This window comes from Marinobacter sp. MBR-99 (assembly GCF_040547575.1).
Taxonomy (GTDB): Bacteria; Pseudomonadota; Gammaproteobacteria; order Pseudomonadales; family Oleiphilaceae; genus Marinobacter.
The window spans coordinates 1-57,671 of sequence record NZ_JBEPPY010000006.1; the positions used below are offsets into that span (position 1 = coordinate 1).

Genomic DNA, 57,671 nt, shown 5'->3' on the forward strand with positions numbered 1-57,671 from the left:
GCCCTGTTGCCGCGTTATCTTGAAGCGCGCGCGCACTTAGTTTTTTTGCGCCTCGCCGGGGGGGGGGGGGGGGGGCGGGGGGGGGGGGATGTCTTTTTCTTTGGAAAAACAACTCGCTTCGCTCAGACATCTTTTTCCGGCAGAAAAAGACATCCCCACCCCGCACCGACATAACAATTTGGGTGACGCCCGCTAGGACTCGTTTGCTTCTGTGTTTTCTGGTTGCTCGTCCCATCTGGGGCGATTGGCCCTTATTTTTCTGACTTCCTGCATCCAGCCTACCCCGTCGATCAGTTCGCCGGTTTCGTGGTCGATTGGTGGATACGGCAGGTTGCGGTCGTCGCAGTAGCGCTTCACCGTCGGCTGGCACCAGCAGAACAGCAGGCGGTTGTATTCCTCATCCGGCATCCGCCGCTGGTCAAACATACCCGCCAGCTTCCGCTGACGCTGGGCTTCGGAAAGAATAATCGAACAGGCTGAGGACACATTCAGCGATTCCACCATGCCCATCATCGGAATCACAATATGCTCATCCGCCTGCTCGGCGGTCACCGGGTTTACACCATCCACTTCGTTACCCATGATAATTGTGCACGGCACGGTGTAATCCACCTCCCGAAAATCCACCGCCCGGTCCGACAACTGCGCGGCATAAAGTTTGTGCCCCTGAGCTTTCAGCTCCGTCACTGCATTGTCCATGGTGGGATGGGTATGCGTCGTCACCCAGTGAAAACTGCCGCCGGCTGTCTTACGAAACGCCCGAAAACCCTCCTTGGGCCAGACCACGTGCATATTGGCCAGGCCAAAGGCGTCACAGGACCGGATGATGGCCGACAGGTTTCTTGGCTTATGCACCTGATCCGTCAGCACCCGTAGGTCGGGTTGGCGGGTGTTAAGGACTTGCTTGATTCGGGCGAGGCGTTCAGGGGTCATAAGTGTATTGGCTAGCTATGATTTTCCGGCTCCCACAAACCAATCATCAAGCTTGTAGAATCCAGCACAAGTGTATGGGAAGGGTTTTGGGGTGGGCTTTCCAAAAATTTCGAAGGCCATGGATGGCCTGAGAGAAGCGCACATGGATGTGCTCGTAGCGGTTTTTGGAAAGCCCACCCCAAAAGCCTTCTTGCACAGAAGTGGCGAATAATAGCACAGAGCCAAATGAGGAATACCGAGACAACGGTGGTTGATGTTTAAGCACCCCGTTATAATGTGCAGTCCATTTTTGCCAGCGCCCCACACCACCCCGGCGCCAACACACCAAACTACGTGAGACCCATGGCCAAGAAGCTGTTCATCAAAACCCACGGCTGCCAAATGAACGAGTACGACTCTGCCCGCATGGCAGACCTGCTCAAAACCGGCGAGGCGGTTGAAGTGACCGACAACGCCGATGACGCCGACATCCTGCTGCTGAACACCTGCTCCATTCGCGAAAAAGCCCAGGAGAAAGTATTCCACCAGCTCGGCCGCTGGAAAAACCTGAAATCCAAAAAGCCCGACCTCATCATCGGCGTCGGTGGCTGCGTAGCCAGCCAGGAAGGCCAGGCCATCATAGACCGGGCCCCTTACGTAGACATGGTCTTCGGCCCGCAAACCCTGCACCGCCTGCCCGACATGATTACCGAAGTACGCACCAAAGGTAACGGCGTAGGCGTTGTAGACGTCAGCTTCCCGGAAATCGAAAAATTCGACAACCTGCCCGAGCCCGGCGCCGACGGCCCCTCCGCGTTTGTCTCCATCATGGAAGGCTGCAGCAAGTACTGCACCTTCTGCGTGGTGCCCTACACCCGCGGCGAAGAAGTCAGCCGCCCGGTGGACGACGTCATCGCCGAAGTGGCCCACCTGGCCGCCCAGGGCGTGCGAGAAGTGAACCTGCTGGGCCAGAACGTTAACGCCTACCGTGGCGACACCCACGACGGCGACCAGATGGACCTGGCAGAACTGATCGAAGTGATCGCCACCATCGACGGCATCGACCGCATCCGTTATACCACCTCCCATCCGGTGGAGTTCAGCGACGCCCTGATCGAAGTCTACGAGCGGGTGCCAGAGCTGGTCAGCCACCTGCACCTGCCGGTGCAAAGCGGTTCTGATCGCATTCTGGCAGCCATGAAGCGTGGCCATACAGCGCTGGAGTACAAATCCAAACTCCGCCGCCTGCGCAAGATCCGCCCGGACATCAGCTTCTCCTCGGACTTCATCATTGGTTTCCCGGGTGAAACCGATAAGGATTTCGAGGACACCATGAAGCTGATCAACGACATCGGCTTTGATATGTCTTTCAGCTTCATCTACAGCGCCCGTCCGGGCACCCCGGCGTCTGACCTGCCGGACGATACGCCGATGGAGGTCAAGAAGCAGCGCCTGAGCATTCTGCAGGACCGCCTGAATCAGAATGTGATGGACATCAGCCGGAAAATGGTGGGCTCTACTCAGCGGATTCTGGTGACCGGCCTGTCCAAGAAGGACCCGGGCGAGTACGCTGGCCGTACCGAGAACAACCGCATCGTGAATTTCCGCCACGAAAACCCTGAAGTGGTTGGCCATTTTATCGATGTGGAGGTTGTTGAGGCCTATGCCAACTCTCTTCGCGGCGTGCCTGTTGGTTCTGAGTTTTACTGAGCTTTGGCTCCAATGTTTTCTGGTTTTGGGGGCTTGGTGACAGGGTGAGGGTGCCTCCCAAAAAACGCCCCGCAAGTACGTCCCTGTAGGGCTTCGTCGCGCCATCCCTGGCGCTCCAGATTTTTGGGAGGCACCCTCACCCTGTCACCGGCAGACTTTACAATGGCATGCGGTACAAATGGCTAACCAAACCCCGCCACAGACCAGTGATTACGGGCTTGGCTCATCCAAACCACTTGTTTTTCGCCCTTTCGGCCTGCACATTGTTTAAACAGGTACAGGGCGGGCAGGGCCGTCAAAAAATCTGGAGCGCCAGGGAAGGCGCGACGAAGCCCTACAGGGATGTATTCACGGGTGTTTTTTTGACGGCCCTGCCCGCCCTGTACCGATAACTTCGCAGTCTGAACAGCCTACTCCCCCACAGCAGAACCCCGGGGAGTAAAACGAAACGGAGCAAGATTGAACACTCACGATACCAGACAGTTTGACCTGCACCCGGTCAACCAGCGCCGCCTGGCCACCCTCTGCGGCCAGTTCGACGAACACCTGAAGATGATCGAAAAACGTCTGCAGGTAAAAGTCGGCCGCCGGGGCCACCACTTCCGGGTGGAAGGTCACACCGAAAATGTAGCCGCAGCCACCGAAGTCATCCGGCACCTGTACCGGGAAACCGAAGCCAGCGAAGATATTCCGCCGGATACCGTGCACCTGTTTATCCGGGAAACCGGCCTTGAGCGGCTGCCGGATGACGTGCCCTATGACGAAGGCCAAATTACCGTCATCAAAACTCCGAAGCTGACCGCCAAACCCCGCGGTCAGAATCAGCAAAAATACGTGCACAACATCCGTACCCACGACATAAACTTCGGCATCGGGCCTGCGGGCACCGGCAAGACCTGGCTGGCTGTGGCCTGTGCGGTAGAGGCACTGAAAGACGAACAGGTGAAACGCATCCTGCTGGTACGCCCGGCGGTGGAAGCCGGCGAGAAACTGGGCTTTCTGCCCGGCGACCTGGCCCAGAAGGTCGACCCGTATCTGAGGCCTCTGTACGACGCACTCTATGAAATGCTCGGCTTTGATCAGGTTACCCGCCTGATCGAGAAAAGCGTGATCGAGATTGCGCCACTGGCGTTCATGCGTGGCCGCACACTGAATAACTCGTTCATTATTCTGGATGAAAGCCAGAACACCACCCGGGAGCAGATGAAAATGTTCCTCACCCGGATTGGTTTTGGCTCCACGGCGGTGATCACCGGCGACACCACCCAGGTGGACCTGCCGCGCGGGCAGAACTCCGGGCTGATACACGCCGCCAGCGTGCTCAGCAAGGTCCCCGGTATCGGCTTTACCCGATTTGAATCAAAAGATGTGGTTCGCCATCCTCTGGTTCAGCGCATTGTGGAAGCCTACGACTCGTTCGGTGACGGGAGTTCCAGCAGTTAATGAGAAAACTGACCCTGGATTTCCAAAGAGCATATGACGGCCCCGGTGTCCCCGATGAAAATCAGTTCCATGCCTGGGCCGAAAAGGCCTGGCTGGGCGAGGATCCGTCTGAAGTGACGATCCGTATTGTCGGTAACGACGAAAGTCAGAACCTGAATCACCAGTACCGGGGCAAGGACAAGCCCACCAATGTTTTGTCCTTCCCATTTGAAGCACCACCGGGTATAACGGTGCCATTGGCCGGAGATCTGGTGATTTGCGCGCCGGTTGTTGAAAAGGAAGCGCAGGAACAGCATAAGGAACCTGTCGCCCACTGGGCCCATATGGTCGTGCACGGTATGTTGCACCTCCAGGGCTACGATCATATTGAAGATAACGAAGCCGAGGCCATGGAAGCCCTCGAAGTCCGGCTGCTCTCGCAGCTCGGATTTGCTAACCCTTATGAAGCAGAGGAAACGGAACCAGACTCATGAGCGACGATCAGTCGAGTCGCAGCCAGGGCGGCAAGTCCTGGCTGGAGCGTATATCACAGGCCTTCTCCAGCGGGCCTGAGTCCGTTGAGGACGTGCTGGAGATTCTGCGGGATGCCGAATCTGAGAGCATCATTGATGCAGATTCCATGAGCATCATTGAAGGTGCCATGCAGGTGATCGACATGCGGGTGGATGAGATCATGATCCCCCGCTCCCAGATGATCACCGTCAAAGCTTCCCAGGACCCGAAAGAATTCCTCCCGGAAATCATGTCATCCGCTCACAGCCGCTTCCCGGTCATCGGCGAAAGCCAGGATGACGTTATCGGTGTCCTGCTGGCCAAAGATCTGCTGCCACTGGCGATCAACAATGAACTGAACTGGACCAGTATCCGGGAGGTTCTACGGCCACCCACATTTGTTCCTGAAAGCAAGCGGTTGAACCAGCTACTCAAAGAGTTCAAGGAAAACCGCAATCACATGGCGATTGTGGTGGATGAGTACGGCGGCACCGCCGGCCTGATTACCATCGAGGACGTGCTGGAGCAGATCGTGGGAGAGATCGAAGATGAACACGACTTCGATGAGGAAACCCACATCAAGGCCCGAGGCGACGGCACCTACGCCGTAAAAGCCGTCACACCGATTGAAGACTTCAACGAATTCTTCGAGACCATGATGGACGAGGAAGAGTTCGACACCATCGGCGGCCTGGTACTCAAAGAGTTTGGTCACCTGCCCAGACGGGGAGAAACGGTTGAATTCGGCGGCTTGCAGTTTACTATTGCCAACGCCGATAACCGAGTCATCCGTTTGTTGCAGGTAACGCGAAGTGAATCATGAATCTGGCCCTGGCCGCCCTCTGAATCTGCGGTTTACTGACCATCCCTGGTTTGGCCCGGCAATCCTGCTGATTGCCGGCGCTCTCCAGACCCTTACCTTTTCGCCGTTTCATTTGTGGTGGCTTGGCCCGCTTTCCGTTTTCCTGATTGTCCTGGTAACACTCCACCAGGCCTCAGAAAGACTGTTCCGGGCGGGTTGGTTTATCGGGCTTGGCCTGTTCGGTTCTGGAGCAAGCTGGATTTACGTCAGTATCAGCGAGCACGGGAACACCTCAATGCCGGCGGCTGTCCTGCTGATGGTCCTGTTTATTGCAGGTCTGGCACTGTTCCACGCTCTTGCCTTCTGGTTCTGGGGGAAACTGGCCAAAGAAAGCCTGATCCGGCGATTGCTCCTGTTCCCGGCTATCTGGATATTAGGGGACTGGTTGCGAGGCTGGCTGCTCACAGGCTTTCCCTGGCTGTACCTGGGCACTGCACATACGGATGGACCACTTGGCGGCCTTGCCCCCCTTACCGGCGTGCACGGCATCACCTTCTGGATCACGGTCACGGGGGCGGCCGCCTACGCCATCTGGTGGCTGTTGTTGTCGGCTCGCCGGAAATCGGCAGCAGCAGTCACGGCCCTCACCCTGCTGCCCTGGTTCATCGCGCCCACCATGAAACAGGCCGACTGGACCGATCTCAGCGATGAGCCAGTCACCTTTGCCGCCATGCAAGGCAACATTCCCCAACAAATCAAATGGGACCCGGACTTTCTCCGGGACCAGATTGTAGCCTATCTGGGCATGACCGAAGCCCACTGGCAACGTGACCTCATCCTGTGGCCGGAAACGGCGATACCCATCCCCCAGGACCAGGCGGGCAAGATCATTGACCACATTCGGGAAGAATTGGGCGACAACAGCACTTTGATTACCGGAATCCCCTGGTATGGCTACAGCGATCGCATTGACGACTTCACCTTCCACAACAGCATCATGGCCATTGGCAACGGTGAAGGCATCTACCACAAGCAGAAGTTGGTACCGTTTGGCGAATATGTGCCGTTGCAGGGCGTTCTGCGGGGACTGATCGGCTTTTTCGACCTGCCCATGAGCAGCTTCACCCGCGGGCCCAAATACCAGTCTCCGCTGGTGGCCAATGGCATCAACATCATGCCGTACATCTGCTACGAAGTTGCCTATCCGGACTTTGTCGCATTCAATGCCCGTAACTCCGGATTGCTGTTAACCATCAGCAACGACGGCTGGTTTGGCGACTCGATCGGCCCTCTGCAGCACCTGCAACTGGCCCGAATGCGCGCGCTGGAAACCGGCCGCTACATGCTAAGGGGCACCAATAACGGCGTTACCGCCATTATTAACGAAAAAGGCGAGATCACAGAACGCATCCCGCAGTTCCAGCGGGCGGTGCTGACCGGTGATGTATTCCCCGCCACCGGCAGCACTCCCTACATGCAGACCGGCTCCTGGCCGGTGCTGACCCTGGCATTGATACTGATCGTGTTTGTGCGGGAGCGGGTGATCCCGAAAAACCCTACTCCTTAGGCGGCCAGCGGCTGGTTACCCGCTCAAAGTAGTGTGAGCCGCAGGCCTCGCAGGGATGCAAGTGGCTGGTTTTGGTCAGGCACACCATGTGGTTGCAGTTCATACAACGGAACATACCGGCGGTGGCTACTTCGCCCGATATGTAGTGGCTGACATCCTGGTTCTCGAGTTTCTGTTTGAGTTCAAGGGTATCAACCAGGGTTTTATCGGCCACCGAGAGCAGTCGATCCGCCAGGGTGTGCTCCAGTAGCGAAATATCCAGCTGCAACCATTCTTTCAGGCCCTCACCGGTTTCCTCGACAAAGTTCAGCAGGTGCTCAAGATCCCGTTCGAGGTAAGCACCCAGGAGGTCGGCTTCTTCACGGGTCATTTCTTCCAGTTCGTATTCAAATTCGACTGCTTTCTGAACTTCTTCCTCGAGAGTTTCCAACGATGTTTCCTGAAGCTCATGCAAACGGGTTTGTACCCGCTCCAGCATTCTGTCGTAAGCCTCGAGGGCCTTGCCTGAAAGGTGATTGCGTTCTGGTTCCGTCATAGTCTTCCCGCCTGTTTTCTAGTTTTGGTGCAAGGGTCAGGATGTGGTACCTCTTTCCGGGACACGCTGTAAATACGTCCCTGTACGCTTGACTGCAGCATCCATGCTGCAGACAGTCCCGGAAAGAGGTACCACACCCTGCCCCCCGGACATTCTCCCTGCCTTTAGCTAATCGCAGTGGAGCAAGCGCTTCTCTCCAAGAGTACCCTTCGCAAGTTTGGGGTGCTGCCGGGGATGGCTTCCCGGGACTGTGCGCAGCATGGATGCTGCGCTCAAGCCCCCAGGGATGGGTTCACGGCGTGTCCCGGGAAGCCATCCCCGGCAGCAACCTGCACCAAACCCACGAATAACCTCCATACGGGAAGTCTGGCACAAGTCTGCGAAATTGGCAGACTACCTGTTAAGCCTTGGGTGCGTTAGAATGTTCGGCCCTTTCGAACCTCATTTTCACACAGGGTAATTTTGGTAATGGCAGGAATGGACGAACAATACAACCCACGTGATGTAGAGCAGACCGCCCGCGACTTCTGGGAAACCAACGAAACCTTCAAAGTGAAGGAAGAGCCCGGCAAGCCCAAGTACTACTGCCTGTCCATGTTCCCCTACCCCAGTGGCAAGCTGCACATGGGCCACGTTCGCAACTACACCATCGGCGACGTGATTTCCCGCTACCAGCGCATGCAGGGCAAGAACGTCATGCAGCCTATGGGCTGGGACGCCTTCGGCCTGCCCGCTGAGAATGCCGCCATTGCCAACAAGTCCGCCCCGGCCAAATGGACCCGGGCGAATATTGAATACATGAAGAAGCAGCTCAAGCAGTTGGGCTTTGGTTATGACTGGGGCCGTGAGTTGGCCACCTGCGATCCCGAGTACTATCGCTGGGAGCAGTGGTTCTTTGCTCGCCTCTATGAGAAGGGCCTGGTGTACAAGAAAATGTCCACCGTGAACTGGGACCCGATCGATCAGACGGTTCTGGCTAACGAGCAGGTGGTGGATGGCCGCGGCTGGCGCTCCGGTGCACTGGTTGAGCAGAAGAAGATTCCACAGTGGTTTATTCGCATTACCGATTACGCCGAGGAACTGCTGAACGACCTGGACCAGTTGGAAGACTGGCCTGAGCAGGTCAAGACCATGCAGCGAAACTGGATCGGCAAGTCCGTGGGCACAGAGCTGACCTTCCCGCTGAAAGACCGTGACGACGGCCTGACTGTGTACACCACCCGCCCGGACACCCTGATGGGGGTCAGTTACATGGCGGTTGCTGCGGAGCACCCGCTGGCCAGGGCGGCGGCTGAACGCCATCGGGATGTCGCCGAGTTTGTCGAGCAGTGCCGCAACAGCAAGGTGGCCGAAGCCGAACTGGCCACCATGGAAAAGAAGGGCATCGACACCGGGTTCAAAGCCATTCATCCGCTGACCCAGGAAGAGATCCCCGTGTGGGTCGCCAACTTCGTGCTGATGGATTACGGCACGGGCGCACTGATGGCCGTTCCCGGCCACGATGACCGCGACCACGAGTTTGCCCTGAAGTACAAGCTGGCCATCAAGCAGGTCATTGCACCCAATGACAGCCGGGATATCGACGTTCAGGAAAAAGCCTTTACCGAAAAAGGCGTGCTTGTGTCTTCCGGCAAATACAGCGGGCTGACCAGTGACGAAGCCTTCGAAGAGATTGCCAGCCATCTGGAAGCCACCGGCATTGGCAAGCGCACGGTGAACTACCGGCTGCGGGACTGGGGCGTGTCACGCCAGCGCTACTGGGGTGCCCCGATCCCGATGATGACCCTGGACGACGGCACTGAAATGCCGGTGCCGGATGACCAACTGCCAGTTCGCCTGCCGGAAGACGTCGAGATGGACGGCGTCCAGTCCCCCATCAAGGCCGACCCGGAGTGGTGTAAAACCGAATTCAACGGTCAGGCGGCCACCCTGGAAACCGATACCTTCGACACCTTTATGGAGTCGTCCTGGTACTACGCTCGTTTCTGCAGCCCGAATTACGATAAGGGCATGCTCGACCCGGCAGCGGCCAATTACTGGCTGCCGGTGGATCAGTACATTGGCGGTATCGAGCACGCGATCCTGCACCTGCTGTACGCTCGTTTCTTCCACAAACTGCTGCGGGACGTTGGCCTGGTCAACAGCTCGGAGCCGTTCAATCGCCTGCTCTGTCAGGGCATGGTGCTGGCTGAGACCTACTATCGGGAAGATGATTCCGGCAAGATCACCTGGATTGCCCCGGCCGATGTCACGGTCGAACGGGACAACAAAGGACAAGTGGTGAAGGCGGTCCACAATGAAGACGGCCAGCCGGTTCAGATCGGCGGCGTCACCAAGATGTCCAAGTCCAAGAACAATGGCATCGACCCTCAGGCCATCATTGACCAGCATGGCGCCGACACCGTTCGCCTGTTCATGATGTTCGCAGCACCGCCAGAACAGTCGCTGGAGTGGTCTGACAGCGGCGTGGAAGGTGCTCACCGTTTCCTCAAGCGATTGTGGCGCCTGGTCAATGAGCAAATTTCCGGTGGCGAAGTGCCCGCCCTTGAGGCCGGCAGCCTGAACAGCGCCCAGAAAGATCTTCGCCGGAAGACCCATGAAACCATCGCCAAGGTCAGTGACGACATCAGCCGTCGTCTCACCTTCAACACGGCCATTGCCGCGGTGATGGAATTGCTGAACGAAGTCAGCCGACTGACAGACAACGAACCTCAGAGCCTGGCGGTGCGACAGGAAGCATTGGAGGTAGCGGTTCTTGTGTTGTCGCCGATCGTGCCCCACATCAGCCACTCGCTCTGGCAGGCTCTTGGCCACACAGACCCCGTAGTTGACGCCAGCTGGCCGGTCGCCGACGAAAGCGCCATGGTCCGCAGTGAGATTGAAGTGGTGTTGCAGGTCAATGGTAAAGTGCGGGCGAAAGAAAGCGTTCCCGTGGACATCGGCAAGGCAGACCTGGAAAAACTGGCGTTGGAGAACGAGAACGTCATGCGCTTCACTGATGGCAAAACCGTGCGTAAAGTCATCGTTGTACCCGGCAAGCTGGTTAACGTGGTGGCTAACTGATATGCCTTCGGTGCCCTTGTTTCTGAAAGCCCTCCGGCTGCCGTTACTGGCAATGCTGGCAACCGCCACGCTTGCCGGGTGCGGCTTTCAGTTACGGGGCACCTCACCGGTGCCGGTTTCACTGCAACCCATGGCGGTCGACTGCCCCGACTCATTACCAGGCCGCTTCTGCCAGTCGGTGCGGGATCAACTCAGGTTGGGGGGTATCGAACTGCAGGATGCCTCATCCGCGGACTATGTGCTTCGACTGAGAAATTATCAGCAGGACCGCCGTGCCTCCGCCATTACCGCTCAGGCTGCCGCAGCCGAGTTCATACTGCGCCATCAGGTCACAATGGAATTGTTGACCGCCGATCGGATCCCGCTGATCGCCGCTACCGACCTGACCACCAGCGAAACCTATCGCTACGATGAAACCAACGTACTGGCCAAGCAGCGGGAGGAAGAGGAACTCCGGCAACAACTCGGTGACCGGCTGGCACAACAGGTACTCTTCCGGTTGGCGCCGATGAGCCAGGAGCGTATTAACTCGGTCATCGAAGAGTACAAAACGAGCCAAAGCCGAGCCGAGGCACCATGAAAACCCAACCAGGCCAACTCCCCCAGTTACTCAAAAAAGGCCTGGCGCCGGTTTACCTGGTTTCCGGTGATGAACCCCTGCTGGTGCAGGAGTGCTGTGATCTGATTAGAAAGACGGCCCGAGACGCCGGGTATCAGGATCGCCTCACCTACCACGCCGATCATCAACTGGACTGGAATGCGGTTGCCGATGAGTGCAACGCCATGTCCCTGTTTGCCGAGAAGCGGCGCATCGAGATTCACTTGCCAACGGGCAAGCTCGGTGATGGCCGAAAGGTTCTTGAACAGGTTCTTGAGGCACCGCCTGAAGACGTTATCCTGCTACTCATCAGCGCCAAACTGGATGCCGCAGAGACCAAACGCAAATGGTACAAGGCATTACAGGGCTGCGGTGTGCATGTGCCGATATGGCCGGTCGAACCTGACAAATTTGCCGGCTGGCTGCAGCAACGGGCAAGCCATCAGGGCCTGAGCCTTACCCGCGGGGCTTTGTCGATGCTCGCGGAGCGACTCGAAGGCAATCTGTTGGCGGCCAGTCAGGAACTGGACAGGTTAGCCCTGCTGACCGCTGGCAAAACCATTGACGAAGAGACCATCGAACAGGCCGTTCAGGACAGTGCCCGCTTCAATGGCTTTGAGCTGGTGACCGAGTTGCTTGCAGGTAAAGCCGCACACGCCGGAAAAATCATCGGCATCCTCCAGCAGGAAGGCGAAAACCCGCTAGGGTTGCTGAGCGTGCTGGTGCGAGACCTTCACATCATTATCGAGCTTAAAACAGCCCTGCCCCCGGGCGACAATCCCGCGGGCTTCCTGAAAAAACGGGGGGTGTTCCAACCCCGGCGGGCGTCTGCAATCCAGCAGGCGGCCCGGCGGCTGAATATACACCAATTGCACCAGGCCATCCGTCTGTGCAACACCACAGACCGATCTGCCAAAGGGTATGACGACCTTACCCCTTGGCATCACCTCAGAGATCTGTCGGCGGTTCTTGCCGGCGCCCGCCCCAACTGATCTGGGTCAATCCAGCGCAAACCCTAACCGAAAGCCTGCCTCGTCCCTCTTGACAGTTTTTTACATTCCGGCGCATTGTAGACTTCCCAACTCATCAGGGAAGGAAAATCGCTATGAGCCTGCAAGACGAATTCAACAAACTGTCGGAAAAGATCAAGCAGTACCGTGACGAAGCCCGCGTGCAACTGCACCTGGCCAAGGAAGATGTAAAAGACGAATGGGACGACCTTGAACAGGAATGGGATCGCTTTCGCCAGAAACTGGACCAGGTTGTTCACGATGCGGAAAACGCCAGCCATGAAGCCAAAGACACGGCTCGCAAATTGGGTGAAGACCTCAAGACCCGCTATCAGGACATCCGCAACAAAATGAAATAGATTGTTAACGCGTTAACAATTTACAACAGGAAGGGTTAGCACAGAGGCTTCTCTATTCCAGCCTCTGTGCCATACTTCACAGAAAAGGGTGAACACACCGTCATACTTTTGTCGGATTGTTCATTTTGCCATCAATCGCTCGTCGCGATGGCCACGGTGCATACCGTGCAATGTGAGGTATAACGGCCCTATGAAAAAAATAACGTTAGTTCCCATCACACTTACACTCGCTCTTTCAGCCACGCTGGTTATTGGCCAGAATACCCGCTTCAGTGATCCGGAGACGGTCGTAAAAGATCAGTTCTGGGGCAATCTCTATGCCGAGGGTGGAACGTCGTTTTTCTGTGATGAACCGTTCACCAGCAAGGGATTTGTGATGACGGATGGCTATGTCTATCCACCAGCTGATATCCGCAGTGCCCTGAATTGCGGCACCACGAGCCAATGCAAGCAGGACAATCAGTACCGCCAGATTACGTCCGATCTTCACAATATGGTGCCAGTTCGTTCCAGGGTGGAGATGCGGCGCCGGAATGCCCGCTATGAAAACCTGGGTAATGCTACCCGGGCGGATGACTGCGGTATTCGGGAGAGTGCGCAGTTTTTTGAGCCGCCAGCGCATGTAAAGGGGGATGTTGCCCGCACGATGGCTTACATGGTGGATACCTACGGGCTACCCTGGCTTGGGGCGACCTCGGTGTTCCAAGAGTGGAATGAGCTGGATCCGCCGGATGATCGGGAGTTGGCGCGGCATCAGCGTATTGCCGAGATTCAGGGTAACGAGAACCCGTTTGTGGTTAATCCTGGGTTGATTAATCGTCTTTGAGGTTTTGATCTCGATTTGGGAGCAAGCACCAGTCAGGGGGTAGCTTTCCAAAACACGCGGTGAATACGTCCGTGTACGCTCTGCTCCGCCATCCCTGGCTACGCAAGGTTTTGGAAAGCCACCCCCTGACTGGCGTCCGCACTCTTGCGATCAACTAAGCAAGGTTTCGGAAAGCTCCACCCTGACCACCGCCCTTACTCTTGCGATCGGCTTAGCAAGGTTTCAGAAGGGCATCCCCGCATACCAGCCGATAGACTTCAGTTCGCTATCAACAAAAAAGCAGGCCGCTTGGGCCTGCTTTTTTGCTATCTGGAGTAACGAATCTGAATCAGATTTCGTTAGCCGCCAGAGCCATCATCGCATCGCTTCCACTGCGGATGCCTTCGGCCAGAGACACGGTCTTTGGCAGCAGGCGGTCGAAGTAGAAGCGGGCTGTTTTCAGCTTGCCGGTGTAGAAGCCGGAGGTATCGCCCTCGGCTTTCGGAGCGGCGGCTTTGACGGTTTTGGCCCACATGTAAGCCAGGGCGGTGTAGCCGAACATGTCGAGGTAGTCGACAGCGGCGGCGCCGATGGCGTTGGGGTTGTCGCCGGCTTGTTTGATGACGTGTTCGGTAACGTCAGACAAGCGCTCCAGTGACGCAGCCAGCGGCTCCAGGTAAGGCTTCAGGACATCGTCGTTGCTGTTTTCTTCGATGAAGTTCGCCACGTCCTGCACAAACAGTTCGTACAGTTTGCCCTGGCTGCCAACGACCTTACGGCCCATCAGGTCCATGGCCTGGATGCCGTTGGTGCCCTCGTAGATCTGGGTGATACGGCAGTCGCGCACCAGCTGCTCCTGGCCCCATTCGCGGATGAAGCCGTGACCACCGAAGACCTGCTGGCCGATGATGGTGGTGTCCAGACCGCGGTCGGTCAGGAAGGCTTTGGCGACCGGCGTCAGCAGAGCAACCATGCCTTCGGCGTGCTTGCGCTGTTCATCGTTGTCGGAGTACTTGGAGATGTCCAGCCACTGGGCTACGTAGGTAGAGAAAGCACGGCCACCCTCTACGTAGCTCTTCATGGTCAGCAGCATGCGGCGCACATCCGGGTGTACCAGGATTGGGTCGGCGGCTTTTTCCGGCTGCTGGGCACCGGTGGGAGCGCGGCTCTGGATACGCTCGTTGGCGTATTCGCGGGCACTCTGCAGGGAGGCTTCAGCAGCGCCGATGCCCTGGATACCCACACCCAGGCGCTCGTAGTTCATCATGGTGAACATGGCGGCCAGGCCTTTGTTTTCTTCACCAACCAGCCAGCCCTTGGCGCCGTCAAAGTTCATCACGCAGGTCGCGGAGGCCTTGATACCCATCTTCTTCTCGATGGAACCACAGCTGAACTGGTTGCGCTCACCCAGGGAACCATCGTCATTCACCATGAACTTGGGTACCAGGAACAGGGATATACCCTTCGGGCCTTTGGGAGCGTCAGGGAGCTTGGCCAGCACCAGGTGGATGATGTTCTCCGCCATGTCGTGCTCGCCCCAGGTAATGAAGATCTTGGTGCCGGTGATGTTGAAGGAGCCATCGTCGTTCGGCTCGGCCTTGGTACGAATAATGCCCAGGTCGGTGCCGGCGTGGGGCTCGGTCAGGTCCATGGCGCCAGACCAAACGCCGGAGTACATGTTGGGCAGGTATTTCTCTTTCAGCTCCTCGCTGCCGTGCGCATCCAGGGCCAGGCAGGCACCGGCGGTCAGCATCGGGGCCAGGCCGAAGGCCATGTTGGCGCCCTGCATCATTTCTTCAAACTGGGCCACCAGTGTTTTCGGCATGCCCATACCACCGAAATCCGGATTACCGCCAAGGCCGTTCCAGCCACCTTCCACGATGGTCTGGTAGGCTTCTTTGAAACCTTCCGGAGTGGAAACTTCGCCTTCGTTCCACTTACAGCCCTGTTCGTCCGCTTCGCGGTTCAGGGGTGCCAGCACGCCACTGGTAATTTTGCCCGCTTCTTCAAGGATAGCGTCTGCGGTGTCGGGATCTACGTTTTCTGCGATCTTGGGCAGCGACGCCCAGAGTGCGGGCGCGTCGAATACTTCGTTCAGAACGAAACGCATGTCACGAAGGGGTGCCTGATAATCAGCCATGTATAACTCTCCAGAAATTCAGTCAGTCACGTGGGGGACTTTGAAAGTGCCTTCTCAATAAAGGTCTGGTAGTCCGCCCGCTCGGCTATGTGTCCGAAACAAGGTTGTTGTTCTATGGCGCGCTATTCTACCTCAAAACACGCCCGGGACTCATGAAAAAAGCCCGCCTCCAAACGGAGAACGGGCTTTTTCTGTGCCATCAACCAGATAGCAACCCCGCCTTAGATAGCGAAGGCTTCTTCCGGCATATCCAGCAGGCTGTCAGAGCCGGCCAGCATGGTTTCTGCGTGGGTCTTGGTGCGCGGCAGCAGACGCTTGAAGTAGAAGCGTGCAGACTGAACCTTGGCGTTGTAGAACATCTCCTCGGAGGTGCCGTCAGCCATCTTGTCCAGTGCCACCTTGGCCATACGGGCCCACAGGTAAGCAAATACTGCGTAACCGGAATACATCAGGTAGTCCACCGCAGCGGCACCGACTTCTTCACGGTTCTTCATGGCGGTCATACCGACCTTCATGGTCAGGTCGCCCCACTCCTTGTTGATCGCAGCCAGGGGCTCGATGAACTCTTTCAGCTGTTCGTTGTCGGCGTTCTCTTTGCAGAATACGTGAACCTGCTTGGTGAACACCTTCAGAGCTTCACCCTGGGTCATCAGAACCTTGCGGCCCAGCAGATCCAGCGCCTGGATACCGGTAGTGCCCTCGTAGATCATGCCGATACGGGCATCACGTACGTTCTGCTCCATGCCCCACTCAGTGATGAAGCCGTGGCCGCCGAATACCTGCATACCCAGGTTGGCAGACTCGTAACCGATTTCAGTCAGGAACGCCTTGGCGATCGGAGTCAGGAAGCCCAGCAGCGCGTCAGCGTGCTTGCGCTCTTCTTCGGTCTTGCCACTGTGAACCACGTCGACTTGCTGGCCAGCCAGGTAAATCAGGGCGCGGGCGCCTTCAGCGACAACTTTCTGGGTCAGCAGCATGCGACGTACGTCCGGGTGCACGATGATCGGATCAGCGATGCCGTCCGGGTTCTTCGGGCCACTCAGGGAGCGCATGGCCAGACGGTCCTTGGCATAAGCCAGGGAACCCTGGAAGCCAAGTTCAGCGGCACCCAGACCCTGGATGGCAGTACCGATACGGGCAGTGTTCATGAAAGTGAACATGCAGTTCAGGCCCTTGTTCTCAGGCCCGATCAGCCAGCCCTTGGCGCCGTCGAAGTTCATGACACAGGTCGCGTTGCCGTGGATACCCATCTTGTGCTCCAGGGAGCCACAGGATACCGCGTTACGCTCACCGGCAGAGCCGTCTTCGTTCGGAAGCTGCTTTGGAACGATGAACAGGGAGATACCCTTGGTGCCTTCCGGTGCACCCGGCAGACGTGCCAGTACGATGTGGACGATGTTCTCGGCCATGTCGTGCTCGCCGGCAGAGATAAAGATTTTGGTGCCAGTGATGCTGTAGGTGCCGTCCGCATTCGGCTCGGCCTTGGTACGCAGGGTGCCCAGATCAGAACCACAGTGCGGCTCGGTCAGACACATGGTGCCTGTCCACTCACCGCTGATCAGCTTGGTCAGGTAGGTCTGCTTCTGCTCTTCGGTTCCGTGCTCTTCAATGGTGTTGGTGGCACCGTGGCTCAGGCCAGGATACATGCCCCAGGACCAGTTGGAGGTGCCAACCATTTCACTGACCACCAGGCCAATGGAGTGCGGCAGGCCCTGACCACCGTAGTTGGGGTCAGCCGTCATGGACGGCCAGCCACCTTCAACGTACTGCTGGTAGGCTTCTTTGAAGCCGGTCGGGGTTTTCACACCGTCTTCACTCCAGGTACAGCCTTCCTGGTCACCCACCTGGTTCAGCGGAGACAATACCTGCTCACAGAACTTTGCACCTTCCTGGATGATGGCATCGACCATATCCGGAGTGGCATCTTCGGCACCTTCCAGATTGGCGTAGTGCTGCTCGCTGTTCAGCAGCTCGTTCATTACGAATTTGATATCACGCAGGGGCGCTTTGTACTCAGGCATGGAATCCACCTCGGTTTTCGGACTCGGCTGAAACAGGTAACAGCCTTTGGCCTTGGGTTTGCTCAGACACCATGATGCAACGCATCACAGCCTTAATTAAACACTTGTTTGAAACATACGTTTTGCAGCACAGAATTGTCAATAGCCTTGGCTAAAATTTGTGTTGCATTGTGTGTTCAGCAAGGCGCAAGAGAACGCCACACACATCACCGGAAACCACCAGATGCGGCGGGCCGAAGGGGTTAAACGGAAAAGTGATTCAGGCAAATATGGAGGTTGGCTCGCTGAATGCGCCGTCGGCGCCCTGCATTGCAGAAATGCTGCGGTACGTTTGATCGGCCTGCCGGGCATTACTCCCCTGCCCTTGTGCTGATTCGCCCTCAGACGTTTCAGAATCCAGGGCAGAATCCTGTCCGTCTTCACCAACTGCCAGCTCAGACTGCGCCTGCAACATGGTTTGCATGGCCTGGGCCGCCACGGCCCGATCCTGAGCTGAGGGCTGAGCCGGTGCCATGGCGGCCGCACGCACCACGCGCATTTTCTCGATGGTCGCCTGCGGATCCCCGGCGACAGGAGAGACATCAATGGGCACTTCACCACCCACCGCGTACTGAGCACCGTCAGGACCCCGCTGGTAGGTAAACGACATTGCGCCCGCATACTGACCACCAACCGCCTGATGCGCTGCCTCATGAGCCCGCACTTCACGGTCTCGGGCTTTGAGCTCACTTAATTCCTTGAGTTCGGCCTCCGTTAGCCCCTGTGGGTTAGCGCGAGCCTCGGGTTCTGTGTCGGCAGAACGGCTGTCAGATCTCGACTCTGGCGACTGCTCTACGCCACGCGCGGCATCATCGCCATCAGTGGCAAAGCCTTCACCGGGCGAGCCGGAAGCATCCGTCGACGGAACGCTGCGGGCAACCGGTGTAACACCTGAAACCATCGGGTAAATGGGGGGGATGGACGAGAGGATGCTCATGGCTCAAAAGCCGATATCAGGCGCGGATGTCCAGGAGTGTTCCCAGTGTTTCGTCTGCGGTCTTCACAATCTGGGCAGAGGCCTGAACGCTGCGCTCGTACAGCGTCATTTCGATTAGAGGCTCGGCCAGATTGCCAGCGCCTTCAGCAGAACCCTGAGGGCCATCAGCACCGCCACGGGCAATCTTTCGGGCCGCATTTTCCATCCCCGCCATACCATCCTGGATACCTTGAATACCAAGAGAGAGGGTGTTGTTGATCATGTCAAAGCCACCTGTGACAACCGATTGTCACTATTTACTCACAAATATGGTCAATTTTCAATCAGCGGTCGAATATTCAGAAACCTCGCCAGCACTTTCGGCAACTGGTCGGTCGAAGTGCCATCCAGCCACGGCAAAACTCCCAGGCATGGTGCTCCGAGATGCGTTGTCAGGTAGTTAAGGGTTTCCTGCTCGCAGCTCATCACATTCCCGTCCGGATGATTGGCAACCCATCCTGCCACGAACAAACCATCAGCCCGGATCGCCTCTGCACTGAGCATCGCGTGGTTAATACAGCCCAGTTTCAGGGGCACAATCAGAACAACATCCAGGCCCAGCTCACGGGGCACCGCGGCATAGGTTTCCCGGTCATTCAGGGGCACGCGCCAACCACCCGCCCCCTCAATCAGCATCAGGTCAGCAGGCCGAATCTGCAGGCCACGGCAAAAACCGACAAGACGCTGGGCGGTCAGGTGTTTGCCGGCCTGTTGCGCCGCAACGTGGGGGGCAATGGCCGGCTCCAGTGCGATGGGGTTGATGGCATCGTAGGGAAGCTCTTCGGTAATGGCGGCCTGCAGCATCAGGGCGTCTTCATTACGCAGTCCATCCGGGGTCTGCTCGCACCCTGACGCTATGGGTTTCATCGCCAGCGTGCGTTTACCCAGCTGTCGGGCAGCCTCCAGAATGGCAGCAGCAGCGATTGTTTTGCCCACGCCGGTGTCGGTGCCTGTTACGAAATAGGTTTTCTTTGCCATTTTCTGGGGTTCCTGCTGCATTTAGCTTTGGGGGCGAGGTCTGCTTCCCTACCTGATCTTCGGTGCCAGGCGAGTGTGCGGGTACGGCTTTCCGGGACACGCTCAAGACCCCTACGGGGCCCGGCCAGCAATCAAAGATTGCTGTCGTTCGGCTGCGCATGAAGCTTTGCTTCATAAACGCTTGCCTCACCCATGTGCGCTTAGCTTTCGCCATCCCTGGCGAAAGATAGTCCCGGAAAGCCGTACCCGCACACTCTCCTCAAACTTTTGTATTGGCCGTCTTAATCTTGTTCCGTGTCATTTCTTTCTAACGAGAGGTTTTAGTCCAGTACAGCCAGCCAGCGTGATAACTGGCAATGATCTCGCCATTACCTTGTTTTGGATATGCAGCACACATCGCCTTGAATCGTCCCGGGGCGGTGATGGTCCTTCGGCGTTCTTCGCCTTTGAACATCGCGCCGAGGTGTTTGAGTTCCCGGTTCAGGGCCATGGGGGAATCATAGGGCAAAGCCAGGGTTGCCGCGTCCAGGGTGGAACCAGGGAGTTGCTGGCCAGTTAATCGCTTCCAGTCCGTATGGTGGGTAAAACGGTTAACGTGGGGCTGGCCGGGGTCGGCATAGGCCCAGGCTTGCTTGAGCTCTTCGAGGGTACCCTCCAGTAAAGTGGAGATGGCGAGGATGCCGCCGGGCTTGAGGATTCTCTGGCATTCGGCCAGGACGAGTTCCGGGCGGGTGCTCCATTGGATCATCAGGTTGCTGAAGATCAGGCCAGTGCTGTTGTCTGGCAGCGGGAGCTGTTCGGCGTCTGCGTTGAGCCAGCGGATGGTCTCGGAGCTGCTGGCTTTGGCCTGTTGCAACATGCCGGGGGCCAGGTCTGCACCGGTAATGGCGGCGTTAGGGTATTGGCTTGCCAGTTTGCGGGTGAACCAGCCGGTACCACAGCCGAGATCCAGGATAGTTGCCGGCTTCAGGTTCTCCGGTAGGTGGGCGAGCATGGTGTCGCCCATGGCTTTTTGCAGGCGGGAGGCGCTATCGTAGGTCTGGCTGGCGTTACCGAACCCCCGGGCAATGCAGGCTTTACTGCCGGTTCCGCCTTCGGCACGGGTTATTGCCGTCAGATCGCTGTAGGCGCTCATACCGCAACAGACTCCTGAGCGGCCCGCTCCGGTAACAGGGAATGGCACTGGGCCAACGCTTGCAACAACCGATCAAGCTGTTCTTCAGAATGCGCGGCGCTCAGGGTTACCCGCAACCGGGCTTCGCCTTCCGGCACCGTGGGCGGGCGAATGGCGGTAACCAGTATACCCTGCTCCTCCAGTGCCCGGCTCAGTGTCAAAGCGGCATGGTTATCCCCCACCATAATAGGCTGGATGGGGGTGTGCGATGGCATCAGTTGATAGCCCAACTGCCGCGCCCCGGAACGGAACCGCGCAATCAGTCCACGCAAATGGGAGCGGCGAGCATCATCCTGCTCAATCAGATCAATACTGGCACAGCTTGCCAGTGCCACCGCCGGCGGCATGGCGGTGGTGTAGATGTAAGTTCGGGCCTTCTGCACCAGATAATCCATCAGTACCTCCGGCCCGGCCACAAACGCACCACTGGTGCCCACCGCCTTGCCAAGAGTACCAATCAAAACCGGCACCTCATCCTCCGACAACCCGGCCTCCAGCACACTGCCCCGCCCCTGGGGACCAAGCACGCCGATACCATGGGCATCATCCACCACCAGCAGGGCATCGTGGGCCTTACACACCCGGGCAAGTTCCTTCAGCGGCGCGATATCACCGTCCATACTGAACACACCATCGGTCACCACCAGCTTGTGCCCCGACGTCTCAGCCAGCATCCGCTCCAAGGCTGCGACATCCCCGTGCCCATAACGCCGAACCCGAGCCCGGCTGAGAATGCAGCCATCAATAATCGACGCATGATTCAAACGGTCAGAAAAAATCGTATCCCCACGCCCTGCCAACGCCGAAATCACACCCATGTTCGCCATGTAACCGGTGGAAAAAAACAACGCCGAACTGCGCCGGGTAAACGCCGCCAGCCGCTGCTCCAGCTGATGATGGGCATCATGGTGACCACACACCAGGTGCGAAGCCGCACCCCCCAACCCGGTCTCTGACAACGCGTCCCGCAGCGCGGCAACATTGCCTGGGTGATTAGCCAGCCCAAGATAATCGTTGCTACAGAACGACAACAGCTCCGCCCCGTCCGCCACCAGCTCCGGCTTCTGCGGCCCGGAAACCAGGCGACGGGACCGGTACAAACCGTCTCGTTTGCGCTGTTCAATCTCCAAAGCAAAGTCACGCATAAATCACCAAAGGTCAGCTATAAAGCCAAGAGGCCAGCACAGTGTTTAATGGTGAAGGTCGGGGAGCCCTTTCCGGGACTATAAAGGGCCATGGATGGCCCGTCCTAAGCGCACAGGGACGTTTCAAGCGTGTCCCGGAAAGGGCTCCCCGGCCTTCACCCCGCTCCCAAGCCAGAAAGCTCGGACGAGAAAGTCAGGCAGACTCCCGAGTAGCGTCATAAAACATATGCCGAGTAGCCTCATACTCCACTGCCTCGGCCAACGCCTCAGTCTCCTGCTCCTCGGTCGCACACTGCTCCCGCTGCTCCGGCCGAATCCCCAGCTTGCGGAACAACTGCATGTCTGCGTCAGCCTCCGGGTTGGACGTGGTCAGCAACTTCTCGCCATAGAAAATGGAGTTGGCACCCGCCAAAAAACACAACGACTGCATCTGCTCATTCATCTGCTCCCGACCCGCAGACAACCGAACATGAGACGCCGGCATCATAATCCGCGCCACCGCAATCATCCGGATGAAATCAAACGGCTCCAGGTCTTCGACATTTTCCAGCGGTGTACCCTTTACCTTCACCAGCATATTCACTGGCACACTCTCCGGGTGCTGCGGCAGATTCGCCAGCTGAACCAGCAAACCAACCCGGTCATCTTCGTCTTCGCCCATACCCATGATGCCGCCACAGCAGACTTTCATGCCCGCCTTGCGCACGTTATCCAGGGTATCCAGACGGTCCTGGTAGGTGCGGGTGGTGATGATGTGGTTGTAATACTTCTCGGAGGTATCCAGGTTGTGGTTGTAGTAATCCAGACCGGCCTCGGCCAACTCCTGAGCCTCTTCTTCCTTCAGCATGCCCAGGGTCATACAGGTTTCCATGCCGAGGGATTTCACCTGCTTCACCATATCCAGAACATAAGGCATGTCCTTTTTGGACGGACTACGCCAGGCCGCCCCCATGCAGAACCGGGACGCGCCCTTCTCTTTTGCCGCCCGGGCTTCAGCCACCACCTTCTCGATTTCCAGCAGCTTTTCCTTCTCCAGCCCGGTGTTGTAATGACCACTCTGGGGGCAATACTTGCAGTCTTCCGGACAGGCACCGGTCTTGATGGATAACAGGGTGCTGACCTGCACTTCGTTCGGGTCAAAGTGCTCACGGTGCACGGTCTGGGCCCGGAACAGCAAATCGTTGAAAGGCAGATTGAAGAGATCGCGGGCTTCCTGAAGTGTCCAGTCGTGACGCAGTGCTGTGGCGGTCATGGCAAAGTCCTGTTAACCTTCGCAAGGTTTTTGGTTTACGGATGAACCGAGATGATAAACGGACTGAACCACCTGTCAACCTTCATTGAACGAAAGGTTAACAGCGCAAGGAATGGTGGCCACTGTGTCACCTGCCTGTCACCCGCCGCATTCCAGGGCCTGTGCCAAGGCTGCCGGGCAGATCTTCCTGTCAATCGCTGGTATTGCTACGGTTGCGCCCTGCCCTTGGCTTTTGCCACACCGGGTATGCGGTGCGGCGAATGCCAGACACTGCCCCCGCCCTTCTCACGTTCACTGATTCCCTGGCGCTACCAGTATCCGGTTGACGGCATGATCGGTCGTTACAAATATCAGGGCCAACGCAAGTTTGCTCGCCCGCTGTTAACCGGTTTAGCCCAATTTCTGGAACAGAACGTTGAGCCAGAGCAGAGACCGGATGCGCTGATTCCCTCCCCAATGCACTGGCTCAGGCGCTGGCAACGGGGCTTTAACCAGGCCCAGGACATTGCCGAGTTTGTGGGCGCCCGGCTGGATATTCCGGTAGCCGCCGGATTGGTGCGCCGGGCGCGGCGGGTGAAGGCTCAACGCAGCCTGAATCGGGCCGGGCGGTTACAGAATCTGCGTGGCGTGTTTGAAGTTCGGGGGGCTGTGCCGGAGCGGGTGGCGATTGTTGATGATGTGGTGACCACGGGGGCGACGGTCAGGGTTCTTGCCTCTGCTTTGAGGGAAGCGGGGGCTGTCGACATTCAGGTTTGGGCTTTGGCTCGGACTCCTGGCTAGGAGGTCCGGGAAACTGGTCGGGGACCTTTGTCTGGTGCCAGCAGCGATGAGGTCGCCCTTTCCGGGACACGCTCAAGGCATCCTGCTCGCTTAGGACGGGCCATCCATGGCCCTTTATAGTCCCGGAAAGGGCGACCTCACCGCTGCACTAACGGCTGTGCTGGCTTCCCCGACCACCAAATGCAGCTCTCCCCTACACCCTACTTTTGGCCGTCTAATAGCAGTTTCACCTCTTCGGCTATTGCCAGGCAGGACGTTAACCCCGGAGACTCAATTCCGAACAGGTTAACCAGGCCGGGCAGTCCGTGTTTTTCCGGGCCGTCTATGCGGAAGTCGAAGAAATCGCCATCGGGGCCCGTAAGCTTCGGGCGAATACCCGCGTAGGCTGGCTGAAGCCGGTCAGCTTCGAGGCCTGGCCACCATTGCCGGATGCCTTCGGCGAAGGCGTGAACTCGGTCGGGATTCACCGAGTAGTCTTCCTCGGTAATCCATTCCACATCAGGACCAAAACGGGCCTGGTTGGCGAGATCCAGGGTGAGGTGGACGCCCAGTCCGCCCGGTTCGGGTAAAGGGTAGATCAGGGTGTTGAAGGGGTGTTTGCCGGCATAGCTGAAATAAACACCCCTGGCCAGCCATTGTTCCGGGCGTGCGGCTTCGGGTAGCCCTTGCCACTGTTGGGCAAGCCGGGGGGCGCACAAACCGGCGGCGTTGATGACTTCGGAAGCCTCGAGCACCACTCGCTGGTTGCCATCCAGGGTCAGGGTATGCCGCCGGCCGTCGGATTCAGCGGCCAGCACCGGGCTGTTTAACACCAGCTGCCCACCCGCGTCTTCCAGCTCCCCCAGTAGCGACAACATCAGGCCGTGGCTGTCGATAATTCCGGTTTCCGGGGACCAGAGACCGGCCCGGGCGTTGATGGCGGGAATGCCTCGGGTGATGTCTGCGCCGTCGTGAAGCTGCAACTCAACGCCATTGCCCGCCGCCTGTGCCCGAATGCTGGCAAGCCGTTCTGCCTGGAAAGAGTCCGCTGCAATGATCCACTTGCCGCATTTGCGATTGCCAACCTTGCGGCCGGCGCAGTAGTCATACAGTAATTCACGGCCCCGCACGCAACACCGGGCTTTCAGGGAACCGTGCGGATAGTAAATTCCGGCGTGAATGACCTCGCTGTTGCGGGATGAGATGCCCTCACCAAAGCGGGAAGCCGCCTCCAGCACCAACACTTCCCGGCCAGACCGGGCCAGCTGCCTTGCGGTGGCCAGGCCAACCACGCCGGCACCGATAACCACGGTCTGTACGCTAAAACGTTCTTCACTCACAATGACTGACCATTTATCGATATCAAACAAGGAAATTACCGCAGATAGCCGCGGACTGCATTACCTCTACCCGCAGAACCGTTATACTTTGACCTCTGGGGTTCAGGATGCACGGAGCAAAGATTATGTCAGACAGGAAGCAGTTCATTACCGTTATGGTGGTTGCCGCGCTGTTCGTTAGCTGGATTGGCTGGCGAGGTTTTGAGGTTATCAGCCTGAACGATCAATTGATGGCCGATAGAACCGTGGCCAGTTACCCGTACCAGCACAGGGTGCTTCGGGTGGAAGGGGATACCGCGGTGATCAGCTCGCTGCGCTCCCATTCGGTCTCGACTCAGCAGGCGCTGTCTGCGGTTTTCCCGAACATGCGCCATCTGGCGGACACCCACCGGGACTGGCAGAGAGCGGAACGTGAGTTAGCGCAGGTTCAGGCCAGGGCCGGTGATATTGTTCTGGCAGCCTCGGGCGTAAACCGTGTTCGCTGGGAACTGGACGAAAACTGGTACCATCTGCAATCCATGAAATCCCGATACAACACGGCCTTCTGAACTCTATGCAACATGAGCCTTCCGAACTGACAACGTCAACGCACCCCTACGACACCCTTACACCGGAAGTGATTCTGGACGCGCTCGAAGAAGCAGGCTTTGCCGTTAGCGGCCGACTGTTTGCCCTGAACAGCTACGAGAATCGGGTTTACCAGATCGGACTGGACGACGGCCCGCCAGTGATTGCCAAGTTCTACCGCCCGGGACGCTGGTGCGAATCGGCCATACGGGAGGAGCACGAATTTTCACTGGAACTGCAGCAGGCTGACATACCGGTGGTCGCACCGCTGGTTATGCCCGGGGGCGATACCCTGGGCCGGCATCAGTCCTTTATGTTTGCCGCGTTCCCACAACGAGGCGGGCAGGCACCGGATACCAGCGTAACAGACACGCTTTACCGACTGGGCCAGTGGCTGGGACAGATCCACAATCTGGGAGCGCTGAAACCTTTCAGGCACCGGCCGGGATTTGACCTGATCCAGGGGCTGGAAGAGCACAATGCGTTGCTGATCAATGGTGGCTGGGTGCCGAACGACCTGCGCCCGGCCTGGGACAGCCTGATTCCGGATCTGATTGCCGGCTGCCGCCAGCGAATGGCAGACGCAGGAGAGGTTGATACCCTGCGCATTCACGGTGACTGCCATGCCGGGAACATTCTGTGCCGTGACGAGTTCATGCTGTTTGTGGACCTGGATGACTGCCGCACGGGGCCAGCCGTGCAAGACATGTGGTTGCTGCTTAATGGCGAAGCCTCCGAACGGGGTGCCCAGCTCGGCGAGTTGATTGAAGGTTATGAGATGTTTCGGGAATTCAATCGTAGGGAGCGACACCTGATTGAACCTTTACGCTGCTATCGGCAGGTCGCCCACTGCGCCTGGCTGGCACGACGCTGGGAAGACCCCGCCTTTCCCCGGTTCTTCCCCTGGTTTGCCCAGCCCAGATTCTGGTCAGACCAGATTCTGGCCCTGCGAGAACAACTGGCCGCCCTGCAAGAACCTGCCATCAGCCTGCCCGGCCAATTCTGATCTTACTGACACGAGGTACCCATGAGCGATAACGAAGCCCGTTATACCGTCCGCAGCCTTATTGTCACCGGTATAGTCGCCATCATCGGCACTGTACTGGTGCTAGAAGCCACCGGTCGTATTGACCATACCGAGCACAAGGACCATGTGCCGGTCGGCGATTTCAAGGCCATTCATATCCAGCCCGGTGAGAGTTTCCGGATGTCGCGTAAATCGTCAGAATTGCATGCGGTCTGCGAAAACGGGTACCTGGCTATCGCCGCCGACGTTGACCCGTCATTCAGAGGCATTCTGGTGGATTACAAGAATCGAGGCGTGCGCTGCCAGCGGCCGTCGCCGACCGACGTCGACCCAGCTTCCCGTGTCCATGAGCAAAGCGATGACTGACGGCAAATCCAGAGCACCGGAACAGTTGACCGACCGCCTGTTCGCCACCGAACGCAATCCGGAGGATTTTCGGTTTGACGCCTCGGTGGCCCGAGTGTTTCCCGACATGATTCGCCGCTCGGTGCCCGGTTACACCACCATCATCCCGATGATCGAGGTAATCACCGAGCAATACGTGCAACCGGGTTCCCACTGCTATGACCTGGGTTGCTCCCTGGGTGCTTCCACTCTGGCCATGCGCCACGGTATTACTCACCCGGACTGCACACTCGTCGGTGTCGACAATTCCAGCGCCATGATCGAGCGTTGCGAGCATTACATCGCACAGGATGACCAAGAACTACCGGTTACCCTGCGCTGCGAAGACATTCTGGAGACGGAACTGAGCCGGGCTTCGGTAACTACCTTGAACTTTACCCTGCAATTCGTACCGCCGGAGCATCGGCTGGCCCTGCTTACCCGAATTGCCGACGCAACACTGCCGGGAGGCGTGCTGATTCTGTCAGAAAAAATCCGCTTTGAATCGGAAACCGAGCAGGATATCCAGACCCGCCTGCACCATGAGTTCAAGCGAGCCAACGGCTACTCCGACCTGGAAATCAGCCAGAAGCGTACCGCGATCGAAAAGGTACTGATACCGGAAACCCTGGCCGTACATCGTGAGCGCCTCATGCGGGCCGGCTTTGATCAGGTACTGGTGTGGTACCAGTGCTTCAACTTTGTTTCCATACTGGCCCTCAAAAACCGCTGACACCAGGACACCAAAGAACCCATGGCACCTTTCGACTGGCGAGCGCACTTTCTCCCGTTCATCGATTCCCTGCAACATTCCGGGCATGGGCCCTGGGCAGAGCGGCTCACCCGCCAACTGATTGCCCGGTTTGAAGACAACCCCCACGGCGACCTGCCCCGCTGGCAGGGCGCACTGGATCTGTTGCCGGAGGTGCCGGGCGCCGCCGGCGACCTGAACCGGTCCGCCGTCACCCTGTCTTCAACCGAACCACTGACTCCGGAACAAAGCGCCGGTCTCGAGCAAGGCCTGCGGGGCCTGATGCCCTGGCGCAAAGGCCCGTTCAATTTCTTCGGCACCCAAATCGACACCGAATGGCGTTCAGACTGGAAGTGGGACCGGGTTGCTCCCCACCTGTCAGACCTGAGTGGTAGAACCATTCTCGACGTTGGCTGCGGCTCCGGCTACCACTGCTGGCGTATGGCGGGGGCTGGCGCCGGGCGAGTTGTGGGTATCGACCCGGGCCTGTTGTTCATGTTCCAGTTTCTGGCCGTCAAAGGTTACCTGGGCGAGGTGCCGGTGGATCTGCTGCCGGTGCGCATGGAGGATCTACCGGACAACCTGCAGTTGTTCGACACAACCTTCTCCATGGGCGTTCTTTACCACCGTCGGTCACCGCTGGACCATCTCCTTGAGCTCAAGGGCACCCTCCGTCAAGGCGGCGAACTGGTACTGGAAACCTTGGTAGTGGATGGCCCGGAAGGATTCAGCCTGATGCCGGAAGACCGCTACGGCCAGATGCGCAATGTCTGGTTCCTGCCCAGCTGTCCCACCCTCTTACGCTGGCTGGACAGGACCGGGTTCCGCAATGCGCGGGTGGTGGATGTCAGCGACACCACCACCGAGGAACAACGGCAGACGGACTGGATGCGTTTCAACTCGCTGGCCGATTTTCTCGACCCGAACGATTCGAGCAAAACCATCGAAGGCTATCCGGGCCCCAAGCGCGCAACCATCATCGCCGAGAAGCCCTGACGTAATACCCGAACATAAAAAAACCGCCTGAGGCGTGACAGCCAAAGGCGGTTTTTTTGTTCTTCGAGCTTACTCTCCGAACGGATGGCGCAGAGTAATGGTCTCCACCCGGTCTGGGCCAGTGGAGATAATATCGATCGGAGCTTCAATCTGCTCCTCCAGGAAGCGGATATAGGCCTTGGCGTTTTCCGGCAACTGGTCCACGGTGGTCAGGCCAACCGTGCTCTCGCTCCAGCCCGGTAGCTCCTCATACACCGGCTCAATATCCTTGTAGCTGTCGCAACCAATCGGCGGACGGGTAATCTCGCCATGCGGCGTCTTGTAGCCAACGCATACTTTCACGGTCTCCAGACCATCCAGTACATCCAGCTTGGTCAGGCAGATACCAGACACACTGTTGATCTGAATGGCGTGGCGCAGGGCCACCGCATCAAACCAGCCACAGCGGCGGGCGCGGCCAGTAGTGGTGCCGACTTCGTTACCTTTTACCGCCAGGTGTTGGCCCATATCGTCAAAAAGCTCCGTCGGGAAAGGACCAGAGCCAACACGGGTGGTGTAGGCCTTGGTAATGCCCAGCACATAGTCGAGGAACATTGGGCCAAATCCGGAGCCGGTGGCGGTGCCGCCAGCGGTGGTGTTGGACGAAGTAACGTATGGATAGGTACCCAGGTCGATATCCAGCAACGAACCTTGAGCACCCTCAAAAAGGATGTTTTCACCACGCTTGCGGTAGTCGTGCAGAATATCGGTGACATCCGCAGACATGGGCAGGACTTCCTCGCCCATCTGCTTCAGTTCGGCCAGGGCAGCGTCAATATCTTCCGCCTCTTCCTTGAAATACTCGGTCAGCACGAAGTTGTGGTAAGACATGATTTCCCGCAGCTTCACTTCAAAGTCTGCCAGGTTACACAGGTCGCCCAGACGTACGCCGCGGCGTGACACCTTGTCTTCGTAGGCAGGGCCAATACCACGGCCAGTGGTGCCAATCTTGTCGTTACCCTTGGCGCGCTCGCGTGCCTGGTCAATACGCACATGGGTACGCAGTATGATCGGGCAGGCCAGGCTGATCTTCAGGCGATCACGCACGGCCACGCCATTAGCCTCAAGTTCACGGACTTCCTTAAGCAGCGCTTCGGGAGAAAGCACCACACCGTTGCCGATCAGGCACTGAACATTTTTCCTCAGGATACCGGAGGGAATCAGGTGCAGCGCTGTTTTCTTGCCCTCGATCACCAGTGTGTGTCCGGCATTATGGCCACCCTGAAAGCGCACCACCGCAGCTACTTTGTCTGTCAGCAGGTCAACAATCTTGCCCTTGCCTTCATCACCCCATTGGGTGCCCAGCACAACAACGTTTTTACCCATGATTCTCTCTCAATTCAGACGAGCCGAAGGCTCAAGTCCTGCACATTTATCCAGTTAAACCGACACCTGGCGATTCAGGCCAGTGCCTCGACAACCCACTTACCATCCTTCTTGACCAACTGACGATCACAACCACGCTCGGCTGGATTGGTGTCAGTGTCATCGGGCAAGGCCCGTACCACGGTTTCCGTCATTCTAAGACCGGAGATAACACCTTCGAGAGTTGGATCCGAGTCCGCAGGCGCCCAGATGGCACCAGATCTTTTCGCCGGACGCTCCCCCAGCGATACCAGAGCGCGGATATCGAGACTGAACCCTGTAGCGGGGCGAGCCCGGCCAAAATCGCTGCCGATGGCATCGTAGCGACCGCCTTTACCTACCGCATCACCATGCCCTGGCACATAGGCTGCGAACACCAGCCCGGTGTGATAGTTGTAACCACGCAGTTCGCAGAAATCGAAACCGAGGCTGACCTCCGGGAAGTCCCGGGCCAGCATCTCTGCCACCCGGCCCAATTGGTCGAGCGCAGCATCCAGGGCAGTCGAGGCACCACTGAGGATTGCACGGGCTTCGGCGAGTGCCTCCACTCCGCCGTTAACCCGGGCAAGCTCCCGAAGGCGCGCACCGCCTGAGCCTGCGGGGCAATCACCCAGAAGCCTGTCCAGCTCCGGCACGGATTTGCGTGCCATGGCATCGAAAACGGCAGCCTCGGTGTCCCGGTCAAAACCTGCGTCGGTGATCAGGCTCTCGTATATGGATACATGGGCCAGATCCATATGCACACGACGCAGGCCGGCAACCCGGAGCGCTTCCAGCATCAGGCTGATAACCTCAAGATCGGCGGCTTCCGAGGCGCTGCCAAACAACTCGCAGCCGGCCTGAATCGGCGTTCGGCCGGTCAGCATATGACGCGGGCGAGTGTGAAGCACGTGCCCGGCGTAACACAGACGGGTGATGCCTTCCTGGCCCAGGGTATGGGCATCAATGCGTGCGGCCTGCGGCGTCATATCTGCGCGCACGCCCATCATGCGGCCGGTCAACTGGTCGGTAAGCTTGAACGTCTGCAACTCCAGATCGTGACCAGTGCCAGTGAAAAGGGATTCGAGGTATTCAATAAGCGGCGGAATAACCAGCTGGTAACCCCAGCGTTGGCAAGTATCCATTACATCCCGTCGCAGGGATTCGATCTGTCCGGCCAGCGGCGGCAAAATGTCTTCCACCCCGTCAGGCAGCAACCAGCGATCAGATACAGTCATGAGATTCTGTTGTCCGTTTTTCCCGCGCCGGCAAACACTCCGGGGGAATGACTCAGGATTTAGGATGCCAGGGGATGAAAAACCCGAAGCAAAACCGGCGAAATTCTACACCGTTGGCAGACACAAAAAAACCGGAATACCGAGGTATTCCGGTTTTTTGATCTTCAGGGCCGATTAGTTGGCGCCCATCGGATCCTTAAGGAAGCGCATGAATGCGCTGTCGGAATCGATCACCATGATGTCATCTTTACCGGAGAAAGTTCTCTGATAAGCCTGCAAGCTACGGTAGAAGCTGTAGAATTCCTCATTGGAACCGTAAGCATCTGCGTAGATCTGGGCAGCCTGGCGATCACCGGCGCCTCGGGTCTCTTCGGCTTCCGCGAAAGCTGTCGCAAGGATGACCGTCTGCTGACGATCGGCGTCAGCGCGGATACCCTCAGCCAGCTCCTGGCCCCGGGAGCGGAATTCCTGGGCCAGCTTCTGGCGTTCGGCGGCCATGCGGCGGTATACGTTTTCACTCACCTGCCCCGGCAGTTCGATGGCCTTCACCCGAATGTCCAGGATCTCGATACCAAATTCGCCGACCACATTGGAATTCACCCGATCACGAAGCGTGTGCATCAACTGATCCCGTTGGCCAGATACCACCTCATGCATGGTCCGCACACCGAACTCATCCCGCAGGCCATTATCAACCCGAGACAAAATCAGCGAGCGGGCGCGGAATTCATCGCCACCGGTGGAACGGTAAAACTGATCCACGTTGCGAATGCGCCAGGCCACATAGGAGTTTACATCCAGCGGTTTCTTTTCCACCGTGAGGTACTGCCGGGATGGAAGATCCATGGTCAACACACGGATATCAAACTCGCGGATCTGATCAATCACTGGCACCTTGAAGTGCAGACCAGCCGGGATATCGGTCTGAACCAGCTCACCAAACCGCAGTTTTACGCCGCGATGGGTTTCAGGAATGATGTAAACACTTGACAGCACAAGCAGGACAACAATCAGAGCGCCTGCAAGGCCCACAACAGCTTTGGGTCCCATAACTTATCTGCTCCTCCGAATGTTTGTGTCCTGACGCGTGCGCAGTTCCTGAAGCACCTGGTCAGCCAGGGTACCGATATCGGCCTGGTTACCGCTACCGGATGAGCGGGAACTGCCGGATGAGCCACCAGTGCCCTGCATCAGACGATCGAGAGGCAGATACATCATGTTGCCGCTGCTCTCGGTATCGATGAAGATCTTGCTGCTGTTCGCCAGCACCTGCTCCACTGCCTGGATGTACATGCGCTCACGGGTAACCGTCGGTGCAATTTCATACACTTCCAGCAACTGGGTGAAACGGGAGCTCTCACCACGGGCGCGTTCAACCACTTCTTCCAGATAGGCGTTGGCCTCTTCAATCAGGCGCTGGGCCTGACCACGAGCTTCCGGCACGATCCGGTTGCGATAGGTTTCCGCTTCTTCCTTCAGGCGCTGCTCGTCTTCCCGGGCACGCTGAACTTCACGGAAGGCGTCCTGCACCGCTGAGGGCGGCTGAGTGCTTTCAACGTTGACACGAACGACTTCGAGACCTGCACCGTATTCACGGAGGAAGCTCTGCAGGCGCTGCTCTACGCGAATAGCCAGTTCAGCACGACCTTCGGTCAGAACCTCATCCAGCGTAGAGCTACCGACTTCGTGACGCAGAGCACTGTCGGTGGCAAACGACAGGGCTTCGTTGGAATCCCTGACGTTGAGAACGTAGTCACGGGCATTGCCTACCCGGTACTGAACCTGCAGATCAACCGTCACCAGGTTTTCGTCCATGGTCAGCATCTGTCCGCTGGACTGGGCTGTACGTACGTTGGTTACACCAACCTTGTAGACCCGATCAATCAACGGCACCTTGAATCTCAAGCCGGGGTTCTCGGTTGTACTGTACTCACCAAAACGAAGCACCACGGCGCGTTCCTGCTCGTCTACGGTGTAGAACGACTGAAAGACGACATAGCCAAGCGCCAGGATGGCTGCCAGCGCAATCACGGCACCGAAGCCACCCGCACTGCCACCGGAGCTGCTACCGCCGGAATTACCTGAGTTACCACCTTTACCACCCAGCATCCTGTTCAGCTTTTCAAGGCCCTTTTTCAGCGCCTCGTCCAGGTCTGGTGGCCCCTGATCATTGCCGCGACGACCGCCCCCGGTTCCCCAGGGATCGTTATCGTTACGGTTTCCACCCGGTTCATTCCAGGCCATAGTTATCTCCGTTCATGTATTATCGAATGGCTGCAAATACTAGGGATTTATCAGCGCCCCGGCAATAGCCTGCGGCTCTCGGACTTATCGAAGTTCCAGCCTGAGCGTCTCTTCCCTGACCCCAGCCCGGCTCAACAACTGCATCCAGTCCCGGTTCTGCAACCTCACCTCCAGCACCGTATCACCAGTCTCCCGGTGCTCTTCACTCAGTACAGACCCTGCCTCATGCAGCAGAGCCCGGAGCTTGCCATCGGCAGGCCCCAGCAGCACAAAATGGTGTACCACGTCCTCAGCCAGCCGCTCAACCAGGGCATCGAACAGTAGGTCGAGCCCCTGGCCCGTTACTGCAGACACCCAAGCCCGGACGGGCACACCCTCCTCGTTCCGATCTATCCTGGGCTCAAAACCATCCAGCAGATCAATCTTGTTGAACACTTGCAGGACGGGAATTTCGTCCGCACCGATCTCTGCCAGCACACTCTCCACCTGTTCCATGTTGTCATCACGACGCTCGTCGTGACAATCAATCACGTGCAGCAGGAGGGTTGCCTGCGTGGTTTCTTCCAGCGTTGCGCGAAAAGCCTCTACCAGTTTGTGGGGCAAATGCCGGATGAAACCGACCGTATCCGCCACTACGACCGGGCCAATATCCGGAAGTTCCAGACGACGCAAGGTCGGGTCCAGTGTTGCAAACAACTGATCAGCAGCATATACGCTGGCGGTGGTGATTCGGTTGAATAACGTGGATTTGCCCGCGTTGGTGTAGCCCACCAGCGACAGGGTCGGAATGTCTGCCCGCTTGCGGGCACGGCGGCCCTGGTCGCGCTGTTTACGGACCTTCTCAAGCCGTTTGTGAATGGACTTTATCCGCTCCCTGAGTAACCGGCGATCGGTTTCAAGCTGGGTTTCACCCGGCCCTCGCAGGCCGATACCGCCTTTCTGGCGTTCAAGGTGGGTCCAGCCCCGAACCAGCCGGGTCGACATGTGCTCCAACTGGGCCAGCTCCACCTGGAGCTTACCTTCATGGGTACGGGCTCTCTGGGCGAAAATGTCCAGGATGACGCCGGTACGGTCCAGCACCCGACACTTGAGCTCCCGCTCGATGTTGCGCTCCTGACTGGGCCTGAGGGCATGGTTGAAAAGCACCACGTCCGCCTCGCTGGCGGCAACGGCATCGCGGATTTCGTCAAGCTTGCCTTCGCCAACAAAAAGCCGGGGGTTGGGCTGCTTGCGGGAGCCTGTCACCATCATCACCGGCTCAACGCCGGCGGAGGTCACCAGTTCCCGAAACTCACCGGGGTCTTCAGTATCATCGTGGGCGGTGAATTCTATGTGAACGAGAACCGCCCGTTCTCCAACGTCAGGACGCTCAAACAAGATAGGTTAAACTCCATAAAAACAAACACCCGCGGCCATTCGAGCTCTCGGGCTGTCCTGGAACGCGGGTGTAGAAACCGGAAACTCCGGAAAGATCAGTCTTCAGACTCACCTTCACCTGCCGGGTTCTGCGGCGGAAGGCGCACATTGCGAGCAGGGACCACAGTGGAAATCGCATGCTTGTAGACCATCTGGCTGACAGTGTTCTTCAGCAGAATAACAAACTGGTCAAAGGATTCGATCTGGCCCTGCAGCTTAATGCCGTTGACCAGAAAGATGGAAACCGGAATGCGTTCCTTGCGCAATGCATTGAGGTAAGGGTCTTGTAAAGAATGCCCTTTTGACATGTGAGTTCTCCTGTTTATAAGTAAGTGCAGATCGTCATTTTTCTGATTTAAATGTGGTGCCAAGGCCGCTTTTTTTCAAGGCATTAACCACCACTTGCGGATCACCGGCGTTCAGCCAGTGAACATTCGGCCATTTTCGCAACCAGGTCAGCTGCCGCTTTGCCAGTTGTCGGGTGGCGGCCACGCCCTTGTCGACGAAAGTCTGGTAATCACAGCTACCCGTCAGGTAATCCCACGCCTGCCGATAGCCAACGCAACGCATCGAAGGCATGTCAGGACTGAGATCACCCCGCTTCATCAGTGCACGGACTTCGTCCAGAAACCCTGCCTTAAGCATAGCCTGAAAACGAAGCCCTATACGCTGATGAAGCTCAGAACGCTCGGCTGGAGCCAAGGCAAACTGGAAAACAGTATACGGCAGGCTCGGGGTTTCGTCTGCCTGCCAACGGGTAAAATACGTGTAATCCTCAATACCTGACACCACCTCCTGTTCAGAAGTTCCCGATTGCGCCTGCCAGATTTCAGAAATGGGTCTGCCCGTCAGGCGAATAACTTCCAGTGCCCGCATCAGCCGCTGGCGGTTATTTGGGTGGATTAGCCCGGCGGCAACGGGATCAAGGCTTGTCAGTTCCCGGTGCAGGTACTCCCAACCGTGCTCTGCCGCCTCCTGCTCGATGCGCGCCCGCAACTCCGGGTTAGCGGAGGGCAAGTCGGACATACCGTGCAACAATGCCTTGAAATACATCATGGTTCCGCCAACCAACAACGGGATGCGGCCGCGGCGGGTGATATCTGCCATCTCGGCAAGCGCATCACGGCGGAAATCCGCAGCGGAATAGCTCTCGGCAGGATCACAGATGTCGATCAGGCGATGAGGTGCTCTGGCCAGTTCTTCGGCATCAGGTTTTGCGGTACCAATATCCATACCCCGGTAAATCATCGCGGAATCGACACTGATGATGTCACATGGGAGCATGTCACAGAGGGCGATGGCCATATCGGTTTTGCCGGAAGCCGTCGGCCCCATCAGAAAGATAGCCGGCGGTAGCGCATGCCCCGGTTGGCGCTCAGTGTCCGACATGGAGTGACTAACGCCCCCTCAGGAACAGTTTGTCGAGTTCTGACAGCGTGACCAGAGTCCAGGTGGGGCGGCCGTGATTGCATTGGCCGCTTCGCTCGGTGGCTTCCATGTCACGTAACAGCGAGTTCATTTCGGGAATGGTGAGTTGCCGGTTTGCCCGAACAGAACCATGGCAGGCCATAGTGCCCAGCAATTCGTGAGTGACGGCTTCTACCCGGTCGCTCTGCCCGTGCTCAATCAGATCCGCCAGCACGTCCCGGACCAGTTGTTCGGTGTCGGCGCCCCGCAGCAGCGCAGGGATTTGCCGCACGGCCAGGGTCTCCGGGCCGATTCGTTCGATTTGCAGCCCCAGGTGTTGCAACTCCTCACCGTGAGTTTCCGCCAGCGCTGCCTCTTTCTGGCTTACCGCCAGTGACAACGGCACCAGCAGGGGCTGACTTTTCAGATCCTGTTCGGCCAGGGCGTTTTTCATGCGCTCGTAGGTGATGCGCTCATGTGCTGCGTGCATGTCGACCACAATAAGGCCGGACCGGCTCTGGGCCAGGATATAGATGCCATGCAACTGGGCGATCGCGTACCCAAGGGGAGGTTCTTCATCGGTGTCCTGCGGCGGTGTGACGGCGACCTGTTGACGGGCATAGTCGGACCGGGAAGCAACACCTCCACCCTCATTCAGGGATTGATAGAACGCCATCTGGTCACTGGCCTTCCATTCCTGCTGCGGCTGGGAAGCCGCCCCACCACTGACACCGCTCCCGGTGGCATAAGCAGCTACAGGCGGCGCCTGATCCGGGAGAGATGCCCCCGTCCCAACTGGATTACCGGCGGGGTTGGCAACAGCTGCCTCTGGCTCGCGCCCAAAAGACTGAGCGACCGCACCTCGCAGATGATCATCCGGGCGAACATCAGCCAGGGCCCGGTGCAGGGTGCGGAAGATAAAATCATGGACCAACCGACCATCCCGGAACCGGACCTCGTGCTTGGTGGGGTGCACGTTGACATCGACGGTGGCGGGGTCCACTTCCAGATAGAGCACAAAGGCAGGGTGGCGGTTGTTGTAAAGCACATCCCGGTAGGCCTGTCGCACCGCATGGGCGACCAGCTTATCCCGAATGACCCGGCCATTCACGAAGAAGTACTGCAGGTCCGCCTGGCTGCGCGAGAAGGTGGGCAATGCCACCCAGCCCCAGAGCCGCAGGCCCGTCGCTTCCGCGTCGATGATAACGGCGTTGTCTATGAACTGCTGCCCGCACAGCGAACCAATCCGCCGCTCCTTGTCGACCTCCGACTCTGCTGGCCGAAGGCTCTGCACCACACGCTGGTTGTGGCGCAGGGTAAAGCCGGCATCAAAACGGCTCAGGGCCTGCCGGCGAATACACTCTTCCACATGATTGAATTCGGTTTTTTCCGTTCGCAGGAACTTGCGCCGGGCTGGCGTGTTGAAGAACAGGTCGCGGACTTCAACGGTGGTTCCCACGGGGTGCGCGGCCGGAGAAATACGGGCATCCATATCCCGGCCTTCCACTTCCACGCGGGCAGCGGCTTCCTGTGCTTCGGTACGGGACGTGAGCGCCAGGCGCGAGACTGAACTGATACTGGCCAGGGCTTCACCACGAAAGCCCAGGGTACCCACAGCTTCCAGATCATCGAGGGTCAGGATTTTACTGGTGGCGTGGCGGCTCAGGGCCAGCGGCAGGTCGGCTTCGTCAATACCCGAGCCATCATCACGCACCCGGATCAGCTTGACGCCACCCTGCTCCACTTCAATATCAACCCGGCTGGCACCTGCATCCAGTGCGTTTTCCACTAACTCTTTGACGACGGACGCAGGCCGCTCCACCACCTCGCCCGCAGCAATCTGGTTGGCGAGCCGGGGTGATAGCAACTGAATGTGGGGCATATCCGGGAACTACCTCTTGATCAGGATGAGGGGATGCGAATGGTTTGCCCTACCATAACACGATCGTCGGTCATCCCGTTAAAGCGCATCAACTCGCTGACGGTGGTCTGGTTCTGCCGGGCCACGCCAGACAGGGTGTCACCCCGCTGGATACGATACCGGCTGACCTGCCCGCCACCTTTCTGGTTTTCTTTCTGCCAGGCCAGGAGCGTACCCGGCGGTGGTGTACGCTGAAAATGCTCATGGATGCCGTCCATGATGGCGTTGGCCAGGCGGTTCCGGTACCACTCAGAGGCCAGGTTCTTCTCCTCTTTCGGGTTTGAGATAAACCCGGCTTCAACCAGTATTGAAGGAATATCCGGAGACTTCAGAACCGCAAAAGCAGCCTGTTCAACACCCGGCTTGTGCAGCTTCGCCACGCTGCCGAGCTTGCCCAGGACGGAACTGCCCACCCCCAGGCTGGCGTTGATACTGGCGGTCATGGACAGGTCCAGCAGAACCCCCGCCAACATGTCGTCCCGGCCGTCCAATGATACGCCACCAGCGCCCCCGATCAGGTCAGAGCGGTTCTCGCTCTGGGCCAGCCAGCGCGCGGTTTCACTGGTTGCCCCCCTCTGGGACAACGCAAAGACCGACGCGCCACTGGGTTGCGGTGTTCGGAAGGCATCCGCATGCACTGACACAAACAGATCTGCATTGTACTTTCGCGCTAGCAAGGTGCGGTTACGCAAGCCAATGTAATAATCTCCGGTGCGGGTAAGTTTGGCGGTAAAGCCCGGCTGTTTGTTGATCAGGTCCGCCAGGGTTTTGGACATCCTGAGTACCACATCCTTTTCCCGCGTGCCTCTCGGGCCAATGGCACCTGGGTCTTCACCGCCGTGGCCGGGATCGATCACGATGATAATATCCCGCTTGCCAGCGGAATCCTGAGTCACCGTAGGGCTGGCCACCCGTTCAAGGCGACTGCCTTTCTCGTCAATCAGGTCGACCACCAGCCGATGCCCGTATTGCTGATTGGGCTCCAACACAAAACTGCGGGGCTTGATGTCGCTTTTCAGGTCCAGCACCACCCTGAGGTCGCTGCCATTGCGCGGCGCGCTGCGGATGCGCTCAATCGGGCTGCCACTCAGGTCCACCTTGCTGAAATCCGCTTTCAGGGAGGTATTTTTCAAGTCAATGACCAGCCGCGAAGGCCCGGACAGTGCAAAAACGTTGTGATCCACGCTGCCCGCGGTATCAAGAACCAGTCGTGTGTGGTCGGGGGCGGGCCAGAGCCGCACCCCCTCAACCTGGGTAGACGCCTGGGCCACACCCGCGACCAGAGCCACCATCAAACACAGAAGCATTCTCATGAATCAGGCCCTATCAGCTCAATTTGATTCAGCAGGGAGGCACCAAACTCCGATCGGGCGCGCAGCACTACCGAGCGACCCTCTCCCTGCCGTTCCAGGTGGATTTCAAGATCAGGCTCCGGCAGAACACCCTCGCCCCGCTCCGGCCATTCAATCAGACAGAAACTACCGCCCGAAAAGTAATCACGGATTCCCATGTACTCAAGCTCTTCGGGATCACCCAGCCGGTAAAGGTCGAAATGGTAAACCGGCGGGTTCAGATCTTCATAGGGTTCCACCAGGGTATAGGTGGGGCTTTTAACGGCACCCACATGCCCGAGCCCTCTCATTACCCCACGGCTCAGGGTGGTTTTCCCCATGCCCAGATCGCCATCCAGGAACACCACAATCCCCTGACCGGAAGCCTTCACCAGCCCGGCAAGCTCACCGCCCAGGCGTTCTGTTTCCGCTTCACCTTCCAGAAACAACCGGCGTTCATTGCCGAAAATACTCATAAAGTCTCCCGGTCGTCACCACTGTTCACTTGTTCTGCATCACGCAATACCTTTGGCAGGGTGCTGATCACATCTGTGGGCGTCAGCCCCATATAGCCAAAGGACTGCACCGCAAGGTCGGCCGCAGCCAGATGCAGGGCTGCGGCCATTACTGTGGCCTTTCGTGGCTCTTTCAGCTGTGCCAGCAACGCGCCGGCGATGCCGGATAAAACATCGCCCATGCCCCCGGTAGCCAGGCCCGGATTACCACCGGGAACAATCACCGGAAGTGCCGAGTCACTGGCGATCACGGTACCCGCCCCTTTGAGTAACACCACCCCGCCCAGCGTGGTTTGCAGCCGGCGGGCCGCAGAGACCCTGTCCGCCTCAATGTCAGCAACATCGCACCCCAGCAACCGGGCGGCCTCACCAGGATGAGGCGTCAATACATGGCTATCAGACACCACAGGTACCCGCCCGGCCATCAGGTTGAGCGCATCAGCATCCAGCACCCTAGGCAGCCCACTTTGCTCCACCTGTTGCAGCATCTGCTGCCCCCAGGCCGACTTACCCATGCCAGGCCCACACACCACCACATCGGCCTTGGCCAGCAGTGGTGGTAGCTCGGAGCCATGAATCAAACCGTGTACCATCAATGATGGGCAACGGGTAAGCGCAGCCGTTACGTGTTCCGGACGCGTAGCCAAAGAAACCAGCCCGGCCCCGGCCCGGGACGCCGCCTCGGCAGCCATGATACCAGCGCCGCCAAAGCCCCGATCACCAGCAACCACCAACACGTGACCAAAATGCCCCTTGTGGGCATCAAGCCGCCGGGCAGGCAACTGAGCTTTGCACTGGGCCCAGGCCTGCAACCGGGCAAGGGGTTGCCGACCACTGCCAGAGATATCGTGGCCAGTATCAAGAGCCTCAAACACCACCTTGCCGCAAACCCCGGCCCCAACACCGGTATACAAGCCCGCCTTGGCGCCAATAAAGGTCACCGTTACACTGGCGCGAATCACCTCACCGGCCGCGGAACCGGTTGTGGCATCCAGCCCAGACGGCAGATCCAATGCCAACACTGGCAAGCCGGATCCATTAACCTGCCGAATCACACCGGAAAACGGCTCCCGGGGCTCGCCAGTCACCCCTGTACCCAACATCGCATCCACCACCAGGGTTGCAGACCCCAGGTGGCTCTCCAATCCGCCTTCGCCCAGTTCGCCAACATCGTCAACAGGAACACCTTCCGCCCGGGCCCGATTCAGCGCGTTAAGCGCATCCCCGGTCAACTTGCCCGTCGGTGCTATGGCAATGCAACGAACAGGAATACCATGCCTTTGTGCATTCGCCGCCACCAGATAGCCATCACCCCCATTGTTACCGGCACCGCAAAGCACCAGGACGGACTCAGGGGCAGACCAGTGGCGCAACAGCTGGCGAAACGCCGCCCGGGCGGCGGCCTGCATCAACTCGAAACCATCAACGCCTTGCTGATCAATCAGATACCGGTCTATCGCTCGCACCGAGTCGGCGGAGTAAAGCGCTTCTGGTAGACTGTTCGCATTGCGCATTGGCATTCGCCGAAGCTCCCGCTAAAGAAACCGGTTTAAGAAAACTGGCCAGATACCTGTAAAGAATAGCAAAACAGGGAAAAAGGTCATAACTTAATCAAATTAAATCTTCGCAGGTTACACAGCCGACTTCGCCCATGACGTCAACGCCAAAGACCCGCTTCGAGCGGCCAGAACAGGATGCAATGCAAGCCCTGCCTGACAAGATCCGGGCCTGGGCCAGCGAGCTCGGCTTTGCCGATGCCGGCATTACCTGCGCCGATACCGGCCCCCACGCCGAGCGCCTGCAAAAGTGGCTGAAAGCCGGCTACCACGGCGACATGGCGTATATGGCAGACCACGGCGACAAACGCTACACCCCCGACGCCCTGGTGCCCGGAACCACCCGTGTTATCTCTGTGCGCATGGATTACCTGCCCACCCCGGACAACCCGAAACGGGTACTGACCAACCGCGAAACCGCCTATGTTACGCGCTATGCCCTGGGCCGGGACTATCACAAACTGATGCGCAAACGGCTGGCCACCCTCGCCGCAAAGATTGATTCCGCGGTCAGCGGCTACGACTACCGAGCCTTCGTAGACAGCGCACCGGTTCTGGAACGCGGGCTGGCCCAGAGGGCGGGGCTGGGCTGGATTGGCAAGAATAATATGCTGATTCACCCCAAGGCTGGCTCATTCTTCTTTCTGGGTGAGATCTTTACCAGCGCTCCGTTACCGGTGGACGAGGCCTTTGACAGCCAGCATTGTGGCTCCTGCTCCGCCTGCCTGGAGGTATGCCCTACCGACGCCTTCGTTGGCGCTCACTTACTGGATGCCCGCCGCTGCATCAGCTACCTCACTATTGAGCTCAAGGGGCCCATCCCGGAAGAGCTGCGGTCAAAGATGGGCAATCGGGTATTCGGCTGCGACGACTGCCAGCTGGTCTGCCCCTGGAACAAATTCAACAAACCGACCCGGGAAAACGATTTTCAGCCCCGGCACGGCCTCGACAATAGTAGCCTGGCCGAGCTTTTTCTGTGGACAGAAGACGAGTTCCTGAAGCGCACCGAAGGCTCGGCCATCCGCCGAACCGGCTACGAGAACTGGCTACGCAACCTGGCGGTGGGGCTGGGCAATGCCCCGAGCACCATTCCGGTGATCGAGGCCCTGAAACAGCGGGCGGACCACCCTTCCGCGCTGGTGCGGGAACATGTGGCCTGGGCGCTGCGGCAGCACGGCATTACAGCTTGAAGAAGTGTTCCCGGTAGTGGCGAAGCTCGTCAATGGAATCGCGTATATCGTCCAGAGCCAGGTGGCTGCCCTTCTTTTTCACGGTATCGAGTACGTCCGGGCGCCAGCGGCGGGCGAGCTCCTTGATGGTGGAGACATCCAGGTTACGATAATGGAAGAAGGCTTCCAGCTCGGGCATGTACTTCACCAGAAAGCGGCGGTCCTGGCCGATGCTGTTGCCACACAGCGGTGATTCGCCGGCGGACAGGTACTGTTTGAGGAAGGCCAGGGTTTCCTGTTCGGCTTCGGCCTCGGAGGTTTTGCTGTCTTTCACCCGCTGAGTCAGGCCGCTGGCGCCATGGGTGTTGGTGCACCATTCGTCCATCGCATCCAGCAGGCTGTCTGGCTGGTGAATGGCAATCACCGGGCCTTCGGCCACCAGGTTCAATTCTGAATCGGTAATAATCGTGGCCATCTCGATGATCCGCTCTTTCTCCGGATCCAGGCCGGTCATTTCCAGGTCTATCCACACTAAACGGTTGTGGTTGGGCATTCGTCTTGACACCTATGCGGTTTTGGTTGGGTGTTGTCGCGGGTGTGGGGTGGTGTTCCGAAAAACGCTCCTTCGGCCCCCTCCGGGGTCCAGCCTGCAATCATAGATTGCAGTCGTTCGGCTGTCGCATGAAGCTTCGCTTCATAAGCGCTCGGCCTCACCCATGTGGCGCTTCGGCTCCGCCATCCATGGCTCCGCAGATTTTCGGAACACCACCCCACACCCGCTTTTCAAACCTGGTACCTGCCGCTTTTGCTCTGTGTCGCAATTCCGTGGAAACCTGCACCGTGGTATCTGTGCGGGCATGGGGAGGCCTTTCCGGGAGTGTATGAAGCCATGGATGGCTTCAGTCAAGCGCACAGGGATGTGCTCGTAGCGTCTCCCGGAAAGGCCTCCCCATGCCCGCACCTGCACCAAGGCCAGAATCCACGCTGAACAAAAACAAGCGCGGGCACCAAAACTCTGCCTATTGTCCATGATTCACGTATCATGTGTCACACCACTTTCCCGGAACATTTGAGAGCCGATGGCCAAGAGAAAACTGAACAAACGCCAGCAATGGCGCATCGAGAAAATCCAGAAGGAGCGCACCGAACGGCTGAACCGCAAGGAAAAAGCCGTGGAAGCGCAAGCCGAAGCCGGCGAACTGGGGCCTGAACAGGAAGGCCTGGTAATTGCCCACTATGGCCAGCAACTGGATATCGAAGCGCTGGAAGGTGACGACACCGGCCGGGTCTTCCGGTGCTTTGTTCGAGCCAATATCGACAACCTGGTGACCGGTGACCGGGTGGTGTGGCGGCCAGGGAAGAGTGAGACCGGGGTGATTGTGGCCCGCTGTGACCGCGACAACCTGCTGCAGCGGCCGGATAACTTCGGCGCCCTGAAGCCCGTGGCGGCGAATATTGATCACATTATCCTGGTGATTGCACCGGAACCGGAGCCCCACGACAACCTCATTGACCGATACCTGGTGGCCTCAGAAAGCTCCGATATTCCGGCAGTTATCCTGCTGAACAAGACCGATCTGATTACCGATCAGAACCGGGCCTACATTGATGCCCTGCTGGGTCGCTATGAAGCGCTTGGCTACCAGGTGGCGCGCACCTCTGCCGCCGCCTGCACCGGAGAGCCTGCGCCGGAGGTGGAAGCCCTTGTGCGGGACAAAACCAGTGTTTTCGTGGGCCAGTCAGGGGTGGGCAAGTCATCCATTATCCAGACCCTGTTGCCGGATGAACTGCTTCGGGTGGGCGCGGTGTCCGAAAGCACCGGCAAAGGCGTACACACCACCACCACAGCGAAGCTGTTTCACCTACCAGGAGGCGGTGACTTGATCGATTCTCCGGGAATTCGGGAGTTCGGCTTATGGCACATGACCCCGCAGGAGGTGGAATACGGTTTCCGAGAAATCCGGCCACTGATCGGGCTCTGCAAATTCCGCAACTGCCGACACATGGGAGATCCTGGCTGCGCGCTTGATGCAGCAGCCGAGGCCGGTACGGTGTCCAGGGAGCGGTTGAAGAGTTTTCACCGTATTCTGCAAGACATGTCGGAACAACAGGCTCGGGGCCTGCGAATCTCCTGACCCCCGCTACACGGGAGGATGTCGAGCGGCACTACCAGTTCAATTCTCCCGGGGCCGGCTCTGGTCTTTCTTCAAACCAGTCTCCGCGCTCCAGTTGCTCCCTGGCTTCCTGTTGCTGCTCTTCCGTCGGCCGGGTGAGGTCAATTAACGGCTGATCTGATCTGCCAGCGCCAGTTTCTATACTGTCAGCGGCTTTCTTGTTCAGCACGATGATCGAGATTCGACGGTTAACCGGGGCTGTGGGGTTGTCCTTGTCGAATAACACGGAGTCACTCAGGCCCACCACACGGGCTATCTGTTCAAGTCGCACCCCCCCGGCAACGAGGGCTCGCCGGGCGGTATTGGCTCGATCTGACGACAGCTCCCAGTTGGTATAACCGGGCCGGCCTACGAACGGCGTGGCGTCGGTATGCCCGGTGATGCTGAGTTTGTTGTTGACCGAACCCAGAGTCCGTGCCAGCTCAAACAAAATATCCTGAGAATAGTATTTGAGTTCTGCGCGACCACTGTCGAACATCGGGCGGCCAGAGCGATCAACAATCTGGATTCTCAATCCTTCATCGGTGATGTCGATCAGCAATTGATCCTTGAATTCCTGCAAGGTTTCGCTTTGTTTGATCCGCTCCTGAAGTTCCTGGAACAACTGTTCCATACGACGCTGTTCGAGCGTGTCAGCCAGCCGGTCAACCACGTCATCCTGAATCTGGACAGGACTTGATTCGATATCCTGGGTGGCTTCGTTGATCACCGATGCACTTCCACCCAGGTCCACCGGGCTGCGAGCACCGCCTTCCATGAAACCGACGGGGTCTTTGAAATAACCTTCAACCGCCAGCTTCTGTTCCGGAGACGCCGTGGCCGTGAGCCAGAGAACCAGAAAGAACGCCATCATGGCGGTGGCAAAGTCTGCAAAGGCTACCTTCCAGGAGCCACCGTGATGGCCCCCGACCACCTTTTTCTTGCGCTTGATGATGATCGGCTGTTCTTCCACAACTCAACTCCGGGCGATTGGGACGCAGCTCGTCACTTCGAACGAACGTGGTCGTTGAGTTCCTGGAAACCAGGCCGTTTATCCGTGGGTAACGACTTGCGGCCAAATTCAATGGCCATCTGCGGCGCCTGGCCGGATACCGTGGCAACGATGGCCGATTTCACACATTCATAGGCCTTGAGCTCGTACTTGGCGGAATGCTCCATGGAGATCGACATGGGTCCCACAAACCCATAACCCATCCAGATCCCCAAAAACGTACCGACCAGAGCCGCAGCCACACTCAGGCCGATCTTCTCTGGCCCCTCAGTGAGGAAGTTCATGGTGATAACAATACCGAGTACCGCCGCCACGATACCAAGACCAGGCAAGGCGTCTGCGATCTTGTTAACCGCGTGGGCAGGCTCTTCCAGCTCATGCTGACGGCTGTCGATCTCGTTTTCCATCATACCTTCCAGCTCATGGGGCGCCATGTTGCCGGAACTGATGATGCGAAGATAATCGGTGATGAAATCCAGAAGATCGCGGGATTTCATGATGGCCGGGTAACGGGTGAAGATCTGGCTGTTTTCCGGGTTGTCGATGTCCTCTTCAATGGCCATGACCCCCTGCTTGCGAGATTTGTCGAACACTTCATATAGCAGGCTGAGCAAATCCATATAATAGGATTTGTTGAACGGCGAGCCGGTCAGCAACCGCATGAAACCCTGCCCTACCTCTTTCACCGTGTGCATGGGGTTGGCAATGATGAATGACCCAACCGCCGCGCCGCCGATGATCAAGATCTCGGTCGGCTGCCACAGCACCATCAAATGACCACCGTGCAGCACGTATCCGCCCAGCACACTCGCAACAACTATCACCGCACCAATAATCAGCAGCATGAAAAGATATACGCCTTTTGTTATCTCGTTAACGACCGAGGTCAGTCACGGGTTCTCCACCCCGACCGGGGCGGGCTGTGCCCTGATAATAGCAAGGCTCTGAACGAACAGCGAAGGCGTGAAACAATTTCTATACACGGGGCCGCTTTTGTTACACTGCCGCCTCTGTTCTTACCGAGACTTATTGATGTTTGACAAACTGTTCGTACTGAGCCAATACGTTACGCCCCAACGCGCTGTCTCTCGCCTGGCAGGTCGCCTGGCCGACAGCACGAGCGCCCCGGCCATGAAAAACCGCGTTGTTAACTGGTTTATCGGCCGCTACGGCGTAAACATGAGCGAAGCGGCAGAGTCAGACCCTACCGCCTACCCGTCGTTCAATGCGTTTTTTACCCGCGCCCTCAAACCCGGCGTGCGCACTGTGGCGGAAGGCAGCGATGTATTCGTCAGCCCAGTCGATGGCACCATCAGTCAGCTCGGACAGATCAGTAACGACAGAGTTTTCCAGGCCAAGGGCCAGTCCTTCGGGCTGACCGAAATCCTCGGCGGTGACGACAGCCGGGCTGAGCCGTTCCAGCACGGGGAATTCAGTACCATTTACCTGTCGCCCAAAGACTACCACCGCATTCATATGCCCATGGCCGGTACACTGCGGGAGATGGTCTATGTTCCAGGCAAGTTTTTCTCGGTGAACCCGGTTACCGCGGCGCACGTTCCCAATCTGTTCGCCAGGAATGAACGTGTTGTCTGCATTTTCGATACCGAGGCAGGTCCCATGGCCCTGGTTCTGGTGGGCGCGATGATCGTCGGCAGCATGGAAACCACCTGGGCCGGCGTAATTGCGCCGGAACCTGCACAGATAACCCGCTGGGTTTATCAGGGCGAAGATGCGATCAGTTTCGAGAAAGGTGAGGAAATGGGCCGGTTCCGCCTGGGCTCCACGGTTGTCCTGGCAATGCCCAAGGGCGCGGTAACCTGGGATGCCAATCAGGTTCCTGGCAAAAGCGTGCGCATGGGCGAAGCGTTTGGCAGGGTAGGCAGCAAGAACACCTGAGACCTGGCTCAGGCGCGGTCCACCGGAAACGCCAGCACGTCTTCTATCCGCTCAGCCCCGGCTTTCAGCATCAGCAAGCGGTCCAACCCCAGGGCCACACCGGAACACTCGGGTAGCCCGGCGTCCAGGGCTGCCAGAAAACTCTGATCAACAGCCATTTCCGGCTTGCCCGCGGCTTTTCTTCGCCGGTTGTCCTGTTCGAACCGGGCTCGCTGCTCAACCGGATCGGTCAGCTCCCAGTAACCGTTGCACAACTCAAGCCCGTCGATGTAGAGCTCGAATCGATGCGCTACCGGGTAGCCATCGTCGTCTGAGGCAACCCTGGCCAATGCTGCCTGGCTAGCCGGGTACCGGGTAATGAACACCGGCCGGCCCCGCCCCAACAACGGCTCAACCTTGAAGCTCATCACCAGGTCCAGGCAATCATCACGCCCCATGCCAGCCAACTGCTCCGGCTCCAGCCATTGCTGACAGTACTGGTACAGGTCGTGATCCGTGATGGCCATCGGATCGATGCCGGCAAGCGTTTGCAGGGCCTCACGGTAACTGAGCACATCCGGGCGTTCACAACCCAGCCAGCCGCACACCAGGTCTGCCACCTCAGCCATCAGCGCCGTGTCATCCAGGCCCACCCGGTACCATTCCAGCAACGAAAATTCAGGGTTATGGCGGCGACCACGCTCGCCATTACGAAACACCCGGGCAATCTGATAGATACATCCCGAGCCAGCCGCCAGCAGGCGTTTCATGTGATATTCAGGGGAGGTCTGCAACCAGCCGCCAGAAACTCCCGCAGCGTTGAGGGCCGCAGCGATACCGTCGAGGTTGATATCGGTGACGCCATGCCGGCCGAGCACCGGCGTTTCCACCTCCAAAACACCCCGCTCTGCAAAAAAGCCGCGCACCCAGGCTAGCTGCTGTGCACGGCTTTCAAGGTGTTCCCGCGAGGCAGAAGGCTGCCAGACAGGCTGATCGGTCATTGTCGGATCAGCTGCTCTTGACGCGGTTAACGTACTCGCCCGAGCGGGTATCCACTTTCAGCACTTCGCCAATGGTGATGAACAAGGGTACGTTTACCACGGCGCCAGTAGACAGGGTTGCCGGCTTGGAGCCACCCTGGGCGGTGTCACCCTTCATGCCCGGATCGGTATCCACCACTTCCAGCTCGACAAAGTTCGGCGGTGTGACGGTCAGCGGCGCACCGTTGTACAGAGTCACGGTGTATACGTCTTGCTCTTTCAGCCACTTGACGGTATCACCTACCGCCTTGGCATCGGCGGCGTACTGCTCGAACGAACCGTCAGTCAGCATGAAATGCCAGAACTCGCCGTCGGTGTACAGGTATTCCATGTCCTGGTCCATCACGTCCGCGGCTTCCAGGCTCTCGCCGGATTTGAACGTGCGCTCCCAGACCCGGTTGGTCATCAGGTTACGCAGCCTGACGCGGTTGAACGCCTGCCCCTTACCGGGCTTGACGAACTCGTTCTCCAGCATGATACAGGGGTCGCCATCCAGCAAAACTTTGAGACCGCTGCGAAATTCGTTGGTAGAATATGAAGCCATGAAATGTCCACCTGACAGACTGTCGTTAAAATTTCAAAGGTCGCTATGATACAGCGAACCCCTGCCCGTATAGAAGCCCGTAACGAAGAGCCTTCATTGATCGCTACCGAACAGCGTCGACAGCCCCATAATTGTGTTAAAGGCTGGCAACAGATTCTGGCAGAATCCGTTACCTGCCCGGAGCAGCTGCTTGGGCGCCTGAACCTGCCGGCAGAACCTTGGCTCAAGGGTGCCAGCGCGGGCCACCACCTGTTTCCCGTGCGGGTGCCCGAGCCGTTCCTGCGGCGAATGACTCCGGGTGACCCCAACGACCCCCTGTTGCGACAGGTACTGCCGCTGGCGGAAGAATCGCGACAACAAGCAGGTTATGTGCGCGATCCGCTGCAAGAGAACAACGCCATCCAGACCACAGGGCTGATCCGCAAGTACCAGAGCCGGGCACTGCTGATGGTAACGGGCCAGTGTGCAATCAACTGTCGCTACTGCTTTCGCCGCCACTTCCCCTATGAATCCCAGCGGCTCGGTCCGGACGACCGCCAGCAGGTTCTGGCGACCCTGAATGCCGCCCCCGAAATTAACGAAGTGATCTTCAGCGGCGGTGATCCACTGGCAGTGAATGATCGGCTATTGGCGCAATGGGCCGAAGCCCTGGCCGACATACCGCATATCAAACGCCTGCGAATTCACTCCCGGCTACCAGTGGTCATTCCGCAAAGGGTTTGCGATGCCTTGCTGGACTGGCTTGGCAATTCGCCGCTTCAGAAGATTCTCGTGGTGCATGTCAATCACCCGGCAGAGCTTGACTCAGAAACACGAAAAGCCTTTGGGCGCCTTCGCGAAGCGGGGGTGACCCTGCTCAATCAGAGCGTGATTCTGAAAGGGGTCAATGACTCAGCCAACATCCTGGGCCGGCTGAGTGAAGATCTGTTTGATGCGGGCGTTATGCCCTACTACCTGCACGCATTTGATCCCGTTGCCGGCGCTCACCACTTTGATATCAGTGACCAGACTGCGTCAGCGCTGGTCCGGGATCTTATGGCCATGTTACCGGGCTTTCTGGTCCCGAGGCTGGTCAGGGAACTGCCAGGGGAAACCAGCAAAACACCCATTTTTGCAGGCGATAATCAGGCCAACATCAGCGTAACGTGAGACATGTCGCAAAAGCGGTCCCACTTACACTTGTCAAAGATTGTCAACTCATGATCTTCTCGCTTTTTGTTATTGGTTTGCTATCTTAAAGTTCTATAGGTAAAGACAATAAAAGCATGTATTTTCGACACTTTCGGTCGATACATACTCAAAGCGACTCAAACACTGGCGTGAGATCATGGAAGGCAATATTCTGAAACCTGAACTGAAGGTTCCTGAACAGAAAACCGCAAGCCTGTCGTTTTGCGATACGACACCCAAGGCCTTTCGCCTGTGGATTGACCAACTGCCGATGGCCAATATCGGTGAGGCGTCGCGCCAGTTGTATCATGCGATTATTGAGCTGAACCACCTTTTTCTGGCCCCCCAGCAAAGAATGCAGTTCCTTGAACTGGTTCGCGAGAAAATTCACTTTGTCTGCAACGAACTGTCGCGCCATTTCCTGGGGCTGGCCATCGCCCTGCCCGAGAAACAGCGCAAGATCGCCAACCTGGCCCAGGCCCTGCAGCTTCATCTGGCCAGCGGCTATAAACTGTGCGTTCTGGAATATCTGGATAACGGCGGCCTGGAAAAAAATCGACGCCACGTAGCCTCAGCCATTCACCGTGCCATTTCAGAGCTGGGCGCCACCATTGTCCGGTCGCATCAGCTTTATTGCCCAAGCCCGGCCCAAAGTTGGCTGGAATGCCACCGACTGTACCGGTTTGCGCACAGGAACAAACTTGCCTCGCTGGAAATTGACGACGATACGCTGACCCACCGCCGAGCCAGTACCGTTGCCGACAGCTACAAACGCATTCTCCTGCTGGGCTGCGCCCGCCCTAACCAGCTACGCCAGGCAGAACTGACCCAGGTTTACGAGCTTTTCGAATCCTGGACTGACTTCTGCCAATGTGGCCCGGACATCGGAACCGACAGCCTGTTCGTGATCAATATGGAGCTGGACAATCCACCGGTCTACCGAAGCCTGCTCGAAACCAAGCCAGGGGACGAAAGCTTCGGTTTCGATACCAAGGATCTGTCTACCCAACTGGCCGAGGTGCTGCACGCACGACGCAGCCATGAAAAAGATTCCACAAAGCTACAGATCTCGCCCAAGGTCAGCGACAACCTGCTTACGCACCTCAGCCAGGCGCTGGGCATTCTGGCGAAGCGGAACTTCAACCGCATTTCCAGCCAGGGCACTCTGGAAGTCTGCGTTGGACTGACCGCCACCCACTATTTCGTGGCTGGTGAGAAGACCTTTGCCGAGTTCCTGAATGGCAATGAAAGCGCTGACCCAGAGCAGGAAAACCGGTTTATTCGCAACGCTAACCGAAACACTGACGCATGGGCCAGCGCCCACGATGCCGGCCCGAGCGAGGATAGACTGCACGCAGCCGACGCACCCATTAACTTCAAGTCGGGTACCGGGGCCTCCATACCCACAGGCCAGGATAAGAACCGCCCCCGTTCCCATCACGCATTGCTGATCAACACCAGCCCCGGCGGCTATTGTGTCGCCTGGGAAACCAGTGTGCCGGCCTCCCTGCAGGCGGGCGAGATTCTTGGGGTACGTGAACACAAATCCCACCCCTGGAGCGTCGCCGTCGTGCGTTGGTTAAGGCAGGTTCGAAACCAGGGCACCCAGATCGGTATTGAGCTACTGGCCCCAAGCGCCGCGCCGTGCGGGGTTCGACTGATCCAGAAAGTGGGTAACAGCAGCGAGTATCTAAGGGGCCTGTTGCTGCCCGAGATCAGCGTGGTCAACCAGTCTGCCACCCTGATCACTCCGAGGTTGCCGTTCCAGAATGGCAGTCGCATCTCGCTGCTGCACGATGGCCGGGAAGATCAGGGGCAACTGCTCAAAAAGGTTTCTGCCACCGGAAGCATCAGCCAGTTCGAACTGAAACTTCAGAATCCGACGGCTCTGGCCAGCCCGAATGGAGCCCCGCCATCAACTCCGGGCGCCACGGAAGACGAATTTGATTCCCTGTGGCCGTCGCTGTAGTGCCAAAGGTCGAAAAGACTGTGAACCACCGCTACCACCAGGGTTGTTATTGACGGCCAACCCCTGCATCATTCAGCGTAAGTGACCGTATCCATGAGAAGTCTTACGAATGCAGAAAAAAAACGCGACCGTACACCTGCTGATTCTTGATCCATCCCAAAATGATGCTGAATCCATGGTCAGCCTGCTCCGCAACTCAGGCAAGGCCACCCGGGCACACCGGATAACCTCCGAAGAAGATCTTGAAGATGCCCTGAAAACCAGCAACTGGGACCTGCTTCTGGCCCGGGATCTGGAACAGGAGTTCGGGCCCGATGAAGCCCTGGCCATGGTCAAGCGCATGGACAAGGACATCCCCTTCATTCTCCTGACCGAGGAGGTCAGCCGGGAAAGAACGGTGAACATTATCCGGGCAGGCGGCCAGGACGTTGTTCCTTTTGAATACAAGGATCTGCTCGTACTGGTGGCGAAGCGCGAACTGGCCGCCCTGGAAGAGCGCCGGCGGCGTCGGACCCTCGAATCCCATCTTCGGGAAGCAGAGCAGCGCTGCCAGTTGCTTCTGGAAAGCTCCAAGGATGCGATCGCGTACATCAACGATGGCATGCACATCTACGCCAACCAATCCTATATGGAATTCCTGGGTTACGACGACATCGACGACCTGATCTGCATACCGGTGCTCGACACTCTCACCTCGGAAAGCCAGGACAAGTACAAAGACTTCATGAAGGCTTTTGCCGAAGACGGCAAAGATGGCATGACCATGAACTGCACCGCGCGCCGCAGTGATGACCAAGAGCTGAATGTCACCATGTCTGTGTCCGCAGCCACCTACGATGGCGAGGCCTGCACCCAGATTGTGTTGCAGCCGGAACACAGCGATGCCGAGCTGGAAGAAAAACTCAAACAGATCAGCAGCCAGGATCTACTGACTGGCCTGTATAACCGTCAATACCTGATGGACGCTCTGGCCCAGGCCATTGCCACTGCGGGCAAGAACAACCAGACCGGCGCGTTGGCCTACATCGCCCTGGACAACTTCATGAGCATGAAGGGCCAGGTTGGTATCGCCGGTGCCGACCTGCTGCTGGGTGATCTCGCCACACTGCTGAAAGAACAGGCAGGCGACGAGATGACGCTGGCCAGGCTGAGCGATGACGCCTTCTGTCTGATGTGCCTGCCATGCGACGAAAAACACATGGAAACCGTAGCCGAGCGGGTTCGCAAAGCGGTTGAAGATCACCTGTTCGACATCAACGGCAAGACCGTACCACTGACGGTATCCATTGGCGTCGCTGCGATCACAGAGAACTCGCCCAAAGCCGAGGAACTGATGGGCCGTGCCCATATCGCCTCTGCCGAGGTGAAGAAACTCGAAGGCCACGAACGCGGTAACGGGATCGTGGTGTACAACCCCGCCCAGTACGAAAGCCTGGATGAAAGCAACTCAGTTGAAGCCATTCTCAAGGCCCTGGACGACAACCGCTTCCGCCTTCTGTTCCAACCCATCATCAACCTGCGGGGCGAAGGCGAAGAGCATTATGAGGCCTTCGTTCGCATGCTCGACAAAGATAATGAAGAAGTCTCACCCTACGACTTCTTGCCCCCCATGGGCCCGAGCGACACCGCCATCAAAATTGACCGCTGGGTGATCCTGCAAACCATCAAGCAGTTGTCCAGCCACCGCTCTCGGGGCCACGATACCCGGCTGTTCCTGAATATCACAGCAGAGACGCTGCAGGACAAAACTTTTACGCCCTGGCTCAGTGTCGCCCTCAAGGCAGCTCGCCTGCCTGGTGATTCGCTGATCTTCCAGATCCGCGAGGGTGACGCCAATAACTATATGAAACAGGCCAAGGAATTCACAAAAGCCGTGCACGAACTGCACAGCAAGGTCTCAATAGCCCAGTTTGGCTGTGCCTTGAATCCGTTCAACACGCTCAAGCACATTGACGCCGACTACGTGAAGATTGACGGCTCGTTCACCGAAGAGATCCAGAAGAGTGACGAAGCCAAGGAGCAGGTCAAAGAAATGGTGAAGAGCCTGCAGAACGCCGGCAAGCTCACCATCATCCCGCTGGTAGAGAACGCCGGTGTACTGGCAACACTCTGGCAGGCCGGCGTGAATTATATCCAGGGCTATTACCTGCAGGCACCGGTACCGGAGATGAACTACGACTTCGGGGACAACTGACCGGAAGGTCGTTTCGGGAAGAAACACAAAGGGCGAGGCTTCAAAACCTCGCCCTTTGTGCATTCACAGACGGCTATTGCTCAAGGTCTGGTTGGTTTCGCTCTCACGGAAACCAATCAGGTACAGAATGGCATCCAGGCCCAGGGTAGAAATGGAGTGTCGCGCCGATTCCTTGACCAGCGGCTTGGCGCGGAAGGCCACGCCCAGGCCTGCCTGGCTTAGCATTGGCAGGTCGTTGGCACCATCACCGACGGCGATCACCTGCTCCCTTGAAATATGCTCCTTCTCAGCAATCTCCAGCAGCAATTCGGCCTTGCGCTTGCCATCCACAACCTGGCCCTTAACCTGGCCGGTCACCTTGCCGTCGACAATATCCAGCTCATTGGCGTAAACGTAGTCAATGCCCAGCTTTTGCTGCAGGTGCCGGGCAAAATAGGTAAAGCCGCCAGACAAAATGGCCGTACGGTAGCCCAGAGCCTTCAAGCTGCGGATCAGGTGCTCCGCGCCTTCGGTCATGCGCAACCGACCAGCAATGTCTTCCAGCACCGACTCATCCAGGCCTTTGAGCAGCGCTAGCCGCTCGGCAAAGCTCTGACTGAAATCCAGCTCCCCCTGCATGGCCCGCTCGGTTATCTCCGCAACCTGCTCGCCTACGCCGGCCTCATGGGCCAGCTCGTCGATCACTTCCGCCTCAATCAGCGTGGAGTCCATATCGAACACCACCAGTCGCCGGTTTCGCCGGAAAATGGAATCTTCCTGGAAGGCGATATCCACATTCATCTCACCGGCAATATGCAGGAAGTCCGCCCGCAGTTGCTCAAGATCTGACGGCGTACCCCGCACCGAAAACTCAACACAAGCAATGCGGTTCTCGCCCTGGTTAAGCGACGGGCGCGCGGAAAGACGGGTAATGTTGTCGATGTTCAGACCGTGCCGGGCGGTAATGGCCGAGACCCGGGCAATCTGTTCCGCCTTGATGTCACGGGACAGCAAGGTAACGATGTAGCAGGCCCGGTTGCGCCCTTCCGCCCAGGCCTGATACTCCTCCACCGTAATCGGAGCAAAGCGCACCTGAAGATCCAGGGCATGCAGGCGGAACAGCAAGTCCCGGATAACCGGGGACGACTTGGACTCATCGGGGATCTCGATCAGGATACCCCAGGTAAGGTGGTCGTGAATCACCGCCTGGCCGATATCGAGGATGCGCACATCGTACTGCCCCATGATTCCGGTGATCTCGGAGGTCAGCCCGGGCTTATCTCGCCCGGACACGTTTACCAGTACCAGCTCACTCACTGTCTGCGCCCTCCCCATGCTGGGCCTCTTCCTGGGCCCGGGCCGCAGAAGGAATCACGTCAATACCGTCTACCCGCTGCAACCCCCTGGGCAGCTTGTGGCCGCGCCGGCCACGTTCACCCAGATAATGTTCAAGGTCCGCAAACCGCAGGCCCAGCTTGCGCTTGCCGGCCTTCACCTCTAACTGATCGTCTTCACCGAAGACGGCAACAGCCACCACGTATTCTTCCCGATTCTGCACGCGGGCCGAGGGAATGCTGATGATCTTGTTGCCCTTGCCCTTGGCCAGCTCCGGCAATTCGCTGAGCGGGAACACCAGCATCCGTCCCTCATTGGATATGGCCGCCAGGTAAAGGGTTGTTGCCGTCTCGGGAATCAGCACCGGCGGCATGATTCGGGCCCCTTTGGGCACAGACACCACCGCCTTGCCCGCGCGGTTCTTGCTGACCATGTCGTTCAGCGAGGTCACGAAACCATAACCACCGTCTGTGACCAGCAGCGCCTTGCGTTCCGGATTGCCCATAAGCAGGCCGGAGAAGGTCGCGCCGGACGGCGGATTGATCCGGCCCGTAAGCGGCTCGCCCTGCCCTCGGGCAGACGGCAGGCTGTGAGCCATCAGGGCATAGGCCCGTCCGGTACTGTCGAGGAAAACGGCCTGCTGGTTGTTTCTGCCCCGCGCTGCCAGCGCAAAGCGGTCGCCAGATTTATAACTGAGCCCGGACGGATCAATATCGTGACCCTTGGCAGCCCGCACCCAGCCTTTTTCCGACAGCACCACGGTAACCGGGTCATTGGACACCAGGTCAATCTCACTGAAGGCCCTGGCCTCTTCACGGGCAACAATCGGGGAACGGCGGTCGTCACCATAAGTTTCTGCGTCCTGCTGCAGTTCGGCCTTGATCAGCTCACGCAGGCGGTCTTCCGAGCCCAGAATGGCCTGAAGCTCATCCCTTTCCGCGGCCAATTCGTCCTGCTCACCCCGGATTTTCATTTCCTCGAGTTTTGCCAGGTGGCGCAATTTCAGCTCAAGGATAGCTTCCGCCTGGTCTGCTGACAGGCCAAACCGGGACATCAGTACGGTCTTGGGCTTGTCTTCGGTACGAATGATCTCAATCACCTCGTCGATGTTGAGATAGGCAATCAACAAGCCTTCGAGAAGGTGCAACCGAGCCAGAACCTTGTCCAAGCGATGTTGCAGGCGGCGGGTAACGGTGGTCTTTCGGAACGCCAGCCACTCGGTCAGGATCTGGTGAAGCCCTTTAACACCCGGGCGGCCATCGTTACCGATCACATTGATATTGACCCGGTAGGTTTTCTCCAGATCGGTGCTGGCAAACAGGTGCGCCATCAAACCATCCAGATCCACCCGATTGGACCGGGGCACGATCAC

Annotated in this window: 51 protein-coding genes (1 of these 51 running past the window's edge); 22 read left to right on the forward strand and 29 right to left on the reverse strand. The window is 58.1% G+C overall.

Features of this window, described 5'->3' with window-relative positions; genetic code table 11:
- Positions 1-192: 192 nt before the first annotated feature.
- Positions 193-933 carry a tRNA (guanosine(18)-2'-O)-methyltransferase TrmH gene (gene trmH / locus ABIE59_RS06410; protein WP_072678162.1) on the reverse strand — a complete coding sequence of 247 codons (741 nt, stop codon included), beginning with the start codon at positions 931-933 and terminating at the stop codon, positions 193-195.
- 342 nt (positions 934-1,275) lie between these two features.
- Here trmH and miaB point away from each other — a divergent pair, with 342 nt between their 5' ends.
- The 5 genes from miaB (at position 1,276) to lnt (ending at position 6,926) form a co-directional block, all read left to right on the forward strand.
- Positions 1,276-2,622: a tRNA (N6-isopentenyl adenosine(37)-C2)-methylthiotransferase MiaB gene (miaB, locus tag ABIE59_RS06415; protein ID WP_354445333.1), complete on the forward strand. Its 1,347-nt coding sequence runs from the start codon at positions 1,276-1,278 to the stop codon at positions 2,620-2,622.
- 459 nt (positions 2,623-3,081) lie between these two features.
- Positions 3,082-4,065 (forward strand): PhoH family protein, encoded by a 984-nt coding sequence (locus ABIE59_RS06420; protein ID WP_354445335.1) that lies wholly within the window; start codon positions 3,082-3,084, stop codon positions 4,063-4,065.
- Positions 4,065-4,538: an rRNA maturation RNase YbeY gene (ybeY, locus tag ABIE59_RS06425; RefSeq protein ID WP_354445337.1), complete on the forward strand. Its 474-nt coding sequence runs from the start codon at positions 4,065-4,067 to the stop codon at positions 4,536-4,538. The genes ABIE59_RS06420 and ybeY overlap by 1 nt, the downstream gene beginning before the upstream one ends.
- A complete protein-coding gene (locus ABIE59_RS06430; RefSeq protein WP_354445339.1) occupies positions 4,535-5,380 on the forward strand; it encodes a CorC family transporter in 846 nt (281 codons plus the stop codon). The genes ybeY and ABIE59_RS06430 overlap by 4 nt, the downstream gene beginning before the upstream one ends.
- Positions 5,370-6,926: an apolipoprotein N-acyltransferase gene (gene lnt / locus ABIE59_RS06435; protein WP_502915336.1), complete on the forward strand. Its 1,557-nt coding sequence runs from the start codon at positions 5,370-5,372 to the stop codon at positions 6,924-6,926. Before ABIE59_RS06430 ends, lnt begins: the two co-directional genes overlap by 11 nt.
- Here lnt and ABIE59_RS06440 read toward each other — a convergent pair.
- Entirely contained in the window at positions 6,916-7,461 is a 546-nt protein-coding gene (locus tag ABIE59_RS06440; protein ID WP_354445341.1) for a zinc ribbon-containing protein, read from the reverse strand. The two genes, lnt and ABIE59_RS06440, sit on opposite strands and share 11 nt — an antisense overlap.
- Before the next feature lie 477 nt (positions 7,462-7,938).
- On the opposite strand from ABIE59_RS06440, the gene leuS reads away from it, so the two are divergent.
- The 5 genes from leuS (at position 7,939) to ABIE59_RS06465 (ending at position 13,317) form a co-directional block, all read left to right on the forward strand.
- Complete coding sequence (gene leuS / locus ABIE59_RS06445; protein WP_354445697.1) at positions 7,939-10,524, forward strand: leucine--tRNA ligase; 2,586 nt, start codon at positions 7,939-7,941, stop codon at positions 10,522-10,524.
- A gap of 1 nt (position 10,525) precedes the next feature.
- Positions 10,526-11,104: an LPS-assembly lipoprotein LptE gene (locus ABIE59_RS06450; protein ID WP_354445343.1), complete on the forward strand. Its 579-nt coding sequence runs from the start codon at positions 10,526-10,528 to the stop codon at positions 11,102-11,104.
- Positions 11,101-12,114, forward strand: a complete 1,014-nt coding sequence (gene holA, locus ABIE59_RS06455) for a DNA polymerase III subunit delta (RefSeq protein ID WP_354445345.1) — start codon at positions 11,101-11,103, stop codon at positions 12,112-12,114. The genes ABIE59_RS06450 and holA overlap by 4 nt, the downstream gene beginning before the upstream one ends.
- Positions 12,115-12,227: 113 nt before the next feature.
- A complete protein-coding gene (locus ABIE59_RS06460) occupies positions 12,228-12,491 on the forward strand; it encodes a hypothetical protein (RefSeq protein WP_354445347.1) in 264 nt (87 codons plus the stop codon).
- A 190-nt stretch (positions 12,492-12,681) separates the two neighbouring features.
- A complete protein-coding gene (locus tag ABIE59_RS06465; protein WP_354445349.1) occupies positions 12,682-13,317 on the forward strand; it encodes an endonuclease in 636 nt (211 codons plus the stop codon).
- Positions 13,318-13,645: 328 nt separating this feature from the next.
- Here the strand turns inward: ABIE59_RS06465 and ABIE59_RS06470 are convergent, their stop codons facing one another.
- The 8 genes from ABIE59_RS06470 to bioB all read right to left on the reverse strand — a co-directional run bounded on the left by ABIE59_RS06470 (position 13,646) and on the right by bioB (position 23,021).
- Positions 13,646-15,436 (reverse strand): acyl-CoA dehydrogenase C-terminal domain-containing protein, encoded by a 1,791-nt coding sequence (locus tag ABIE59_RS06470; RefSeq protein WP_354445351.1) that lies wholly within the window; start codon positions 15,434-15,436, stop codon positions 13,646-13,648.
- A gap of 221 nt (positions 15,437-15,657) precedes the next feature.
- Entirely contained in the window at positions 15,658-17,457 is a 1,800-nt protein-coding gene (locus ABIE59_RS06475) for an acyl-CoA dehydrogenase C-terminal domain-containing protein (RefSeq protein ID WP_354445353.1), read from the reverse strand.
- A 259-nt stretch (positions 17,458-17,716) separates the two neighbouring features.
- On the reverse strand, positions 17,717-18,433 hold the full coding sequence (locus tag ABIE59_RS06480) for a putative metalloprotease CJM1_0395 family protein (protein ID WP_354445355.1): 717 nt from the start codon (positions 18,431-18,433) through the stop codon (positions 17,717-17,719).
- Between the two features lie 16 nt (positions 18,434-18,449).
- Complete coding sequence (locus tag ABIE59_RS06485) at positions 18,450-18,695, reverse strand: flagellar basal body rod C-terminal domain-containing protein (protein WP_354445357.1); 246 nt, start codon at positions 18,693-18,695, stop codon at positions 18,450-18,452.
- 50 nt (positions 18,696-18,745) lie between these two features.
- A complete protein-coding gene (bioD, locus tag ABIE59_RS06490) occupies positions 18,746-19,450 on the reverse strand; it encodes a dethiobiotin synthase (RefSeq protein WP_354445359.1) in 705 nt (234 codons plus the stop codon).
- A 307-nt stretch (positions 19,451-19,757) separates the two neighbouring features.
- Positions 19,758-20,585, reverse strand: a complete 828-nt coding sequence (gene bioC, locus ABIE59_RS06495) for a malonyl-ACP O-methyltransferase BioC (RefSeq protein ID WP_354445361.1) — start codon at positions 20,583-20,585, stop codon at positions 19,758-19,760.
- Positions 20,582-21,769: an 8-amino-7-oxononanoate synthase gene (gene bioF, locus ABIE59_RS06500; protein WP_354445363.1), complete on the reverse strand. Its 1,188-nt coding sequence runs from the start codon at positions 21,767-21,769 to the stop codon at positions 20,582-20,584. Before bioF ends, bioC begins: the two co-directional genes overlap by 4 nt.
- Before the next feature lie 193 nt (positions 21,770-21,962).
- On the reverse strand, positions 21,963-23,021 hold the full coding sequence (gene bioB / locus ABIE59_RS06505; protein WP_354445365.1) for a biotin synthase BioB: 1,059 nt from the start codon (positions 23,019-23,021) through the stop codon (positions 21,963-21,965).
- A 51-nt stretch (positions 23,022-23,072) separates the two neighbouring features.
- Here bioB and ABIE59_RS06510 point away from each other — a divergent pair, with 51 nt between their 5' ends.
- Entirely contained in the window at positions 23,073-23,801 is a 729-nt protein-coding gene (locus ABIE59_RS06510) for a ComFC family protein (protein ID WP_354445367.1), read from the forward strand.
- Positions 23,802-24,001: 200 nt separating this feature from the next.
- Here ABIE59_RS06510 and ABIE59_RS06515 read toward each other — a convergent pair whose 3' ends face one another.
- Complete coding sequence (locus tag ABIE59_RS06515; protein WP_354445369.1) at positions 24,002-25,120, reverse strand: NAD(P)/FAD-dependent oxidoreductase; 1,119 nt, start codon at positions 25,118-25,120, stop codon at positions 24,002-24,004.
- Positions 25,121-25,245: 125 nt separating this feature from the next.
- On the opposite strand from ABIE59_RS06515, the gene ABIE59_RS06520 reads away from it, so the two are divergent.
- Genes ABIE59_RS06520 through cmoB form a run of 5 tightly spaced genes read left to right on the forward strand, consistent with a single transcriptional unit; the run spans position 25,246 to position 28,845 of the window.
- The gene (locus ABIE59_RS06520; RefSeq protein ID WP_354445371.1) at positions 25,246-25,668 is read left to right on the forward strand and encodes a hypothetical protein; all 423 of its coding nucleotides are present in this window, start codon (positions 25,246-25,248) and stop codon (positions 25,666-25,668) included.
- A 5-nt stretch (positions 25,669-25,673) separates the two neighbouring features.
- Complete coding sequence (locus ABIE59_RS06525; RefSeq protein ID WP_354445373.1) at positions 25,674-26,693, forward strand: serine/threonine protein kinase; 1,020 nt, start codon at positions 25,674-25,676, stop codon at positions 26,691-26,693.
- A 21-nt stretch (positions 26,694-26,714) separates the two neighbouring features.
- Positions 26,715-27,080, forward strand: a complete 366-nt coding sequence (locus tag ABIE59_RS06530) for a PA3694 family proteiin (protein ID WP_354445375.1) — start codon at positions 26,715-26,717, stop codon at positions 27,078-27,080.
- Positions 27,073-27,831, forward strand: coding sequence for a carboxy-S-adenosyl-L-methionine synthase CmoA (gene cmoA / locus ABIE59_RS06535; RefSeq protein WP_354445377.1), 759 nt, complete (start codon positions 27,073-27,075; stop codon positions 27,829-27,831). Before ABIE59_RS06530 ends, cmoA begins: the two co-directional genes overlap by 8 nt.
- A 21-nt stretch (positions 27,832-27,852) precedes the next feature.
- Entirely contained in the window at positions 27,853-28,845 is a 993-nt protein-coding gene (gene cmoB, locus ABIE59_RS06540) for a tRNA 5-methoxyuridine(34)/uridine 5-oxyacetic acid(34) synthase CmoB (protein WP_354445379.1), read from the forward strand.
- 69 nt (positions 28,846-28,914) lie between these two features.
- Here cmoB and ABIE59_RS06545 read toward each other — a convergent pair whose 3' ends face one another.
- From ABIE59_RS06545 to ABIE59_RS06595, 11 genes are all read right to left on the reverse strand, one after another.
- The gene (locus ABIE59_RS06545) at positions 28,915-30,210 is read right to left on the reverse strand and encodes an adenylosuccinate synthase (RefSeq protein ID WP_354445381.1); all 1,296 of its coding nucleotides are present in this window, start codon (positions 30,208-30,210) and stop codon (positions 28,915-28,917) included.
- 74 nt (positions 30,211-30,284) lie between these two features.
- On the reverse strand, positions 30,285-31,466 hold the full coding sequence (locus tag ABIE59_RS06550; protein ID WP_354445383.1) for an ATP phosphoribosyltransferase regulatory subunit: 1,182 nt from the start codon (positions 31,464-31,466) through the stop codon (positions 30,285-30,287).
- Between the two features lie 174 nt (positions 31,467-31,640).
- A complete protein-coding gene (gene hflC / locus ABIE59_RS06555; protein WP_354445385.1) occupies positions 31,641-32,516 on the reverse strand; it encodes a protease modulator HflC in 876 nt (291 codons plus the stop codon).
- Positions 32,517-32,519: 3 nt separating this feature from the next.
- Positions 32,520-33,710 (reverse strand): FtsH protease activity modulator HflK, encoded by a 1,191-nt coding sequence (gene hflK / locus ABIE59_RS06560; protein ID WP_354445387.1) that lies wholly within the window; start codon positions 33,708-33,710, stop codon positions 32,520-32,522.
- Between the two features lie 84 nt (positions 33,711-33,794).
- Entirely contained in the window at positions 33,795-35,087 is a 1,293-nt protein-coding gene (gene hflX, locus ABIE59_RS06565; RefSeq protein ID WP_354445389.1) for a ribosome rescue GTPase HflX, read from the reverse strand.
- Between the two features lie 95 nt (positions 35,088-35,182).
- A complete protein-coding gene (gene hfq / locus ABIE59_RS06570) occupies positions 35,183-35,434 on the reverse strand; it encodes an RNA chaperone Hfq (RefSeq protein WP_058092070.1) in 252 nt (83 codons plus the stop codon).
- A gap of 34 nt (positions 35,435-35,468) precedes the next feature.
- Complete coding sequence (miaA, locus tag ABIE59_RS06575) at positions 35,469-36,515, reverse strand: tRNA (adenosine(37)-N6)-dimethylallyltransferase MiaA (protein WP_354445392.1); 1,047 nt, start codon at positions 36,513-36,515, stop codon at positions 35,469-35,471.
- A 7-nt stretch (positions 36,516-36,522) separates the two neighbouring features.
- Entirely contained in the window at positions 36,523-38,415 is a 1,893-nt protein-coding gene (gene mutL, locus ABIE59_RS06580; protein ID WP_354445394.1) for a DNA mismatch repair endonuclease MutL, read from the reverse strand.
- A 20-nt stretch (positions 38,416-38,435) separates the two neighbouring features.
- Positions 38,436-39,767: an N-acetylmuramoyl-L-alanine amidase gene (locus ABIE59_RS06585; RefSeq protein WP_354445396.1), complete on the reverse strand. Its 1,332-nt coding sequence runs from the start codon at positions 39,765-39,767 to the stop codon at positions 38,436-38,438.
- Complete coding sequence (gene tsaE / locus ABIE59_RS06590) at positions 39,764-40,261, reverse strand: tRNA (adenosine(37)-N6)-threonylcarbamoyltransferase complex ATPase subunit type 1 TsaE (RefSeq protein ID WP_354445398.1); 498 nt, start codon at positions 40,259-40,261, stop codon at positions 39,764-39,766. Before tsaE ends, ABIE59_RS06585 begins: the two co-directional genes overlap by 4 nt.
- Positions 40,258-41,820: an NAD(P)H-hydrate dehydratase gene (locus ABIE59_RS06595; RefSeq protein ID WP_354445400.1), complete on the reverse strand. Its 1,563-nt coding sequence runs from the start codon at positions 41,818-41,820 to the stop codon at positions 40,258-40,260. Before ABIE59_RS06595 ends, tsaE begins: the two co-directional genes overlap by 4 nt.
- Positions 41,821-41,999: 179 nt before the next feature.
- Between ABIE59_RS06595 and queG the strand changes: the two genes are divergently transcribed.
- Complete coding sequence (gene queG / locus ABIE59_RS06600) at positions 42,000-43,046, forward strand: tRNA epoxyqueuosine(34) reductase QueG (RefSeq protein WP_354445699.1); 1,047 nt, start codon at positions 42,000-42,002, stop codon at positions 43,044-43,046.
- Here queG and orn read toward each other — a convergent pair.
- Positions 43,036-43,578, reverse strand: coding sequence for an oligoribonuclease (gene orn / locus ABIE59_RS06605; protein WP_354445402.1), 543 nt, complete (start codon positions 43,576-43,578; stop codon positions 43,036-43,038). The two genes, queG and orn, sit on opposite strands and share 11 nt — an antisense overlap.
- A 526-nt stretch (positions 43,579-44,104) precedes the next feature.
- On the opposite strand from orn, the gene rsgA reads away from it, so the two are divergent.
- Entirely contained in the window at positions 44,105-45,160 is a 1,056-nt protein-coding gene (rsgA, locus tag ABIE59_RS06610) for a small ribosomal subunit biogenesis GTPase RsgA (protein WP_354445404.1), read from the forward strand.
- 31 nt (positions 45,161-45,191) lie between these two features.
- Here the strand turns inward: rsgA and motB are convergent, their stop codons facing one another.
- Positions 45,192-46,151 carry a flagellar motor protein MotB gene (gene motB, locus ABIE59_RS06615; RefSeq protein WP_354445406.1) on the reverse strand — a complete coding sequence of 320 codons (960 nt, stop codon included), beginning with the start codon at positions 46,149-46,151 and terminating at the stop codon, positions 45,192-45,194.
- 32 nt (positions 46,152-46,183) lie between these two features.
- Positions 46,184-47,035, reverse strand: a complete 852-nt coding sequence (gene motA / locus ABIE59_RS06620) for a flagellar motor stator protein MotA (RefSeq protein WP_061331586.1) — start codon at positions 47,033-47,035, stop codon at positions 46,184-46,186.
- Positions 47,036-47,222: 187 nt separating this feature from the next.
- Here motA and asd point away from each other — a divergent pair, with 187 nt between their 5' ends.
- On the forward strand, positions 47,223-48,089 hold the full coding sequence (asd, locus tag ABIE59_RS06625; protein ID WP_354445408.1) for an archaetidylserine decarboxylase: 867 nt from the start codon (positions 47,223-47,225) through the stop codon (positions 48,087-48,089).
- Positions 48,090-48,097: 8 nt separating this feature from the next.
- Here asd and epmA read toward each other — a convergent pair whose 3' ends face one another.
- On the reverse strand, positions 48,098-49,069 hold the full coding sequence (epmA, locus tag ABIE59_RS06630) for an EF-P lysine aminoacylase EpmA (protein WP_354445410.1): 972 nt from the start codon (positions 49,067-49,069) through the stop codon (positions 48,098-48,100).
- 7 nt (positions 49,070-49,076) lie between these two features.
- The gene (gene efp / locus ABIE59_RS06635) at positions 49,077-49,652 is read right to left on the reverse strand and encodes an elongation factor P (RefSeq protein ID WP_354445412.1); all 576 of its coding nucleotides are present in this window, start codon (positions 49,650-49,652) and stop codon (positions 49,077-49,079) included.
- 45 nt (positions 49,653-49,697) lie between these two features.
- On the opposite strand from efp, the gene epmB reads away from it, so the two are divergent.
- The 3 genes from epmB (at position 49,698) to ABIE59_RS06650 (ending at position 54,985) form a co-directional block, all read left to right on the forward strand.
- Entirely contained in the window at positions 49,698-50,801 is a 1,104-nt protein-coding gene (gene epmB / locus ABIE59_RS06640) for an EF-P beta-lysylation protein EpmB (protein WP_354445414.1), read from the forward strand.
- A 178-nt stretch (positions 50,802-50,979) separates the two neighbouring features.
- Positions 50,980-52,791 carry a cyclic-di-GMP receptor FimW-related protein gene (locus tag ABIE59_RS06645; RefSeq protein WP_354445416.1) on the forward strand — a complete coding sequence of 604 codons (1,812 nt, stop codon included), beginning with the start codon at positions 50,980-50,982 and terminating at the stop codon, positions 52,789-52,791.
- A gap of 109 nt (positions 52,792-52,900) precedes the next feature.
- A complete protein-coding gene (locus ABIE59_RS06650) occupies positions 52,901-54,985 on the forward strand; it encodes an EAL domain-containing response regulator (RefSeq protein WP_354445418.1) in 2,085 nt (694 codons plus the stop codon).
- Positions 54,986-55,048: 63 nt separating this feature from the next.
- Here ABIE59_RS06650 and serB read toward each other — a convergent pair whose 3' ends face one another.
- Both serB and parC read right to left on the reverse strand, forming a co-directional pair.
- On the reverse strand, positions 55,049-56,281 hold the full coding sequence (gene serB, locus ABIE59_RS06655) for a phosphoserine phosphatase SerB (protein ID WP_354445420.1): 1,233 nt from the start codon (positions 56,279-56,281) through the stop codon (positions 55,049-55,051).
- On the reverse strand, positions 56,274-57,671 hold the 3' portion of the coding sequence (gene parC / locus ABIE59_RS06660) for a DNA topoisomerase IV subunit A (RefSeq protein ID WP_354445422.1). The gene runs 909 nt beyond the window's last position; only the last 1,398 of its 2,307 coding nucleotides appear in the window; its start codon lies beyond the right edge, outside the window — the gene reads right to left on this strand; it ends in the stop codon at positions 56,274-56,276. Before parC ends, serB begins: the two co-directional genes overlap by 8 nt.

Coding starts and splice junctions, on each gene's coding strand:
- trmH (WP_072678162.1), bottom strand. CDS start 933: ATGACCCCTGAACGCCTCGCCCGAATCAAGCAAGTCCTTAACACCCGC.
- miaB (WP_354445333.1), top strand. CDS start 1,276: ATGGCCAAGAAGCTGTTCATCAAAACCCACGGCTGCCAAATGAACGAG.
- ybeY (WP_354445337.1), top strand. CDS start 4,065: ATGAGAAAACTGACCCTGGATTTCCAAAGAGCATATGACGGCCCCGGT.
- ABIE59_RS06430 (WP_354445339.1), top strand. CDS start 4,535: ATGAGCGACGATCAGTCGAGTCGCAGCCAGGGCGGCAAGTCCTGGCTG.
- ABIE59_RS06440 (WP_354445341.1), bottom strand. CDS start 7,461: ATGACGGAACCAGAACGCAATCACCTTTCAGGCAAGGCCCTCGAGGCT.
- leuS (WP_354445697.1), top strand. CDS start 7,939: ATGGACGAACAATACAACCCACGTGATGTAGAGCAGACCGCCCGCGAC.
- ABIE59_RS06450 (WP_354445343.1), top strand. CDS start 10,526: ATGCCTTCGGTGCCCTTGTTTCTGAAAGCCCTCCGGCTGCCGTTACTG.
- holA (WP_354445345.1), top strand. CDS start 11,101: ATGAAAACCCAACCAGGCCAACTCCCCCAGTTACTCAAAAAAGGCCTG.
- ABIE59_RS06460 (WP_354445347.1), top strand. CDS start 12,228: ATGAGCCTGCAAGACGAATTCAACAAACTGTCGGAAAAGATCAAGCAG.
- ABIE59_RS06465 (WP_354445349.1), top strand. CDS start 12,682: ATGAAAAAAATAACGTTAGTTCCCATCACACTTACACTCGCTCTTTCA.
- ABIE59_RS06470 (WP_354445351.1), bottom strand. CDS start 15,436: ATGGCTGATTATCAGGCACCCCTTCGTGACATGCGTTTCGTTCTGAAC.
- ABIE59_RS06475 (WP_354445353.1), bottom strand. CDS start 17,457: ATGCCTGAGTACAAAGCGCCCCTGCGTGATATCAAATTCGTAATGAAC.
- ABIE59_RS06480 (WP_354445355.1), bottom strand. CDS start 18,433: ATGAGCATCCTCTCGTCCATCCCCCCCATTTACCCGATGGTTTCAGGT.
- ABIE59_RS06485 (WP_354445357.1), bottom strand. CDS start 18,695: ATGATCAACAACACCCTCTCTCTTGGTATTCAAGGTATCCAGGATGGT.
- bioD (WP_354445359.1), bottom strand. CDS start 19,450: ATGGCAAAGAAAACCTATTTCGTAACAGGCACCGACACCGGCGTGGGC.
- bioC (WP_354445361.1), bottom strand. CDS start 20,585: ATGAGCGCCTACAGCGATCTGACGGCAATAACCCGTGCCGAAGGCGGA.
- bioF (WP_354445363.1), bottom strand. CDS start 21,769: ATGCGTGACTTTGCTTTGGAGATTGAACAGCGCAAACGAGACGGTTTG.
- bioB (WP_354445365.1), bottom strand. CDS start 23,021: ATGACCGCCACAGCACTGCGTCACGACTGGACACTTCAGGAAGCCCGC.
- ABIE59_RS06510 (WP_354445367.1), top strand. CDS start 23,073: ATGATAAACGGACTGAACCACCTGTCAACCTTCATTGAACGAAAGGTT.
- ABIE59_RS06520 (WP_354445371.1), top strand. CDS start 25,246: ATGTCAGACAGGAAGCAGTTCATTACCGTTATGGTGGTTGCCGCGCTG.
- ABIE59_RS06525 (WP_354445373.1), top strand. CDS start 25,674: ATGCAACATGAGCCTTCCGAACTGACAACGTCAACGCACCCCTACGAC.
- ABIE59_RS06530 (WP_354445375.1), top strand. CDS start 26,715: ATGAGCGATAACGAAGCCCGTTATACCGTCCGCAGCCTTATTGTCACC.
- cmoA (WP_354445377.1), top strand. CDS start 27,073: ATGACTGACGGCAAATCCAGAGCACCGGAACAGTTGACCGACCGCCTG.
- cmoB (WP_354445379.1), top strand. CDS start 27,853: ATGGCACCTTTCGACTGGCGAGCGCACTTTCTCCCGTTCATCGATTCC.
- ABIE59_RS06545 (WP_354445381.1), bottom strand. CDS start 30,210: ATGGGTAAAAACGTTGTTGTGCTGGGCACCCAATGGGGTGATGAAGGC.
- ABIE59_RS06550 (WP_354445383.1), bottom strand. CDS start 31,466: ATGACTGTATCTGATCGCTGGTTGCTGCCTGACGGGGTGGAAGACATT.
- hflC (WP_354445385.1), bottom strand. CDS start 32,516: ATGGGACCCAAAGCTGTTGTGGGCCTTGCAGGCGCTCTGATTGTTGTC.
- hflK (WP_354445387.1), bottom strand. CDS start 33,710: ATGGCCTGGAATGAACCGGGTGGAAACCGTAACGATAACGATCCCTGG.
- hfq (WP_058092070.1), bottom strand. CDS start 35,434: ATGTCAAAAGGGCATTCTTTACAAGACCCTTACCTCAATGCATTGCGC.
- miaA (WP_354445392.1), bottom strand. CDS start 36,515: ATGTCGGACACTGAGCGCCAACCGGGGCATGCGCTACCGCCGGCTATC.
- mutL (WP_354445394.1), bottom strand. CDS start 38,415: ATGCCCCACATTCAGTTGCTATCACCCCGGCTCGCCAACCAGATTGCT.
- ABIE59_RS06585 (WP_354445396.1), bottom strand. CDS start 39,767: ATGAGAATGCTTCTGTGTTTGATGGTGGCTCTGGTCGCGGGTGTGGCC.
- tsaE (WP_354445398.1), bottom strand. CDS start 40,261: ATGAGTATTTTCGGCAATGAACGCCGGTTGTTTCTGGAAGGTGAAGCG.
- ABIE59_RS06595 (WP_354445400.1), bottom strand. CDS start 41,820: ATGCCAATGCGCAATGCGAACAGTCTACCAGAAGCGCTTTACTCCGCC.
- queG (WP_354445699.1), top strand. CDS start 42,000: ATGCAAGCCCTGCCTGACAAGATCCGGGCCTGGGCCAGCGAGCTCGGC.
- orn (WP_354445402.1), bottom strand. CDS start 43,578: ATGCCCAACCACAACCGTTTAGTGTGGATAGACCTGGAAATGACCGGC.
- rsgA (WP_354445404.1), top strand. CDS start 44,105: ATGGCCAAGAGAAAACTGAACAAACGCCAGCAATGGCGCATCGAGAAA.
- motA (WP_061331586.1), bottom strand. CDS start 47,035: ATGCTGCTGATTATTGGTGCGGTGATAGTTGTTGCGAGTGTGCTGGGC.
- asd (WP_354445408.1), top strand. CDS start 47,223: ATGTTTGACAAACTGTTCGTACTGAGCCAATACGTTACGCCCCAACGC.
- epmA (WP_354445410.1), bottom strand. CDS start 49,069: ATGACCGATCAGCCTGTCTGGCAGCCTTCTGCCTCGCGGGAACACCTT.
- efp (WP_354445412.1), bottom strand. CDS start 49,652: ATGGCTTCATATTCTACCAACGAATTTCGCAGCGGTCTCAAAGTTTTG.
- epmB (WP_354445414.1), top strand. CDS start 49,698: ATGATACAGCGAACCCCTGCCCGTATAGAAGCCCGTAACGAAGAGCCT.
- ABIE59_RS06645 (WP_354445416.1), top strand. CDS start 50,980: ATGGAAGGCAATATTCTGAAACCTGAACTGAAGGTTCCTGAACAGAAA.
- ABIE59_RS06650 (WP_354445418.1), top strand. CDS start 52,901: ATGCAGAAAAAAAACGCGACCGTACACCTGCTGATTCTTGATCCATCC.